53 protein-coding genes and 1 tRNA gene (2 of these 54 cut by a window edge) are annotated in these 57,275 nt (G+C 66.6%); 20 read left to right on the top strand and 34 right to left on the bottom strand.

From position 1 onward, the window contains the following. The 4 genes from cyoC to WS61_RS29470 all read right to left on the bottom strand — a co-directional run. A protein-coding gene (cyoC, locus tag WS61_RS29490) for a cytochrome o ubiquinol oxidase subunit III (RefSeq protein WP_059505830.1) crosses the window boundary here: on the bottom strand, positions 1-83 show its start. 526 nt of this gene lie to the left of the window's left edge; only the first 83 of its 609 coding nucleotides appear in the window; it begins with the start codon at positions 81-83; its stop codon lies off the left edge, out of view. Then, positions 83-2,089: a cytochrome o ubiquinol oxidase subunit I gene (gene cyoB, locus WS61_RS29485; RefSeq protein WP_059505828.1), complete on the bottom strand. Its 2,007-nt coding sequence runs from the start codon at positions 2,087-2,089 to the stop codon at positions 83-85. Before cyoB ends, cyoC begins: the two co-directional genes overlap by 1 nt. Before the next feature lie 3 nt (positions 2,090-2,092). Next, complete coding sequence (gene cyoA, locus WS61_RS29480; RefSeq protein ID WP_034207708.1) at positions 2,093-2,980, bottom strand: ubiquinol oxidase subunit II; 888 nt, start codon at positions 2,978-2,980, stop codon at positions 2,093-2,095. Between the two features lie 278 nt (positions 2,981-3,258). After that, entirely contained in the window at positions 3,259-4,788 is a 1,530-nt protein-coding gene (locus tag WS61_RS29470; RefSeq protein ID WP_059505824.1) for a NuoM family protein, read from the bottom strand. A gap of 911 nt (positions 4,789-5,699) precedes the next feature. Here WS61_RS29470 and WS61_RS29465 point away from each other — a divergent pair. After that, positions 5,700-6,101, top strand: a complete 402-nt coding sequence (locus WS61_RS29465; RefSeq protein ID WP_059506093.1) for a cupin domain-containing protein — start codon at positions 5,700-5,702, stop codon at positions 6,099-6,101. Positions 6,102-6,229: 128 nt separating this feature from the next. Here WS61_RS29465 and WS61_RS29460 read toward each other — a convergent pair. The 6 genes from WS61_RS29460 to cysS all read right to left on the bottom strand — a co-directional run bounded on the left by WS61_RS29460 (position 6,230) and on the right by cysS (position 12,841). Then, positions 6,230-6,323: transfer RNA gene (locus WS61_RS29460), tRNA-Ser, on the bottom strand. 110 nt (positions 6,324-6,433) lie between these two features. Beyond that, entirely contained in the window at positions 6,434-7,687 is a 1,254-nt protein-coding gene (locus WS61_RS29455; RefSeq protein ID WP_011549493.1) for an aspartate kinase, read from the bottom strand. Positions 7,688-8,029: 342 nt separating this feature from the next. Next, on the bottom strand, positions 8,030-9,451 hold the full coding sequence (tilS, locus tag WS61_RS29450; protein ID WP_059505822.1) for a tRNA lysidine(34) synthetase TilS: 1,422 nt from the start codon (positions 9,449-9,451) through the stop codon (positions 8,030-8,032). A 46-nt stretch (positions 9,452-9,497) separates the two neighbouring features. Then, positions 9,498-10,469, bottom strand: coding sequence for an acetyl-CoA carboxylase carboxyltransferase subunit alpha (locus WS61_RS29445; protein ID WP_006478433.1), 972 nt, complete (start codon positions 10,467-10,469; stop codon positions 9,498-9,500). Between the two features lie 103 nt (positions 10,470-10,572). Further along, positions 10,573-11,400 carry a DNA-3-methyladenine glycosylase gene (locus WS61_RS29440; protein ID WP_059505820.1) on the bottom strand — a complete coding sequence of 276 codons (828 nt, stop codon included), beginning with the start codon at positions 11,398-11,400 and terminating at the stop codon, positions 10,573-10,575. A gap of 43 nt (positions 11,401-11,443) precedes the next feature. Next, positions 11,444-12,841, bottom strand: a complete 1,398-nt coding sequence (gene cysS / locus WS61_RS29435) for a cysteine--tRNA ligase (protein ID WP_059505818.1) — start codon at positions 12,839-12,841, stop codon at positions 11,444-11,446. A 234-nt stretch (positions 12,842-13,075) separates the two neighbouring features. On the opposite strand from cysS, the gene WS61_RS29430 reads away from it, so the two are divergent. From WS61_RS29430 to WS61_RS29415, 4 genes are all read left to right on the top strand, one after another. Then, on the top strand, positions 13,076-13,798 hold the full coding sequence (locus tag WS61_RS29430) for a tetratricopeptide repeat protein (protein ID WP_179949722.1): 723 nt from the start codon (positions 13,076-13,078) through the stop codon (positions 13,796-13,798). A 40-nt stretch (positions 13,799-13,838) separates the two neighbouring features. After that, entirely contained in the window at positions 13,839-14,414 is a 576-nt protein-coding gene (locus tag WS61_RS29425; protein WP_059505814.1) for a peptidylprolyl isomerase, read from the top strand. 88 nt (positions 14,415-14,502) lie between these two features. Then, complete coding sequence (locus WS61_RS29420; protein ID WP_006483987.1) at positions 14,503-14,994, top strand: peptidylprolyl isomerase; 492 nt, start codon at positions 14,503-14,505, stop codon at positions 14,992-14,994. Positions 14,995-15,020: 26 nt separating this feature from the next. Continuing rightward, a complete protein-coding gene (locus tag WS61_RS29415) occupies positions 15,021-15,821 on the top strand; it encodes a UDP-2,3-diacylglucosamine diphosphatase (RefSeq protein WP_034207717.1) in 801 nt (266 codons plus the stop codon). Positions 15,822-15,869: 48 nt separating this feature from the next. On the opposite strand, the gene cysE is transcribed toward WS61_RS29415, so the two are convergent. Further along, the gene (cysE, locus tag WS61_RS29410) at positions 15,870-16,643 is read right to left on the bottom strand and encodes a serine O-acetyltransferase (protein WP_257127380.1); all 774 of its coding nucleotides are present in this window, start codon (positions 16,641-16,643) and stop codon (positions 15,870-15,872) included. Positions 16,644-16,949: 306 nt separating this feature from the next. After that, positions 16,950-17,774 carry an RNA methyltransferase gene (locus tag WS61_RS29405; protein ID WP_059505810.1) on the bottom strand — a complete coding sequence of 275 codons (825 nt, stop codon included), beginning with the start codon at positions 17,772-17,774 and terminating at the stop codon, positions 16,950-16,952. 281 nt (positions 17,775-18,055) lie between these two features. Between WS61_RS29405 and WS61_RS29400 the strand changes: the two genes are divergently transcribed. Further along, entirely contained in the window at positions 18,056-18,859 is an 804-nt protein-coding gene (locus WS61_RS29400) for an inositol monophosphatase family protein (protein ID WP_059505808.1), read from the top strand. Between the two features lie 304 nt (positions 18,860-19,163). Then, positions 19,164-20,786, top strand: coding sequence for an NAD(P)/FAD-dependent oxidoreductase (locus tag WS61_RS29395; protein WP_059505806.1), 1,623 nt, complete (start codon positions 19,164-19,166; stop codon positions 20,784-20,786). A 117-nt stretch (positions 20,787-20,903) separates the two neighbouring features. Here WS61_RS29395 and WS61_RS29390 read toward each other — a convergent pair whose 3' ends face one another. Further along, positions 20,904-21,599: an isoprenylcysteine carboxylmethyltransferase family protein gene (locus WS61_RS29390; protein ID WP_095211859.1), complete on the bottom strand. Its 696-nt coding sequence runs from the start codon at positions 21,597-21,599 to the stop codon at positions 20,904-20,906. A 238-nt stretch (positions 21,600-21,837) separates the two neighbouring features. Next, the gene (locus tag WS61_RS29385) at positions 21,838-22,164 is read right to left on the bottom strand and encodes an EthD family reductase (RefSeq protein ID WP_034207723.1); all 327 of its coding nucleotides are present in this window, start codon (positions 22,162-22,164) and stop codon (positions 21,838-21,840) included. Positions 22,165-22,542: 378 nt separating this feature from the next. Between WS61_RS29385 and WS61_RS29380 the strand changes: the two genes are divergently transcribed. The 3 genes from WS61_RS29380 to WS61_RS29370 all read left to right on the top strand — a co-directional run bounded on the left by WS61_RS29380 (position 22,543) and on the right by WS61_RS29370 (position 27,061). Beyond that, the gene (locus WS61_RS29380; RefSeq protein WP_157692794.1) at positions 22,543-23,034 is read left to right on the top strand and encodes a hypothetical protein; all 492 of its coding nucleotides are present in this window, start codon (positions 22,543-22,545) and stop codon (positions 23,032-23,034) included. 117 nt (positions 23,035-23,151) lie between these two features. Further along, the gene (mutS, locus tag WS61_RS29375; protein WP_059505802.1) at positions 23,152-25,809 is read left to right on the top strand and encodes a DNA mismatch repair protein MutS; all 2,658 of its coding nucleotides are present in this window, start codon (positions 23,152-23,154) and stop codon (positions 25,807-25,809) included. Then, a complete protein-coding gene (locus tag WS61_RS29370) occupies positions 25,790-27,061 on the top strand; it encodes a hypothetical protein (protein ID WP_179949721.1) in 1,272 nt (423 codons plus the stop codon). Before mutS ends, WS61_RS29370 begins: the two co-directional genes overlap by 20 nt. Here WS61_RS29370 and WS61_RS29365 read toward each other — a convergent pair. Then, positions 27,041-27,583 (bottom strand): peptidylprolyl isomerase, encoded by a 543-nt coding sequence (locus WS61_RS29365; protein ID WP_034207726.1) that lies wholly within the window; start codon positions 27,581-27,583, stop codon positions 27,041-27,043. The two genes, WS61_RS29370 and WS61_RS29365, sit on opposite strands and share 21 nt — an antisense overlap. Before the next feature lie 32 nt (positions 27,584-27,615). On the opposite strand from WS61_RS29365, the gene WS61_RS29360 reads away from it, so the two are divergent. The 3 genes from WS61_RS29360 to WS61_RS34465 are packed head-to-tail and all read left to right on the top strand — an operon-like array spanning position 27,616 to position 29,419. Next, positions 27,616-28,836, top strand: coding sequence for a cupin domain-containing protein (locus WS61_RS29360; RefSeq protein ID WP_059505800.1), 1,221 nt, complete (start codon positions 27,616-27,618; stop codon positions 28,834-28,836). 56 nt (positions 28,837-28,892) lie between these two features. Beyond that, the gene (locus WS61_RS36125) at positions 28,893-29,138 is read left to right on the top strand and encodes a hypothetical protein (protein ID WP_011657350.1); all 246 of its coding nucleotides are present in this window, start codon (positions 28,893-28,895) and stop codon (positions 29,136-29,138) included. After that, the gene (locus tag WS61_RS34465) at positions 29,108-29,419 is read left to right on the top strand and encodes a hypothetical protein (RefSeq protein WP_179949720.1); all 312 of its coding nucleotides are present in this window, start codon (positions 29,108-29,110) and stop codon (positions 29,417-29,419) included. Before WS61_RS36125 ends, WS61_RS34465 begins: the two co-directional genes overlap by 31 nt. A gap of 25 nt (positions 29,420-29,444) precedes the next feature. On the opposite strand, the gene WS61_RS29355 is transcribed toward WS61_RS34465, so the two are convergent. From WS61_RS29355 to WS61_RS29310, 10 genes are all read right to left on the bottom strand, one after another. Beyond that, complete coding sequence (locus tag WS61_RS29355; RefSeq protein ID WP_059505799.1) at positions 29,445-30,221, bottom strand: MBL fold metallo-hydrolase; 777 nt, start codon at positions 30,219-30,221, stop codon at positions 29,445-29,447. Positions 30,222-30,225: 4 nt separating this feature from the next. Continuing rightward, positions 30,226-31,371: an outer membrane protein assembly factor BamC gene (gene bamC, locus WS61_RS29350; RefSeq protein WP_059505797.1), complete on the bottom strand. Its 1,146-nt coding sequence runs from the start codon at positions 31,369-31,371 to the stop codon at positions 30,226-30,228. Between the two features lie 111 nt (positions 31,372-31,482). After that, complete coding sequence (dapA, locus tag WS61_RS29345; RefSeq protein ID WP_059505795.1) at positions 31,483-32,388, bottom strand: 4-hydroxy-tetrahydrodipicolinate synthase; 906 nt, start codon at positions 32,386-32,388, stop codon at positions 31,483-31,485. Positions 32,389-32,434: 46 nt separating this feature from the next. Beyond that, entirely contained in the window at positions 32,435-33,037 is a 603-nt protein-coding gene (locus WS61_RS29340; RefSeq protein WP_059505793.1) for a bifunctional 2-polyprenyl-6-hydroxyphenol methylase/3-demethylubiquinol 3-O-methyltransferase UbiG, read from the bottom strand. An 8-nt stretch (positions 33,038-33,045) separates the two neighbouring features. Beyond that, positions 33,046-34,248, bottom strand: coding sequence for a tryptophan--tRNA ligase (locus WS61_RS29335; protein ID WP_006487046.1), 1,203 nt, complete (start codon positions 34,246-34,248; stop codon positions 33,046-33,048). Between the two features lie 8 nt (positions 34,249-34,256). Continuing rightward, positions 34,257-34,919: a site-2 protease family protein gene (locus WS61_RS29330; RefSeq protein ID WP_034207732.1), complete on the bottom strand. Its 663-nt coding sequence runs from the start codon at positions 34,917-34,919 to the stop codon at positions 34,257-34,259. Between the two features lie 47 nt (positions 34,920-34,966). Then, on the bottom strand, positions 34,967-35,599 hold the full coding sequence (locus WS61_RS29325) for an L-threonylcarbamoyladenylate synthase (RefSeq protein WP_006478414.1): 633 nt from the start codon (positions 35,597-35,599) through the stop codon (positions 34,967-34,969). A 72-nt stretch (positions 35,600-35,671) separates the two neighbouring features. After that, positions 35,672-36,502: a 3',5'-nucleoside bisphosphate phosphatase gene (locus tag WS61_RS29320; protein ID WP_059506088.1), complete on the bottom strand. Its 831-nt coding sequence runs from the start codon at positions 36,500-36,502 to the stop codon at positions 35,672-35,674. A gap of 82 nt (positions 36,503-36,584) precedes the next feature. Next, entirely contained in the window at positions 36,585-37,475 is an 891-nt protein-coding gene (locus WS61_RS29315; protein WP_059505792.1) for an alpha/beta fold hydrolase, read from the bottom strand. Between the two features lie 181 nt (positions 37,476-37,656). Next, positions 37,657-38,514, bottom strand: a complete 858-nt coding sequence (locus WS61_RS29310) for a ferritin-like domain-containing protein (protein ID WP_059505790.1) — start codon at positions 38,512-38,514, stop codon at positions 37,657-37,659. 144 nt (positions 38,515-38,658) lie between these two features. Between WS61_RS29310 and WS61_RS29305 the strand changes: the two genes are divergently transcribed. From WS61_RS29305 to WS61_RS29295, 3 genes are all read left to right on the top strand, one after another. Continuing rightward, on the top strand, positions 38,659-39,183 hold the full coding sequence (locus WS61_RS29305; RefSeq protein ID WP_059505788.1) for a gamma carbonic anhydrase family protein: 525 nt from the start codon (positions 38,659-38,661) through the stop codon (positions 39,181-39,183). Positions 39,184-39,208: 25 nt separating this feature from the next. Then, positions 39,209-40,159: an Hsp33 family molecular chaperone HslO gene (hslO, locus tag WS61_RS29300; protein WP_034207735.1), complete on the top strand. Its 951-nt coding sequence runs from the start codon at positions 39,209-39,211 to the stop codon at positions 40,157-40,159. Between the two features lie 137 nt (positions 40,160-40,296). Beyond that, complete coding sequence (locus WS61_RS29295; protein ID WP_059505786.1) at positions 40,297-40,662, top strand: hypothetical protein; 366 nt, start codon at positions 40,297-40,299, stop codon at positions 40,660-40,662. An 89-nt stretch (positions 40,663-40,751) separates the two neighbouring features. Here WS61_RS29295 and ftsB read toward each other — a convergent pair whose 3' ends face one another. The 9 genes from ftsB to WS61_RS29250 form a co-directional block, all read right to left on the bottom strand. Next, entirely contained in the window at positions 40,752-41,177 is a 426-nt protein-coding gene (gene ftsB, locus WS61_RS29290) for a cell division protein FtsB (RefSeq protein WP_059505783.1), read from the bottom strand. A gap of 82 nt (positions 41,178-41,259) precedes the next feature. Further along, positions 41,260-42,543 (bottom strand): phosphopyruvate hydratase, encoded by a 1,284-nt coding sequence (gene eno / locus WS61_RS29285; protein ID WP_006478406.1) that lies wholly within the window; start codon positions 42,541-42,543, stop codon positions 41,260-41,262. A 106-nt stretch (positions 42,544-42,649) separates the two neighbouring features. Then, entirely contained in the window at positions 42,650-43,504 is an 855-nt protein-coding gene (gene kdsA / locus WS61_RS29280) for a 3-deoxy-8-phosphooctulonate synthase (protein WP_059505781.1), read from the bottom strand. Next, positions 43,501-45,159: a CTP synthase gene (locus WS61_RS29275; RefSeq protein ID WP_059505780.1), complete on the bottom strand. Its 1,659-nt coding sequence runs from the start codon at positions 45,157-45,159 to the stop codon at positions 43,501-43,503. Before WS61_RS29275 ends, kdsA begins: the two co-directional genes overlap by 4 nt. A gap of 180 nt (positions 45,160-45,339) precedes the next feature. Next, the gene (locus WS61_RS29270; protein WP_059505778.1) at positions 45,340-46,185 is read right to left on the bottom strand and encodes an alpha/beta fold hydrolase; all 846 of its coding nucleotides are present in this window, start codon (positions 46,183-46,185) and stop codon (positions 45,340-45,342) included. 187 nt (positions 46,186-46,372) lie between these two features. Continuing rightward, positions 46,373-48,871: a DNA internalization-related competence protein ComEC/Rec2 gene (locus tag WS61_RS29265; protein ID WP_059505776.1), complete on the bottom strand. Its 2,499-nt coding sequence runs from the start codon at positions 48,869-48,871 to the stop codon at positions 46,373-46,375. A 57-nt stretch (positions 48,872-48,928) separates the two neighbouring features. Beyond that, positions 48,929-49,717: a TatD family hydrolase gene (locus tag WS61_RS29260; RefSeq protein ID WP_059505774.1), complete on the bottom strand. Its 789-nt coding sequence runs from the start codon at positions 49,715-49,717 to the stop codon at positions 48,929-48,931. Positions 49,718-49,783: 66 nt separating this feature from the next. Beyond that, entirely contained in the window at positions 49,784-50,542 is a 759-nt protein-coding gene (lolD, locus tag WS61_RS29255; RefSeq protein ID WP_077175848.1) for a lipoprotein-releasing ABC transporter ATP-binding protein LolD, read from the bottom strand. Then, positions 50,535-51,788 carry a lipoprotein-releasing ABC transporter permease subunit gene (locus WS61_RS29250; protein WP_059505772.1) on the bottom strand — a complete coding sequence of 418 codons (1,254 nt, stop codon included), beginning with the start codon at positions 51,786-51,788 and terminating at the stop codon, positions 50,535-50,537. The genes lolD and WS61_RS29250 overlap by 8 nt, the downstream gene beginning before the upstream one ends. A 150-nt stretch (positions 51,789-51,938) precedes the next feature. Here WS61_RS29250 and WS61_RS29245 point away from each other — a divergent pair, with 150 nt between their 5' ends. The 4 genes from WS61_RS29245 to lysS form a co-directional block, all read left to right on the top strand. Beyond that, positions 51,939-53,015 carry a hypothetical protein gene (locus WS61_RS29245; RefSeq protein WP_059505770.1) on the top strand — a complete coding sequence of 359 codons (1,077 nt, stop codon included), beginning with the start codon at positions 51,939-51,941 and terminating at the stop codon, positions 53,013-53,015. A 14-nt stretch (positions 53,016-53,029) separates the two neighbouring features. Further along, positions 53,030-54,727, top strand: coding sequence for a single-stranded-DNA-specific exonuclease RecJ (recJ, locus tag WS61_RS29240; RefSeq protein WP_059505768.1), 1,698 nt, complete (start codon positions 53,030-53,032; stop codon positions 54,725-54,727). Between the two features lie 153 nt (positions 54,728-54,880). Further along, positions 54,881-55,985 (top strand): peptide chain release factor 2 gene (prfB, locus tag WS61_RS34460; RefSeq protein ID WP_108041952.1). Its coding sequence is split into 2 segments (ribosomal slippage): positions 54,881-54,961 and positions 54,963-55,985, totalling 1,104 coding nucleotides; the frame shifts between segments, so codons are not numbered across the junction. Positions 55,986-56,058: 73 nt separating this feature from the next. Further along, positions 56,059-57,275 carry the 5' portion of a lysine--tRNA ligase gene (gene lysS / locus WS61_RS29235; protein WP_059505766.1) on the top strand. It continues 310 nt past the right edge of the window, so only the first 1,217 of its 1,527 coding nucleotides appear in the window; the start codon lies at positions 56,059-56,061; its stop codon lies off the right edge, out of view.

Raw genomic sequence — 57,275 nt, 5'->3', positions numbered from 1 at the left:
TACAGCCAGAAACCGAACACCGAATGCGACGGCGGATGGTCGTCGTGCTCGAGCAGGGTTGCGCTCAAGGTTTTCTGCAACATCAGTTGGCCTCCAGTTCCACGTCGTCGACGCGCGCAGCCGGGCGCTTCGTCGGCTGCTTGTCTTCGGTCTTGCGCACCGTCGACGCAGGGATGTAATAGCCGTCGTTATCGCGCGAGCTGTAGATCACGAGCGTCGCGACGATCCCGACGAGCCCGCCGATCGCCATCCACCAGATGTGCCATACCAGCGCGAAGCCGAGCACCAGGCTGAAGATCGCGATCACGAGGCCCGCACAGGTATTCGACGGCATGTGGATGTCGCGAATCGCCGCCGGGTTCGGCCGGCCTTCGCCGCGCGCCTTCATGTCCGCATACGCGTCGAGCGTGCGCACCTGCGGGATCACCGCGAAGTTGTAGTCGGCCGGCGGCGACGAGGTCGCCCACTCCAGCGTACGACCGCCCCACGGGTCGCCCGTCGTGTCGCGGTACTCGGGCAGATGGCGGTTGCGGATACTGACCACCAGTTGCAGCAGCTGGCACGCGATGCCGACCGCGATCAGCACGGCGCCGAACGCGGCAACCAGCAGCCACGGATGCCACGCCGGATTGTCGTAGTGGTTCAGGCGGCGCGTCATGCCCATGAAGCCGAGTACGTAGAGCGGCACGAACGCGACGTAGAAGCCGACCTGCCAGAACCAGAACGCGGCCTTGCCGAGCTTCTCGTTCAACTTGAAGCCGAACGCCTTCGGGAACCAGTAGTTGAAGCCCGCGAGATAGCCGAACAACACACCGCCGATGATCACGTTGTGGAAGTGCGCGATCAGGAACAGGCTGTTGTGCAGCACGAAGTCCGCGCCGGGAATCGCCATCATCACGCCGGTCATGCCGCCGAGCGTGAACGTGACCATGAAGCCGATCGTCCACAGCACGGGCGTCGTGAATTCGATCCGGCCGCGGTACATCGTGAACAGCCAGTTGAACACCTTCACGCCGGTCGGAATCGCGATGATCATCGTCATGATCCCGAAGAACGCATTCACGTTCGCGCCCGAGCCCATCGTGAAGAAGTGATGCAGCCACACGAGGAACGACAGCACCATGATCGCGCAGGTCGCGTACACCATCGTCTTGTAGCCGAACAGCGGCTTCTTCGCGAACGTCGCGATGACTTCCGAGAAGATCCCGAACGCCGGCAGGATCAGGATGTATACCTCCGGATGACCCCATGCCCAGATCAGGTTCAGATACAGCATCGCGTTGCCGCCGGCGTCGTTCGTGAAGAAGTGCATGCCGAGGTAACGATCGAGGCCGAGCAGCGCGAGCGTCGCGGTCAGGATCGGGAACGACGCCATGATCAGCACGTTCGTGCAGAGCGCCGTCCACGTGAACACCGGCATCTTCATCAGCGTCATGCCGGGCGCGCGCATCTTGATGATCGTCACGAAGAAATTCACGCCGGTCAGCAGCGTGCCGACGCCGGAGATCTGCAGCGCCCACAGGTAATAGTCGACCCCTACCCCCGGACTGAACTGCAGCTCCGACAGCGGCGGGTACGCGAGCCAGCCCGTTTGCGCGAACTCGCCGATCACGAGCGACACGTTGATCAGGATCGCGCTGACCGCCGTCATCCAGAACGACAGCGAGTTGATGAACGGGAACGCGACGTCGCGCGCACCGATCTGCAGCGGCACGACCAAGTTCATCAGGCCGACCATGAACACCATCGCCATGAAGAAGATCATGATCACGCCGTGTGCCGTGAAGATCTGGTCATAGTGGTGCGGCGGCAGGTAGCCGGGCGCGTTGTACGCGAGCGCGAGCTGCATGCGCATCATGATCGCGTCGGCGAAGCCGCGCAGCAGCATGATCAGCGCGACGATGATGTACATCACGCCGAGTCTCTTGTGGTCGACCGTGGTCAGCCATTCCGTCCACAGCCATTTCCACCGGCCGGTGATCGTCAGCGCGGCGAGAATGCCCAGCACGACCAGCCCCATGAAGGCGCCGGCCCCCATGATGATGGGCTGATCGAACGGGATCGCCGAAAGTGTGAGTTTGCCGAACATGCGTTACCCCTTCGTGCCGCAGGCGGCGTCCTTCAGGTCGAGGACGTGGCCATCGTTGTATTTCGCGATGATGTTGTGGAAGAGCCGCGGGTCGACCGACGAGAAGTAGCGCACCGGCGCCTTCTCGCTCGGCTGCGCGACGCCGCCGTACATCGTCGCGTCGAGCCGGTCCGGCGACGCCTTCACCTTCTGCACCCACGCATCGAACTGCTCGCGCGGCTCGGCGAGCGTGCGGAACTTCATGTCGGAAAAACCGCGGCCGCTGAAGTTGGCGGACGTGCCCGCGTAGTTGCCGGGCTCGTCGGCGATCAGGTGAAGGCGCGTCTGCATGCCGGCCATCGCGTAGACCTGGCCGCCGAGCTGCGGGATGAAGAACGAATTCATCACCGAATCCGACGTGATGCGGAAGTTCACCGGCGTGCCGACCGGAATCGCGAGCTGGTTCACCGACGCGATGCCGAGTTCCGGATAGATGAACAGCCACTTCCAGTCGAGCGCGACCACCTCGACGTCGATCGGCTTCACCGCCGATTCGAGCGGCTTGTACGGATCGAGCTCGTGCGTGGTCTTCCACGTGAGCACGCCGAGGAACAGGATGATCAGCGTCGGCACCGTCCAGATCACGACCTCGATCGCGGTCGAGTGCGACCAGTTCGGCGCGTAGGTGGCACTGCGATTGGACGCGCGGTAACGCCACGCGAACCACAGCGTGAGCAGGATCACCGGCACGACGACGATCAGCATCGCCCACGTCGAGGTGGCGATCAGCGCCTTTTCGGCGGCGCCGACGCTTCCTTTCGGATTTAGTACATCTAAATTACAACCTGACAGGCTCAACGCCGCGCCGCTTGACATCAGCGCCGTCCAGCCCCTTGAAACGCTTCTTTTCATCACACCGCCCGAGGGTCATTGAATCCGTTTGCGTATGCCCGATGCGCATTCGATTCACGAAATTGGCCGAATCATACGTCGCGCGGGTGCGATGAAAAACCGGTGCATGCGGCAAATCATCATTGCAAAATCTGCCGTGAGTCACATTGTCGCGGGGCAATTTCACGCAGCCGGGAGCGAGCCCGGCACGCCCCGTGCCGGGCCTCGATCGATGCGTGCGCAACGATGCTCGCCGCGCGATGCGGCCCGCTCGAGCGGCGCGGCTCGGTGCGCCGCGATCAGTCGTGCGTCGATGCCATGTACGACGGCAGCGCCTGCGCGGGGCCGTCCCCTGCCGGCACTTTCGAACGGCTCGCTTCCTGGATCAGCTTGCCGACGGTCGGATCGATCGCATCGGTGAAGGGCTTCGGATCGATGCCGACTGCCAGCACGATCAGTGCGAGCGACGCGAACATCACGATCTCGCGACGATTCAAGTCGGCGAGCTTCGCGATCCGCTGGCTCGATACCTTGCCGAAAACCACGCGCTTGAGCATCCATAGCGTGTACGACGCGCTGAGGATCAGCGTGAGCGCCGCGATCGCGCCGATCCAGAAGTTGAAGCGGATCGCGCCCATGATCACCATGAACTCGCCGACGAACCCCGACGTGCCCGGCAGGCCGACGTTGGCCATCGCGAACAGCAGCGTGAAGGTCGCGAAACGCGGCATCACGCCCGCCACGCCGCCATACGCCGCGATCTCACGCTGCCGGGTGCGATCCACGAGCACGTTCACGCACAACAGCATCGCGCCCGCCACGAAGCCGTACGACACGAGCTGCACGATCGCGCCTTCGACGCCGATCCGGTTGAACAGGAACAGCCCGAGCGTGACGATCCCCATGTGCGCGACCGTCGAATACGCGAGCAGCTTGCCGAGATCGGTCTGCGCGAGTGCGATCAGGCTCGCATAGACGATCGCGAACAGCGACAGCGCGATCACGGCCGGCGCGAAGAAGTGGCTCGCGTCGGGCGTGATCGGCAGCGCGAAGCGCAGGAATCCGTAACCGCCGAGCTTGAGCATCGCGAGCATCAGCGCGGCGCCGGTCGGACCGTCCGTGTACACGTCGCTCAGCCACGTGTGGACCGGCCACATCGGCACCTTGACCGCGAACGCGGCGAAGAAACCGAGGAACACCAGCAACTGCGGCGCGAAGCCGAGCTGCAGCGTGCGCCACACGGCCATGTCGAACGTATGCGACTGCGCGTACAGGTACAGCATCGCCATCAGCAACAACAGCGAGCCGGCGAACGAGATGAAGAAGAACTTCACGGCCGCATACACGCGGCGCTCGCGCCCCCACGTGCCGATCAGCAGATACAGCGGGATCAGCGTCGCCTCGAAGAAGATGAAGAACAGGAGCCCGTCCTGCGCGACGAACACGCCGACCATCAGCCCCGACAGGATCAGGAACGACGCGTAGTACTGCGCGACGCGCACCGTGACCGACTCCCACGACGCCACCACCACCACGAGCGTCGTGAACGCGGTCAGCACGACGAGCCACAGCGATGCGCCGTCGATGCCGACTCGCCATCCGGCATTGAACGCCGCCAGCCAGTCGCGTCTTTCGACGAACTGCATCGTCGCCGAATGCGCGTCGAAGCCGGCAATCAGCGGGACGACGGCCGCAAGCCCGGCAATCGCGCCGACCAGCGCGATCAGTCGTATCCGGTGTGAATGCCGGTCGGAACCGGCGCGCAGCAATCCCGCGCCGAACAGTATCGGAACCCAGATGGCCAGGCTCAGGAAGGGAAAATCATGCATGTCAACAAGGCCTTGAGGAGGTCGCGCGTTGCATCGGGGACAGGCGCGACGAAAGGAACGAAATCAAATCGACAGGTAGATTTCGTGAATCGCCAATGTTGGCTAAATGTAAAGCGGCATCACTGGAAAACTTGATGTCACTCAAACGCGATCGGGTTAACCAGCATAAGACGATTGATTATTTTCTGCAGCGCAGCAGAGCGTTATTTTTGGGTGCCGGCGTAGTTCTCTGATTTTTATGAGTAATTTTCCGTATTGCTCGATGCGCTATGCGACGCATATCGACGCGGCGCCGCATTTTTGACGTCAACCGATCATTTCAAAGGGTTGGAACGACATGCCTGACGTTCCGCGGTGCAGCGGTCGCTTCGCCTTCTCCGTCTTACACGGATACTTTCATTTTTATTTCAATCTATTTCGCGTAGCGCAAGCCAGGCAAAGCGTTGCCCTCGCCTGCCTGTTTCACGTGGCCCGCCCCGCTAACGCCGATATCTCGAGCAATTCCCTACGCGCAGGGTCATCGCACGATAGTGATCGCGCGGTGAGGGAGCCGTCGACCATTGCATGCCGATAGACCCGGGTTAGCCGGACAAAGTCGCTCGCGGACGATTCCCACGTCATATTCCTACGCGTCACCTGCTCCATTCTCCCGAAAGATTTTCTTTCGGCTTGGACAAGATGTTCTCGATTGTCGACGGGCCGGACGGTGGGCATAGTTCCTCGCTCGCCGTGCAGATCGCAGCAAAACCGGCTCGACCGGCGGCTTCGGTACGTTCGCTGCGTTCCTTCGTTCCCCGGCCAGCGGTCGGGATCGTCCTTGCCGGCGAGCACGCGGTCGATCGATGAGCGACCTCCGCATACCGGATTCTCCCGTCACGCGCCAACGGCGAATGCTAGCCAGAGACTGTCCCATGAAAATCTATCGCTGCCTTCCTCTCATCTTGTTGACCCTGGCGAGCACTCGGCTCGCCGAAGCCGCCGATCGGGCACCCGCGGCCAAGGACACCGTCGTCTTGCAACGCGTTCCCGTCCCGGGATCGGATCACGAGATGGGCATGGGCATTGCCGAGTTTCCCCCGAACGCCTCGAAGCCGCGGCACAAGGCGACTGGGCCCGAGGTTGCATACGTGTTGTCTGGCGAGGTCACGGTGCAGGTCGACGGTCAACCCACGCGGGTCGTTCACGCGGGCGAGAGTTACCGGATGCCGGCGGGTGTCGTCCACGTGACGACTGCCGGGCCGGCAGGGGCGAAGGTTCTTGCCACGTGGGCCTGGATACCCGGCAAGCCGTTCAACATCCGTGTGCCGGACTAGCAGGTGCCGATCGACGGCGGCAAACTTGTCCGCTGCGTCGAGGCGGGTTCGCGAAATTGGGCGAGCCTCAAGCTGAAAAAGAAAAAGCCCCGCAAGTCCGAGAACTTGCGGGGCTTTGTCACCGCTTTTGGCGGAGACGGAGGGATTCGAACCCTCGATCCAGGTTTTGGCCCAGATGCTCCCTTAGCAGGGGAGTGCCTTCGACCTCTCGGCCACGTCTCCCAAACTTTCGCTCGCACCAGGGAGGCAGTGCGACGAGAACGAGATAATAAAGGGTTTCGAACCGTACGTCAATTTCCATGATGCATTTTCTTCAATGCATCACGGAAAATTCACGATGCCTGGTCGAGTTCGAATACCTTGTGCAGCGCGCGGACGGCCAGCTCCATATATTTCTCGTCGATCAGCACCGAAATCTTGATTTCGGACGTCGAGATCATCTGGATGTTGATGCCCTCTTCCGACAGCGTGCGGAACATCTTGCTCGCGACGCCCACGTGCGAACGCATGCCGACGCCGACGACCGACACCTTCGACACCTTCGGGTCGCCCTGCACGCGCTCGGCGCTCACATGGCCCTGCACCTGGTTGGTGAGGATGTCCATCGCCTTCTGGTAGTCGCCGCGGCCAACCGTGAACGTGAAGTCGGTCTTGCCTTCGACGCTCTGGTTCTGAATAATCATGTCGACGTCGACGTTCGCATCGGCCACCGGGCCGAGGATCTGATATGCGATACCCGGCTTGTCGGGCACGCCCATCACCGCAATGCGTGCTTCGTCGCGCTGGAACGCGATGCCGGAAATGACTGCCTTTTCCATGGTCTCGTCTTCTTCAAAAGTAATCAGGGTGCCCGAGCGCATTTCTTCGTCGAGCGCAATCAGCGGATCGGTCAGGCTCGACAGCACACGCGTCTTCACCTGGTATTTGCCGGCGAATTCGACCGAGCGGATCTGCAGGACCTTCGAGCCGAGGCTCGCCATTTCCAGCATCTCCTCGAACGTGACGCGATCGAGGCGGCGCGCCTCTTCGACGACACGCGGATCGGTCGTGTAGACGCCGTCGACGTCGGTATAGATCAGGCACTCTTCGGCACCCAGCGCAGCCGCCACCGCCACCGCCGACGTATCCGAGCCGCCACGGCCCAGCGTCGTGATGTGACCGTCCGGGTCGACGCCCTGGAAACCCGTGATGATCACGACCTTGCCGGCGTTCAGATCGTCCTTCACGCGCTCGTCGTCGATCGAGTGAATGCGTGCTTTCGTAAATGCGCTGTCGGTCTTGATCGGCACTTGCCAGCCGGCATAGCTCACGGCCTCGACGCCGATTTCCTGCAGCGCGATCGACAGCAGGCCGACGCTGACCTGCTCGCCGGTCGACGCGATCATGTCGAGCTCACGCGGGCTCGGCTGGCTCGAAATCTCTTTCGCAAGACCGAGCAGACGGTTGGTTTCGCCGGACATCGCCGAAGGCACGACCACCATCTGGTGCCCGGCTTGATGCCATTTTGCGACGCGTTTCGCGACGTTCTTGATGCGCTCGACCGAGCCCATCGAAGTGCCGCCGTATTTGTGTACGATGAGTGCCATTGTCGTTCTGAACTGGAGGAGAAACCGCACGGGCGCGCTGGGCAGGCCGCGGAGCCGTTCGGTCACGCGGCTTGTGGCTGTGGACGGACGACGAGAGGGACGGCTGGGACGCAACACGCAAGCGTGACGGATTTTGCCCGGAAGGCCGATCAGGCCGCGCAAACCGGGTACGTCACGCGGAAAACCTGCACAAAACGCTCAAAAATCGAGCCGAGCAAACGACCGAGCGTACCCGATAGAAGCCCGCTTGACAAGCCGCGCGCCGTGTCGGCGGCCGTTCCGGTGCTGTTTACCGAATGGTGAAAAAGGGCACGCCATCGCGCCGCCGGCAGCCCGCCGCCGCTAGGCGATCAGCAGGTCAGGGCGCCATTCGATCCGGCGCCATGCTGGGGCGCCGGGCGCCGCGTCGTCAGGCACGTCGATGTCGCGATTGATGCCCAGCCGCGGCACGTAGATCAGTCGGTCGCCCGCGAACAGCAGCGGCACGTCGCGCTGCCACGCCGGCACGCCGCGCTCCTGGAACAGGTTCTTCAGCGTCCGGCCCGGCCCGCCCGGCGACGTACGCATCCGTTCGCCGCCGGCCCGGGCGCGCGCCGCCAATCGCGTGCCGCGCAGCAATCCTTCCGGCACCGCGTCGGCGCTACCCGCGTCGGCCGGTGCGAACACGAACGTGCCGCGCCATCCCGGCAGGCGCCACACTTCCTGTCCGTCCCATGCGAGCGCCGCCTCCGGTTGCGGCGTCCCCGCGCCATCGTCGGCCGGTTCGCTGCTGTCGCCCGCTTCCCAGTAGACGACGTCGCGATAGAGCCGCAGGCACTGCCCCGCGTGATCGACGCGCAGCGCATGCGCGTCGTGTGCCGCGCGCAGTTGCCGCATCATGTTGGCAAGCCGGGCAGCCGACGCGCCCGGCAAACCGAGCCGACGCATCCAGAAGCGCAGCAGGTTCGCACCTCGCGTGTCGTCGAACGCGACCAGCGCATCGCGCGACAGCGCCCGACCGTCATCGCGCGCGGCGACGGCGAAATCCAGCTCGGCCAGATCGTCGAGCAGCCGCTGAGCGGCCGCCGCATGCTGGGCGGCGCGACCGAGCGCGTCGCGAAAGCCCGGGAAATGCACGGCCAGCGCCGGCAGTACGTCGATGCGCAGCGCATTGCGCGCATAGCGCGTATCGCCGTTCGATTCGTCGTCGATCCACGCGAGCGCGTGCTGCTCCGCATAGCGGTCGAGTTGTGCGCGCAACAGTCGCAGCAATGGACGCACACGCTCGATGCGCGTGCCGTCGGGGCGATATCGCGGCGCCATCGCGGCAAGCCCTGCGATTCCCGCCCCGCGCAACAGTTGCAGCAGCACCGTCTCGGCCTGGTCGTCCGCGTGTTGCGCGAGCCACAGCGCCGCCACGCCGTGGCGCTCGCCCATCTCGTCGAGCGCCGCGTAGCGACGCTCGCGCGCCGTCGCCTCGAGACCGAGCCCGCTGTCGCGCGGCACGTCGACGCGCATCGATTCGAATGCGACACCGAGCCGTGCCGCCTCCGCTTCGGCATGCGCGACCCATGCATCGGCGTTCGCGCTCAGGCCGTGATGCACGTGCAGCGCGACGCAGCGCGATGCACCCGCGACACGCACGGCCGCATCGAGCAGCACCGTCGAATCGAGGCCGCCGCTGTAGGCAATCGCGATGCGCGCATCCGGCGGCAGGCCGGAAAGCGCAACGCCGACCGCGTCGAGTACGACGCGGTCGGCGGAGAATTCGGTGGGCGGGATCACGAGCGGGACGCGCGCGCAGCGGCGCGCGAATGGAATACGCAGCCGGTCATGCGCCGGGCGTGGTTTCCTTGAACTTGCCGTAGGCCATCAGGCGCTCGAAGCGGCGCTCGCGCAGCGCATCGATGCTCATGCCCTGGAACTGGCGCAGCGAATCGGCCAGCGCACGGCGCAGCAGCGCGGCCATGCCCTTCGGATCGCGATGCGCGCCGCCGAGCGGCTCGTTGATGATCTTGTCGATCAGGCCGAGCGCCTTCAGGCGGTGCGCGGTCAGACCCAGCGCTTCCGCCGCTTCCGGCGCCTTCGCGGCGCTCTTCCACAGGATCGACGCGCAGCCTTCCGGCGAGATAACCGAGTAGGTCGAGAACTGCAGCATCATCACGGTGTCGGCCACCGCGATCGCGAGCGCGCCGCCCGAGCCGCCCTCGCCGATCACCGTCGTGATGATCGGCGTCTTCAGCTCGGCCATCACGTACAGGTTGCGGCCGATCGCCTCCGACTGGCCGCGCTCTTCCGCGCCGATGCCCGGGTACGCGCCCGGCGTGTCGACGAACGTGAAGATCGGCAGCCCGAACTTCTCGGCCAGACGCATCAGGCGTTCGGCCTTGCGATAGCCTTCCGGGCGAGGCATCCCGAAGTTGCGCGCGGCGCGCTCCTTCGTGTCGCGGCCCTTCTGGTGACCGATCACCATGCACGGATGGCCGCCGAAGCGTGCGAGACCGCCAACGATCGACAGATCGTCCGCGAACGCGCGGTCGCCATGCAGCTCGTGAAAATCGGTAAACAGCTCCGCAACGTAATCGAGCGTGTACGGACGCTGCGGGTGCCGCGCGATCTGCGAAACCTGCCACGGCGACAGGTTCGCATAGAGGTCTTTCGTCAGTTGCTGGCTTTTCTTCGACAGCCGCTCGATTTCTTCCGAAATATCGACAGCCGAGTCGTCCTGCACGAATCGCAGCTCTTCGATCTTGGCCTCGAGTTCGGCGATCGGCTGTTCGAAATCCAGAAACGTGGTCTTCATGTGTTCGAATCCTTGGGTCTTGCGGCAGCGCGTATTCTACCCGCGCGGGCGACGCTCAAAACCGGCTCTCAACTATTGATGTTTAAAACCCGATAGCCGACGCTCAGGCGTCGGCGTCGGGCGCATCGAGGCTGCGCCACATGTACCAGGTCGCGACGGTGCGCCACGGCTCCCAGTTGGCTGCCACCTCGCGCGCCTCGCTGCGCGTGACGGGTTCCCCGCTGAAGTAATTGACGCTGATCGCACGGATCAGGCCCGGGTCGTCGAGCGGCAGCACGTCCGGCCGCGACAGGTTGAAGATCAGGAACATCTCGGCCGTCCAGCGGCTGATGCCGCGGATCTGCGTGAGTTCCGCGATCACGTCCTCGTCGTCCATCGACGTCCATTTGTCGACGTGCAGCGCCCCCGACACGAAATGCTGCGCGAGATCGAGGATGTATTCCGTCTTGCGCTTCGACAACCCGCACGCGATCAGCTTGTCCGCGCCGAGCCGGATCACCGGTTGCGGCGCGAGTTTCGGACAGGCGTCCTCGATGCGCGCCCACAGCGACTGGGCGGACGGCACCGAAATCTGCTGGCCGACGACCGAGCGCGCGAGCGTGACGAACGGGTCGCCACGCTTCACGAGATGCGCGGGGCCGAACTTCGGAATCAGCTTCTTCAGGATCCGGTCGCGCTTGACGAGGTCCGCGCACGCCTTGTCCCAATAGGCAGGACGCACGACGACCTCCTCGCCGTCCGCTTCGGACGCACGTGTCTTGCGGGCCGTGTCGGCGGCCGGCGGCGTGGCCGCGGGCTGCGCATGACCGTTCAGCGCGCCGTTCGGCACGGCGCGCGTCGCGTCCGCCTTCGTCGCCGGTACGCGCTTGGCTGCCGGACGCGCGGCGACCGGGGTCGCGCGCCTGACCGGCGCTTTTCTGGCCGTTGCCATCTTGCCTCCTACCTGACGGATCGGTCAGTGGAACGCGCCGCGCTCATACGCGACGCCATTCGGTCGATCCGCCCGGTTTGTCTTCAAGTGCGATGCCGGCTTCGAGCAATTCCGCCCGGATCCGGTCCGCTTCGGCATAGTCCTTCGCTTGCTTCGCCGCGACGCGCGCGGCGATCTTCGCTTCGATCTCGTCGGCAGCGAGCCCGCCCGCCTGCGCGGCGCCCGACGCCTGCTGCAGGAACGCGCGCGGTTCGCGGCCCAGCAGGCCGAGCAAGCCCGCCAACTGTTTCAGTTGCCGCGCGAGCGATGCATCGCGCGTGCGGTTGACTTCACCCGCCAGCTCGAACAGCGTCGCCACCGCGACCGGCGTGTTGAAATCGTCGTTCATCGCGGCCGCGAAACGCTGCGCGTGCGGCTCGTTCCAGTCGAGCGCGAGCGTATCGGCGTCGACGTCCTTCAGCGCGGTGTACAGGCGCGTGAGCGATGCGCGCGCATCGTCGAGGTGCACGTCGCTGTAATTGAGCGGCGAACGGTAGTGCGTGCGCACGATGAAGAAGCGCATGACTTCCGCATCGTAACGCTCGAGCACTTCGCGGATCGTGAAGAAGTTGCCGAGCGATTTCGACATCTTCTCGTTGTCGACCTGCACGAAGCCGTTGTGCATCCAGTAATTGACGAACGTCTCGCCGGTCGCGCCTTCGCTCTGCGCGATCTCGTTCTCGTGGTGCGGGAATTGCAGATCCTGCCCGCCGCCGTGGATGTCGAAATGATTGCCGAGCAGCGTGCAGCCCATCGCCGAGCACTCGATGTGCCAGCCCGGGCGACCCATCCCGTACTTCGACGCCCACGACGCGCCTTCCGGATCTTCCGGCTTCGCGCGCTTCCACAGCACGAAGTCGAGCGGATCTTCCTTCGCGTCGTTCGCGGCGACGCGCTCGCCCGCGCGCAGATCGTCGAGCGACTTGCCCGACAGCTTCCCGTAGTTCGTGAACTTGCGCACCGAGTAATTGACGTCGCCGTCGGTCGCCTGGTACGCGTAGCCGTTCGTCTCGAGCGTCTCGATCATGCCGAGCATCTGCGGGATGAACTGCGTCGCACGCGGCTCGATGTCGGGCCGCTGGATGCCGAGCGCGGCTTCATCCTCGTGCATCGCACCGATGAAGCGGTCGGTCAGCGACTTGATCGTCTCGCCGTTCTCGACTGCGCGGCGGATGATCTTGTCGTCGATGTCGGTGATGTTACGCACATACGTGACCCGATAGCCGATCGCACGCAACCAGCGCTGGACGAGGTCGAACACGACCAGCATGCGCGCGTGGCCCACGTGACAATAGTCGTAGACGGTGATCCCGCATACGTACATCCGCACTTCGCCGGACTGGCGCGGCACGAAAACTTGCTTGTCACGCGCGAGCGTGTTGTAGATGCGCAGTGATTCCATAGAGATGAACCGTGAGCCGAAGGAAACCGCCCTGGCGAAGCTCGCCCAGCATGCGAAACGGACGGACCATCTGCCGCGGCGCCAGGCCGCGCGTCCTCGATATCACATGGGGCGGTCAGGCTGCAAGCACAGCGGTGACGGCCACGAGAGGCTAAGAAAGACTGTCTGACGCTCGCCGGAACGCGCAGACGTTTTGTTAGAATGGCTCGGAGTATAACATTCCGATTTACGCCTATGAAACCTCATCGCGGCCGCGCGCCGAGCGCTGCGACCCTCGTTGCGACCACCGTCATGGGCGTCGCGCTGACGCTTTTCGTGGCTCCCGCGGCGCATGCGCAAAAGGCCCCGGCCGTCGCCGACGGCACCCCCGAAATCGACGCGTCGATCGCCGGCAAGCAGTGGAAGCAGGCGCTCGCGCAGCTCGACGCACGCATCGCGTCGAACCCGCACGACGTGCAGGCGCAGTTCAAGCGCGGCACCGTGCTGGCCCGCCTGAACCGCGACGACGACGCGATCCAGCAATTCGTCGCGATCACGCAGGCGTACCCCGAACTGCCCGAGCCGTACAACAACCTCGCGGCGCTCTACGCGAAGCACGGCCGCTACGACGAAGCGCGCACCGCGCTCGTCACCGCGACGCAATCGAACCCGAGCTACTCGCTCGCGTACGAGAACCTCGGCGATCTGTACCTGCGGCTCGCGGCCGAATCGTACAAGCGCGCGCAATCGCTCGGCCGCACGAGCGGCGCGACCGCGCAGCGCCTCGCCGATCTCCAGAAGATCGTGTCGCCGTCGAAGGCCGCGCCGAACGCCCGCGCGACGACACCGACCACGCGCGACTACACCGAGCGCGCCGCCGCGAACGTGAGCACCACCACGCTGCCGATGTCGCCGACGTTCCAGTTCAGCGGTCCGTCGGGCGCCTTGGCGGCGCCGTACGTCGCGCCGTCGAAATAAGCGGCGCGGCCTTCCTTCCCCTCCCAACCTGAGGATCGCAATGAAACGTCTGTTGCTGGCGCTTGGCGGCGCCGCCCTTCTCGCGACCGCACCCGCGTTCGCGCAAACGGCCACCGCGCACCCCGTCGTGCAGCTGAAGACCTCGCAGGGCGACATCCGCGTCGAGCTCTATCCGGAGAAGGCGCCGAAATCCGTCGCCAACTTCCTCGATTACGTGAAGTCCGGCCAGTACAACGGCACGATCTTCCATCGCGTGATCAAGGGCTTCATGATCCAGGGCGGCGGCTACAAGACCAACTTCGAGGAGAAGCCGACCCGCGCGCCGATCCCGCTGGAGAGCCGCAATGGTCTGAAGAACCTGACGGGCACGATCGCGATGGCGCGCACCAGCGACCCGAATTCGGCTACCGCGCAGTTCTTCATCAATACGGTCGACAACAGCGGCCTCGACTACCCGAACCCGGACGGCAACGGCTATGCGGTGTTCGGCAAGGTCGTGTCGGGTCTCGACGTCGTGAAGAAGATCGAAGGCGTGGCGACGACCTCGCGCGGCCCGATGCAGGACGTGCCGGCCCAGCCGATCGTGATCGAATCCGCGAGCATCGTCTCGAAGTAATGACCTGCCGGCACGTCCGGCGCCTCACGCGGCCGCGTCGCACGACCGGCCGCGTGCCATTTAAACCGCCTCACCGAAGGAATTCATCATGGTTGAACTGCATACGAACCACGGCGTGATCAAGCTCGAACTCGACGCCGCGAAGGCACCGAAGACGGTCGAGAACTTCCTGAACTACGTGAAGAAGGGCCATTACGACGGCACCGTGTTCCATCGCGTGATCAACGGCTTCATGATCCAGGGCGGCGGCTTCGAGCCGGGCCTGAAGCAGAAGCCGACCGATGCGCCGATCGACAACGAAGCGAACAACGGCCTGAAGAACGACAACTACACGATCGCGATGGCGCGCACGAACGATCCGCATTCGGCGACCGCCCAGTTCTTCATCAACGTGAACGACAACGACTTCCTGAACCACTCGTCGCCGACGCCGCAGGGCTGGGGCTACGCGGTGTTCGGCAAGGTGGTCGAAGGCCAGGACGTGGTCGACAAGATCAAGGGCGTCAAGACGGGCAACGCCGGCTTCCACCAGGACGTGCCGACCGACGACGTCGTGATCGAGAAGGCCGTGGTGGTCTGACGCGCAGTCGTTACGGAGGCACTTCGATGTTGCAGGAGAGTCCGCCGCGAAGCGTCTCCGCGGGCGTGCCGGGCGAGCGCGAGTACGCGCAAGCCGCACGCCCGTTCCTGTTTCTCTCCGATCTGCACCTGAGCGAAGCGATTCCGAAGACGGTCGCCGCGTTCGAGCATTTCGTGAGATACACCGCCGACAGCGCCGATTCGGTGTTCATCCTCGGCGACCTGTTCGAATACTGGATCGGCGACGACATCCTCGACGACGATCCGTTCGCCGCGCGCATGGCCGCGCTGATGCACACGTTCTCGGAACGCGGCATCGCGCTCTACGTGATGCACGGCAACCGCGATTTCCTGCTCGGCCGCCGCTTCATGAAGGCCGCCGGCGCGATGCTGCTGCCCGATCCTTCGCTGATCGTCGCGTTCGGCCAGCGCATCGTGCTCGCGCACGGAGACGCGCAATGCACGGCCGACCGCGGCTACCAGATGTTCCGTCGCTTCGCGCGCAACCGCGTCGCGCAATGGTTGTTTCTCGCGTGGCCGTTCCGCTGGCGCCGCGCGCTCGCGCAACGCATGCGCTCGACCAGCGAAGCGGGCCGCATGCGCCCCGCTTCGGCCCTCTACGACGTCACGCGGGAAGGCGTGGCCGCGCTGTTCCGGAAAAGCCGCGCGAGCGTGATCATTCACGGCCACACGCACCGCCCCGCGCGCCACGCGGAACCGGGCGGAATCCGCTGGGTGTTGCCCGACTGGGATCTCGATCACGGCACGCCGCGCGGCGGCTACCTGCGCGTCGATGCGGAAGGCATCCACGCGATGCCGCTCGACTGACGCCGCCGCTGCCGCGCCGACAGCAGCCGTCGGCGCGCTTCCCGTTCGTTACATCTGGCGTTCGACCGTCTTGCCTTCCAGCACCGCGGACAGCCTGCGCAGGTCGAGGCCCGCCGCGTCGGCGCCCTGCAGCGTTTCCAGATGCGTGCCGAGCCGCTCGAGCGCCGCGACGATCTCGTCGACGCGGCGGCTTTCCTTCGCCGCGTGATCGATCAGCCCGTGAATCGCGAGCGACATCGGATCGTCGGCGTTCGGCGTGATCCCGTATGCGCAAAATGCCGCGCGTTCGGGTTGCGGCTTCGGCTGCGCCGGCATCACGATGCGCGCCGGATTGCCGACCGCCGTGCCGCCCGCCGGCACCGGCTTGACGACCACCGCGTTCGAGCCGATCTTCGCGCCCGCGCCGACCGTGAACCCGCCGAGCACCTTCGCGCCCGCGCCGACGATCACGCCGGCCTCGAGCGTCGGGTGGCGTTTCGCGCCGCGCGTGAGCGACGTGCCGCCCAGCGTCACGCCCTGATAGATCGTGCAGTCGTCGCCGACGATCGCCGTCTCGCCGATCACGACACCCATGCCGTGATCGATGAACACGCGCCGGCCGATCGTCGCGCCGGGGTGGATCTCGATCCCGGTCAGGAACCGGCCTGCCTGCGACGCGAACCGCGCGAGCCAGTAGCGTTTCGCACGCCAGCATGCATGCGCGAAACGGTGCAGCACGAGCGCATGCAGCCCCGGATAACAGGTCAGCACTTCCCACGCACTGCGAGCGGCGGGATCCCGCTCGCGAATCGTTGCAATGTCTTCGCGCAGTCTCGTGAACATGATGTGATCCGGGAAAAGGCCGGCGCGCATCGCCGGCAATGCCGGCCGTTATCGCGCCGGGTCATTTGCTTATGACGTCCGGCGATTGTAGGGCCAGTCGCGGCGGGCCGCACGCGGCCGCGCGTTCACCCCGCGGCCGGCACGGGTATTCGGCCGGGACACTTGCTGCGGCGGGGTTTCCGCGGCGGGGAGATCGGGAGAAACAGCGGGTTCGGCGTTGCCGGTCGGTCGCTGCATGGCCTGTTCGGCCACACGCCGCATTCGCCGGCGAACGCCCCCGCGCCTGGCAATCGGAGCGCCGGCCCCTTACGCGTCGCCGCCCGGCTTGCCCGATTTCAGCAGGATATGCTTGGCGACGCCGCGCAGGATGTTGACCTCCTCGCGCTCGAGGCCCGTGCGCGCGAACAGGCGCCGCAGCCGCGGCATCAGCTTCTTCGGATTGCGCGGATCGAGGAAGTCGAGCGCGATCAGTGCGTTCTCGAGGTGCACGTACATCCGCTCGATTTCGTCGCTCTGCGCGAGCGTGCCCGCTTCGGCCTGCGGCTGCGCCGACGGCTCGCTCGCCTGCTCGAGAAACGCGACACGCAACTCGTATGCGAGCACCTGCACGGCCTGCGCAAGATTCAGCGAACTGTAGGCCGGGTTGGCCGGAATGTGCGCGAGCGCGCTGCACTGCTCGACATGCTCGTTCGCGAGGCCGGTGCGCTCGTTGCCGAACACGAGCGCGATGTCGCCCGTGCCGACCTGCGCGCTCGCCTGCGCGGCGGCCGCGCGCGGCGCGAGGCGCGGCGGCCCGTATTCGCGCGTGCGCGCAGTCAGCGCGATCGACCAGTGAACGCCGGACAGCGCTTCGCCGAGCGTCGGCACGACGTGCGCGGACGCGAGGACGTCGTCCGCGCCGCTGGCCATCGCGATCGCTTCGGGGTCGCTCTGCACGTGCGGCACGCGCGGCGCGACCAGCACGAGGCGCGAGAAGCCCATCGTCTTCAGCGCGCGGGCGACCGCCCCGACGTTGCCGGGATGGCTCGGCTCGACGAGCACGAAACGGGTGGACGTGAAGCCGCCGGACGGCGGCAAGGACGAGGCCGCGCCCGATTCGGACGGCGCGGCGGGGTTCTGCGAGGTTTCCACTACGATACGACTCGGTTCATCAGAATGGCCGTATGGTATCGCCATCGCTCCCGCAAACCCACTCGTCCGGACGGCCAGTGGGGGTTTCCCCGCATGCCGCTCGCCTGAAACCGCCGAAAATCGGGTAAAATCATGCCTTTACGCGTTGCGCTCCGCGCAGCGCGGGTCGTACCCCGCTCTTTGTCAATTCGCGTCTCACCTCGCCCCGGCACGCTTGCGCCGTTCCGGGCGGTTGTCCCACTTCGTGGCGGCCCGTGCCGCCGGCTACAGGATCCAGGCTCATGCATCCCATGCTCAATATTGCTGTCAAGGCTGCGCGCCGCGCCGGACAGATCATCAATCGCGCGTCCCTCGATCTCGACCTGATCGAGATCCGCAAGAAGCAGCAGAACGACTTCGTCACCGAAGTGGACAAGGCCGCCGAAGACGCGATCATCGAGACGCTGAAGACCGCCTATCCCGACCACGCGATCCTCGCGGAGGAATCGGGCGAATCGGAGAACGAATCCGAATTCAAGTGGATCATCGATCCGCTCGACGGCACGACCAACTTCATCCACGGCTTCCCGTACTACTGCGTATCGATCGCGCTCGAGCACAAGGGCATCGTCACGCAGGCCGTCGTCTACGATCCGAACAAGAACGACCTGTTCACGGCCACCCGCGGCCGCGGCGCGTACCTGAACGACCGCCGCATCCGCGTCGGCCGCCGCGATCGTCTGTCGGACGCGCTGGTCGGCACGGGCTTCCCGTTCCGCGAGAAGGACGGCCTCGACGCATACGCGCGCCTCTTCACCGAGATGACGCAGGCCTGCACGGGCCTGCGCCGCCCGGGCGCGGCGGCCCTCGACCTCGCGAACGTCGCGGCCGGCCGCCTCGACGCATTCTTCGAGCAAGGCATCAACGTGTGGGACATGGCGGCGGGCAGCCTGCTGATCACCGAGGCCGGCGGCCTCGTCGGCAACTACACGGGCGACGCCGATTTCCTGCATCGCCACGAGATCGTCGCCGCGAACCCGAAGATCTACGCGCAGATGATCCCGATCCTGAACCGCTACAGCCGCGTGCATCCGGCAGCGGAGTAAGCCCTGGCCGCGCCCGCGTGGCGCGGCTTTCGCGCAAACCGCGCGCGCGGCATCGCCACGATGGCGCGCCGATCGCCCGACACGCGGGACAATCTTCCGTGCACACGGGTCGCTTCGTGCGCCTATCCTGAAGTTGCTCGAGTTGCCCGCACGGGTCGGCGTACTGCCGCTCGCGCCGCTTGTCCCGCAACGACAGCGCATGGTTTGCGTCCGGCATGCCCGCACGGCGAACAACGCCGCCGGCATGCCGGCCCCGCCTGTATCAACACCGCCACGGCGCCGTGGCAATCGCATCCGAGTCCCCATGTTACGGCTAAGCGAAATCAAACTTCCCCTCGACCACCCCGACAGCGCGCTCGAGGCCGCGATTCGCGCGCGCCTCGCCGAGCTAGGCGTGGCGGCAGACGGGCTGCTCCGTTACACCGTGTTCCGCCGCGCGCACGACGCACGCAAGCGCGCCGACATCAAGCTCACGTACATCGTCGATGTCGAAGTCACCGACGAGGCAGCCGCGCTCAAGCGCATCGCCGGCAAGCCGCATTGCGGCGTGACGCCCGACATGACGTATCACTTCGTCACGAAGGCGCCCGAGCACGCCGACTTCCTGCGCCCCGTCGTCATCGGCATGGGGCCGTGCGGGCTGTTCGCAGGGCTGATCCTCGCGCAGATGGGCTTCCGTCCCATCATTCTCGAACGCGGCAAGGCCGTGCGCGAGCGCACCAAGGACACCTTCGGCCTGTGGCGCAAGAGCGTGCTCAACCCGGAATCCAACGTGCAGTTCGGCGAAGGCGGCGCGGGGACGTTTTCCGACGGCAAGCTGTACAGCCAGATCAAGGATCCGAACCACTATGGCCGCAAGGTGCTGGACGAATTCGTCAAGGCCGGCGCACCCGAGGACATCCTGTATCTGAGCCGGCCGCACATCGGCACGTTCCGACTCGTCAGCATGGTGGAAAAAATGCGCGCGTCGATCCACGAACTCGGCGGCGAAGTGCGTTTCGAAACCCGCGTCGACGATATCGAAATCGACCAGGGCAAGGTGCGCGCACTCAAGCTGTCGAACGGGGAAACGCTGCGGTGCGACCGCGTGGTGCTGGCCGTGGGCCACAGCGCGCGCGACACGTTCCAGATGCTGCACGACCGCGGCGTCTACATCGAAGCCAAGCCGTTCTCGCTGGGTTTTCGCATCGAACATCCGCAGGGGCTGATCGATCGCAGTCGCTTCGGCAAGTTCGCGGGCCACAAGCAGCTCGGCGCGGCCGACTACAAGGTAGTCCACCACGCAAGCAACGGGCGCGCCGTCTACAGCTTCTGCATGTGCCCGGGCGGCACGGTGGTCGCCGCGACCTCGGAGCCCGGCCGCGTGGTCACCAACGGAATGAGCCAGTATTCCCGCGCCGAGCGCAATGCGAATGCGGGCATCGTCGTCGGCATCACGCCGGACGACTATCCGGGCGGCCCGCTCGCCGGCATCGCGTTCCAGCGCAAATGGGAAGAACGCGCATTCGAACTCGGCGGCGGCGATTACCGCGCACCGGGCCAACTGGTCGGCGATTTCATCGCGGGCCGGCCGTCGACGTCGCTGGGCACCGTGGAACCGTCGTACAAGCCCGGCGTGAATCCGACCGATCTCAGCACCGCGCTGCCGGACTATGCGATCGAAGCGATCCGCGAAGCGCTGCCCGAGATCGACAAGAAAATCGCCGGCTTCGCGATGCACGATGCCGTGCTCACCGGCGTGGAAACGCGCACGTCGTCGCCGATCCGGATTCGGCGCAAGGACGACTACCAGAGTTTGAACGTCGAAGGCCTGTATCCGGCCGGCGAAGGCGCCGGCTATGCGGGCGGCATCTATTCGGCAGCGATCGACGGGATCGAGGTCGCGCAGGCGGTGGCGCTCAGCCTGACGTCGGCGCACGCGTCCTGATTTGCGATACGGGGCCGGCGCGCGAAGGTCCGCGACCCGAGCGCGCCGGCTTTCGCGTGTCCGCCGCGCCCATGCGCGCGATCGGCGCCCGGCCGTTGCGCGCTTTCGGCGTTCCCGTCAAAACACGCCTGGCATCAACCGGTACCGCACCTTCGTCCTGTACTCACGATAATCCGCGTCTCCCGACAACACCCTCTCCTCCATGACGATTCGCCCGATCTGCAGCAGCATCCAGATGCCGATCGCGAGCAGGTTTCGGATACTGAAGTTGGAGAGCAGAAAACCGATTTCGGACAGCAGGTAACCGGCATAGATCGGATGACGCATGAACCGGTACGCCCCCGTCGAAACGACCCCGCGATTGGCCGGCAGCAGGCCGAACGAGCGCCCCAGCGACAGCTTCGCGAACAGTTGCCACGCAATCCCGGCAATTTGCCAGACGCCCCCTGCCCATTCCGGAATCAGTTGCGTACTGGCGGTCAGTTGATAGGCCAGGTAATAGAACGACCCGCCAAGAGAAAAGCACACGGCGACGGGGTGCCAGTTCCGCCGCGTCGGCAATTTCGCAAAAGCCGACATTCCGACGGTCAGTCCCGCGGACATCAGCAGCAGGATCAGCGTGATCCGGCTCGGGTTCAATCGCCACTGCATATAAATCAGATAAGCGAATGCGCCCAGCACGGTCACTGAAGACACGCGAGCGCCAAGCTCGATCGGATCGATCCGCTCCGACTTGGCCGCGACCGCGGTCATGGGCGACACCGGCGTACTTTGCGCGGACGCTCCCCCGACATCCTGCATGGCCTGCTTCATGTTCGTGCCCCGTTAATCTATTGTATTTATATATCGATGTCTCAGCGTAGCACGTCGATCTTTTCGACACTGGCCCGAGTTTCAGTTTTGCGACGCGAATTGGTGTAAGTCCCGAGCGTATCGGCCAGTAGAAAGACCGATGGACCGGATGACGCAGCCTGCCAATCGTTTCACAGGTCATGGCGTTTTCCGGACGGATCTGATTCTGCCCGCTCGCCCCCAATGATCGGAACGTGGGTCAGGTTTCCGAACGCTCCACGACCACCTCGCTGATTTGCAGCACGGGGCGTATATCCGTGTAATTGGCGATGTCGGCCATGATCTCCTGCGCATGCGGATCGCGGGCTGCCTGGAAAGCTTCGAAGGAAGTGCAGACGAAGTCGCACTTGGCCACGTACACGGGATCCATGCCCGGCGCACCACCGGCGATTCCCTTGTCCACCGTGTAGTACAGGCATGCGGCGCCGAGGCGCTGTTTCACCATTGGCATATGCCGCTCGCGATAGTAAGCATGATCGAATCGCGCGCCTGCGGCGTACGGGTACATGACACTGACTTTGATCATTAGGTTCTCCTGTTGCTCCAAGGTAATCGACGCGGCGGCGCGCGCAAGACGAAATCGAGTCGCCGATACAGGCGCGGGGAAAGTCCTTCGGAATCGGCGCACGCATTGATCTGATTGTAGGCACCGGTGAACCCGTCTTGCCAGTTCGGTGGCGCGAGGTATCCAACGATGCGGAAGCAGTCCGGCGACGTCGGACGCCGTGTGGGTCGGCAGTCGCATGAGCACGTCTTTCACAAGGCAGCCGATCGCCATCGCCGACGACCGCCCGAATGGCGAACTGCGAGCGGTCCCGTTTGGACCGCTGGTAAACTCGTGCAACCGAAAGCAACTTTCCCGGTCACATGAGCGCTCGACTCTGACCTATCCGCCCCCACTATCATGCTCACTGCCTTCGAACTCGCTGGTTTTATTGCGGCGCATGCCGTCTGGTGTGTCTCCGACGCAGATGGCTTTGTCCCTATCGCAGCATTTCAGACGGACGACGGTCAGCGGAAAATCGAGCGGCTGGTGTTCGACGATGCAGGCGAAGCAGTCGAGCAAGGCCGAAAGCGTCTCGAGAGCAATCCGTCCAACGCAAGCAACGGCGTGCTGGCGTACGACGGCCGGCTCGCGACTCCCGATGGCAAAAAGCTCGATGCGATCGTTCTGGAAGCGCGGTCCTACGCTTTCCCGTCGGCAAGGGCAGCCATTGCGGTCGCATACACGCCGAAGAGCACCGGCAACTTCCGTGTACACAAGCCCAAACTCGTCTTGTGGGACAAGTGTGGCGACTTCGATATGAGCGCCGCCATCGAGTCGTTCTTCAACGGCGTTGCCTCGCACGAGCGGGGCGCGAAGGTCTGGAACGACGCGCTGGACGAGAGCAAGTAGGCATCGCCCGCTGCCGCTCGCCATCACCCGCACCTGGCCAAACGGCGAACTTCGCGCGTGGACGTCGAAGCCACTGGTAAACTCGGGCAACCCAAGCAACAACTTCATGCCTGACCTATGACCACGCTGTCGCCCGAGGCCTTTGCCGGCCATACCCCGATGATGCAGCAGTACCTGCGCATCAAGGCCGATCATCCGGACACGCTCGTCTTCTACCGGATGGGCGACTTCTACGAACTGTTCTTCGAGGATGCGGAAAAAGCGGCACGCCTGCTCGACCTGACCCTCACGCAGCGCGGCGCGTCGGCCGGCACGCCGATCAAGATGGCCGGCGTCCCGCATCACGCGGTCGAGCAGTATCTGGCGAAGCTCGTGAAGATGGGCGAATCGGTCGCGATCTGCGAGCAGATCGGCGATCCGGCCACGTCGAAAGGCCCGGTCGAGCGCAAGGTCGTACGCGTCGTCACGCCCGGCACGCTGACCGATGCCGCGCTGCTGTCCGACAAGAACGACGTCTACCTGCTCGCGATGTGCACCGGCCACAACAAGCGCGGCGTCGCGGTCAATATCGGCCTCGCGTGGCTGAACCTCGCAAGCGGCGCATTGCGGCTCGCCGAAATCGAGCCCGAACAGCTTGCCGCCGCGCTCGAACGCATCCGGCCAGCCGAAATCCTGACGCCGGACGGTGCAACCGACGCCATTCCCGCCGGCGCGGGCGCAAGCAAGCGCGTGCCGGCCTGGCACTTCGACATCGCGTCGGGCACGCAGCGCCTGTGCGACCAGCTCGACGTCGCGAGCCTCGACGGTTTCGGCGCGCATTCGCTGACGAGCGCATGCGGCGCGGCCGGCGCGCTGCTGCTCTACGCAGCGGCCACACAAGGCCAGCAACTGCGGCACGTGCGCAGCCTGAAGGTCGAGAACGAAACCGAATACATCGGCCTCGATCCGGCCACGCGCCGCAACCTCGAACTGACCGAGACGCTGCGCGGCACCGAGTCGCCCACGCTGTATTCGCTGCTCGACACCTGCTGCACGACGATGGGCAGCCGCCTGCTGCGCCACTGGCTGCATCATCCGCCGCGTGCCTCGGTTGCCGCGCAGTCGCGCCAGCAGGCGATCGGCGCGCTGCTCGATGCACCGGCCAACGCGAGCCTCGATGCGTTGCGCAGCGCGCTGCGCCAGATCGCCGACGTCGAACGGATCACCGGTCGTCTCGCGCTGCTGTCCGCGCGCCCTCGCGACCTGTCGAGCCTGCGCGACACGTTCGCCGCGCTGCCGGCGCTGCGCGAGCGCATCGGCGCGATCGTCGCGAACGCGGATGCGCTCGCGCGCGTCGACGCGGCGCTCGCGCCGCCCGCCGAATGCCTCGACCTGCTGACGAGCGCGATCGCCACCGAGCCGGCCGCGATGGTGCGCGACGGCGGCGTGATCGCGCGCGGCTACGATGCCGAGCTCGACGAGCTGCGCGACATTTCGGAGAACTGCGGGCAGTTCCTGATCGATCTCGAAGCGCGCGAGCGAGCGCGCACCGGCATCGCGAACCTGCGCGTCGAATACAACAAGGTGCACGGCTTCTACATCGAGGTCACGCGCGGCCAGACCGACAAGGTGCCCGACGATTACCGCCGCCGCCAGACGCTGAAGAACGCCGAGCGCTACATCACGCCGGAACTGAAAACCTTCGAGGACAAGGCGCTGTCCGCACAGGAGCGCGCGTTGGCACGCGAGCGCGCGCTGTACGACTCGGTGTTGCAGGCGCTGCTGCCGTTCATCCCCGAGTGCCAGCGCGTCGCATCGGCCCTCGCCGAACTCGACCTGCTGGCCGCGTTCGCCGAACGTGCGCGCGCGCTCGACTGGGTCGCGCCGACCTTCACCGACGAGATCGGCATCGAAATCGAGCAGGGGCGCCATCCGGTCGTCGAAGCGCAGGTCGAGCAGTTCATCGCGAACGACTGCCGGTTCGGCGTCGATCGCAAGCTGCTGCTGATCACCGGGCCGAACATGGGCGGTAAGTCCACGTTCATGCGGCAGACCGCGCTGATCGCGCTGATGGCGTACGTCGGCAGCTACGTGCCGGCGAAATCGGCGTGCTTCGGCCCGATCGACCGGATCTTCACGCGCATCGGCGCGGCCGACGATCTCGCGGGCGGCCGCTCGACGTTCATGGTCGAGATGACCGAAGCCGCGGCGATCCTCAACGACGCGACGCCGCAAAGCCTCGTGCTGATGGACGAGATCGGCCGCGGCACGTCGACCTTCGACGGCCTCGCGCTCGCCTGGGCCATCGCGCGCCACCTGCTGGCGCACAACGCGTGCTACACGCTGTTCGCGACGCACTACTTCGAGCTGACGCAACTGCCGGCCGAATTCCCGCAGGCGGCCAACGTCCACCTGTCGGCGGTCGAGCACGGCCACGGAATCGTATTCCTGCACGCGGTCAACGAAGGCCCGGCGAACCAGAGCTACGGCCTTCAGGTCGCACAGCTCGCGGGCGTCCCGGCGCCCGTGATCCGCGCCGCGCGCAAGCACCTCGCGTATCTCGAACAGCAGTCGGCCGCCCAGCACACGCCGCAGCTCGACCTCTTCAGCGCGCCGCCGGCGGCCATCGACGATCTCGAATGCGCGGACGCGCCGGCGCTGCCCGACGCTCCGCATCCGGCGCTCGAAAAGCTGCGCGACATCGATCCCGACGATCTCAAGCCGCGCGAGGCGCTCGACCTGCTGTACGAGCTGCGCACGCTGGTCCGGTCGCACGATGCCGACGGGCACGCGTAAGCGCATCTCGCGGCGCCTGCCGGCCCGCGCCGCCGCCGCGCTCGCCGCGACACTGCTTGCGCTGGCGCAGGCCGGTGCGCTGGCCGCGCCGCCCAAGCGCAGCGCCGCGCCCTACTCGTTCGCAGTCGTGTCGGGCGTCATCAACGGGCCGGCGGACGAACCGGCCGCGCAGCGGCTGCTCGATGCGATCGCACGCGAGCGCAATCTCGCGTTCGCGGTCTACGCGGGCGACCTCAAAGGCCCGAAGGAAGCATGCCGCGACACGCTGTATTCGCAGCGCGGCGCGATCCTGGATTCGGCGCGCATCCCGCTCGTGTTCATTCCCGGCCACGACGACTGGATCGCATGCAACACCGCGGCCGGCGGCGGTTACGATCCGGTCGAGCGGCTCGATTTCCTGCGACAGACCCTGCTCGCCGAGTCGGCGCTGCCCGACCCCGGTGCGCTGCAGATTACGCGGGAGAGCGAAGTCGCGCGGTTCCGGCCATATCGCGAGAACGCACGCTGGATGCGCGACGACATCGTCTACGTCGCACTCAATGCGCCGGCGCCGAACAACCATTATTTGACGGCGGGCGGCCGCAACGGCGAATTCGAGGACCGCATCATCGCAAACGGCTTCTGGGTCGACCACGCCGCCGAATATGCGAAGCGGCGCGAAGCCCGCGCGATGGTGGTGATTTTCGAGGGCGATCCGCAGTTCGAACGCTACGAACGCTCGGAGCGCTTCGCGTGGCTGCGTTTCAATCGGCCGCGCGTGCGCGACGGCTTCCGTGAACTGAAACGAACGCTGGTGAAGGCGGCGACGACGTTCCGCGGCCCGATACTGGTGATGCACGCGAGCGGCGAACCGCTGGCGAACGGCTTTCTGATCGACCGTCCGCTGCATGCCGACGACGGTGAGTTGGTAGGAAACGTGACGCGCGTCGCGATCGGACCGCGCCACCCGGCGAACCAGTGGGTCAAGGTGACCGTATCGCCCGCGCGGCAGACGATCTTCAACGTGAGCCTGCAGGAGGTGCCGAAGAACCTGCCGGTGCCGCCCACGCTGCCGCTCGTGCCGCGCGACGACGTGCCGCTGCCGCAGATGCCGGAAATCCCTGCGCTGCCGGCGCTGCCCGACGCGTCGTCGGTCGCGCCGCCGTTGCAGGGCGACGGCGCCGCACCGGGCGGCGCGTCGTCGCCGGCACCGCCCCCCGGATCAGGGCCGGCGCCGGGCCTGCCGGCAAGCTCAGTGCAGCGTACGCCCTGACGGCGCTTCGCCGTCCTCGTCGTCATCCTCGTCGACGATCTCGAGCCCTTCCGCGCCATGCGCGTGCTCGTGCTCGATTTCGTCTTCGGTGGCTTCGCGAACGTCCTTCACGGTCAGCGCGAAACGCAGCGCCATGCCCGCCAGCGGGTGATTGCCGTCGAGCACGACTTTGTCTTCGGCGATATCGGTGACCGTATAGATCAGCGAATCGACTTCCTCGTCGGCGTCTTCTGGCGTGCCTTCGAACTGCATGCCCACTTCGAGCGGCTCGGGAAAACGATCGCGCGGCTCGATCTTCACGAGTTCGGGATCGTAGTCGCCGAACGCGTCCTCCGGCTCGAGCTGGATCTGCGCCTGGTAGCCCGCCTCGTGGCCGTCGAGCTGTTCCTCGATCTTGGGGAACGTGCCATCATAGCCGCCGTGCAGATAGACCATCGGCTCGTCGCTTTCCTCGATCAGATTGCCCTGTGCGTCCGACAGCTTGTAAGTGACCGATACGACGGTGTTTTTTGCGATTTTCATCCAATTCTCCCAAGTACAAGTCCCATTATACGATGCGCAACCGGTCTCAAGCCGAACCGCGGGATGCCGCTGCCGCCCCGCTCGGCGCGCCGCCCTCCGATCTTCCCACGCCGCTGCTCGGCGGCCTCACGCCGGCGCAATTCATGCGCGGCTACTGGCAGAAAAAACCGCTGCTGATCCGCCAGGCGATTCCCGGCGTCGCGTCGCCGGTCACGCGCGACGCATTGTTCGAGCTCGCCGCCGACTATGACGCGGAATCGCGATTGATCACCCATTTTCGTAACAAGTGGCAACTGGCGCACGGTCCGTTCGAGCCCGACTCGCTGCCTGCGGTGACGCGCAAATCCTGGACCTTGCTCGTGCAGGGGCTCGACCTGCACGTCGACGCGGCCCGCGCGTTGCTCGACCGCTTCCGCTTCATCCCCGATGCGCGACTGGACGACCTGATGATCTCGTATGCGACGGACGGCGGCGGTGTCGGCCCGCACTTCGATTCATACGACGTATTCCTGCTGCAGGTCGAAGGCCGGCGCCGCTGGCGGGTCGGCGCGCAGAAGGATCTGTCGCTGCAGCCGGACGTGCCGCTGAAGATTCTCGAGAACTTCGAGCCGAGCGACGAATGGGTGCTGGAGCCCGGCGACATGCTGTACCTGCCGCCGCACATCGCGCACGACGGCGTCGCCGAAGGCGAGTGCATGACCTGCTCGATCGGCTTCCGGGCCCCGTCCGCCGGCGAGCTGGGCGCCCAGTTCCTGTACTACCTCGCGGAGCGCGGCGGCCTGCGCGACGCGGGCGGCGACGACCTCTACCGCGATCCGAAGCAGCCGGCCGTCGACGTACCCGCGCAACTGCCACCGGCCATGGTCGAACGTGTCGCCGAGATCGTCGACGCGATCCGCTGGCGCAAGCGCGACGTCGCCGAATTCCTCGGCTGCTATCTGAGCGAGCCCAAACCGAACGTCGTTTTCGACCCGCCCGAGCGTCCGCTGTCCGAGGCCGCGTTCGTCACGCAAGCGTCACGCCGTGGCGTGCGTCTCGACAGAAGGGCCGCATTGATGTATAACGCGCGCTCGTACTTCATTAATGGCGAGGAAGGGTCGCTCGAGCAAGCCGATGAATGGCTGCCCGAACTGGCCAATCAACGCCAGATGGAGGCGAAACGGTTTGTAACACTATCCCGGGTTCCGTCGATGACAGCTTTGTTGCACGAGTGGTATCGTGCGGGCTGGATACGGGTCGGAAGCCGGAATTAGTGTGAGTCGCCCCGTATGCCCGTACAGATCAAATTCTGTATGGGAAAGACAACGTATTGACCCCGCATTTGTCGACGGTCGATAGGAAAGTGCATATAATTTCCGCCCAAGCCGTAGGGAAGATTCACGCTCTAGAAGTGCGTCTCCACCAGCGGCCCAGGTCGGTGTTGGAGCACATTACCGGTATTGTTTCGCGCTGTTGCTTACCTTTAACCATAAAAGGACGTGATCATGAAGAAATCCCTCCTCGTAGCTTCCCTGTTGGCTGCTGTTGCACTGGCTGCTTGCAACAAGAGCGCTGATCAAGCTGCTTCGTCGGCTGCAAGCGACGCGGCTGCTGCTGCTTCGTCGGCTGCTTCGGCAGTTGCTGGTGCTGCGAGCGACGCTTCGGCTGCTGCTTCGTCGGCAACGGCTGCTGCGAGCGACGCTGCTGCTGCAGTGGCGTCGGCTGCTTCGGCAGCAACGGCTGCTCCGGCTTCGGGCGCAAGCCAGTAAGCCTTCAGCATCAGCTGAAAAAAACCGGCCCGAGGGCCGGTTTTTTTACGTCTGCCGCTTTCGAATCGAGCGCCCGGCAGCGGCCTGAAGCCGCCGCAGCGGCCCCGCCCCGCTCATCCGAGCATCAGCCAGTCGAAGCCCGCGTCCTGCGAGGCCACGATCACGTCTTCCCCGTCCGTCCCGAGCACGCCGCCGAACGCCTGGCGGGCCAGTTCCGGCAGGTTGTTCTGCTGGCTCAGATGGGCCGCGACCAGATGCTGGAGACGGCTACGTTCGAGCGACGCGAGGATGTCGGCCGCCGCGTCGTTGCTCAGGTGGCCGTGGTTGCCGCCGATCCGCGCCTTCAGCGACTGCGGATAGCGGCTGGCAGCCAGCATCGCGGTATCGTGGTTGGATTCGAGCACCAGCGCGTCACAGCCGCTCAGGACGGCCGTGATGTGCGGCGTGGCCATCCCGACGTCCGTCAGCACGCCGAGCCGGCGGTTTCCGTCCGTGAAGACGAACTGGAGCGGTTCCCGCGCATCGTGGGGGACCGTATAGGGCATCACGGCCAGATCGCGTATCGCGGCCGTCTCGTCGCCCCACAGCACGTGGAGATCGACATCGGCCTCGTCCGCGCCGACCGCGCGCGCGGTGCCCCAGCTCATGTAGAGCGGCAGCGACGCACGGCGTGCGAGCGTCAGCGCACTGCCGACATGGTCGCTATGTTCGTGGGTAATGAGGATTGCATCGAGATCGGCGATGCAGAGATTCAGTCGGCCAAGCCGGCGCTCGACCTCCTTGGCGGAAAAGCCGCAGTCGAGCAGCACGCGGGTGGTCGTCGTGCCGCTCGTGGCCTCGACGACCAGCGCGTTGCCCTCGCTGCCGCTTCCGAGGCTGGCGAATCGCACGCGCTCAGTTCAGTTGCGCGTGCAGCAGCGAGATGAGCCGCTGCGCGTCCGACGAGTTGTCGACCTGGCCGTCCGCGCCGACCACGGCGACCTGCGTACCGCCATTGCCCTGCGCGCGCACGTTGATCAGATATTCCTTGCCGGGCTTGGCCGCCGACGGGCCGCCGTAGAACAGCTTGCCGAACAGGCCGTCACGCTTGAGCTCTTCCATCGAGTTCGCGTAGCGCACGGTGTAGACACCCTTCTCGCGGTCGCGATTGTCGACCGTGAAGTTGGTCCGGTCGAGCGCCAGGCCCACGCGCAGCCACGCGCGGTCGAACGACTCGGCCAGTTGCAGCGTCGCTGCACCGCCGCTCGTGTCGGCGACCTGCGCCGGCGCCGTCGCGGGGCGCGCATCGGTCAGCAACTGCTTCGCCTGCGCGTCGGTCAGGCCGAACTTCTGCATCAGCTTCGACAGGAACACGGCTTCGAGCACCGGGTTGCGCGGACGCTCTTCCCAGCGCGACGACGTGCCGCCCTGCGGGCCGACCATCATTTCTTCCATCGCGCTGTGCGTGATCGAGATGTCGGTGTTGCCGTCCGGCGTACGGTTCACGAGCGTGCGGAAGCGGTCGCGCGTGCCCGACGAATAGGCGAAATCGATGACCTTGCCGATCGTGCGGCGGAACCAGTCGTCCGGAATGTTCGCGCGGTTCTCGGCCCAGTCGGTGGCCATGATGCCCGTCGACGGCGCATCGGTCTTCAGCGAGAAGCCGTTCTCCTGCCAGAACTCCTTCAGGATCGGCCACAGCTGCTCGGGCGTCCGGCCGTCGACGACGAGCCAGCGGCGATCGCCGTCGCGCTCGATGTGCATGCCGAGCGGATCCTGCGCGCTCGGGATGCCGTCGGTCGCGTTGCCAGCCTGCGTCGTGGCCCGCGGCGGCAGCGTGCCGAGCCCGGCATTGGTCGGCGGCGCGACGAACTGCTGCGTCGTCGGCACCGGCTTCAGGTCGCTCGGCACCGCGAGCGGCGGCGCCGAGCCGGTGTTCTTGTAGTTGACCCGGTCAGGGGCCAGGTAGTCGTTCAGCGTATCGCAGCCGGCGAGCGCGCCCAGCGCCAGCGCCATCACCGACAACTGGATGGCACGAGAGGAAAAGGCGAAACGTTTCATGAAATCCTTCGTCTTGCTAGAACGCTCGTCAGGAGCGGCGCCGGACGGAGCCGGCCGGTGCGGGTTGATCAGGGGTCGAGCCGGCGGCCGCAGGACGCGGCCACCTCGGCATCAGGCGAGAACGCCGGCCTCGACGAGGGCCGAACGCACGGCATCGTGGCAGCGCTCGTCGAGCGCCGTGAGCGGCAGCCGGATGCCGCCCTGCATCTTGCCCATCGCCTGCAGCGCCCACTTCACCGGGATCGGGTTCGCTTCGATGAACAGGTTCTTGTGCAGCGACAACAGCTTCATGTGCAGCGTGCGGGCCGTCTGCACGTCGCCGGCCAGCGCAGCGCGGCACAGCTCGCTCATCGCGCGCGGCGCGACGTTCGCGGTCACCGAGATGTTGCCGTGGCCGCCGAGCAGCATCAGCGCGATCGCGGTCGGATCGTCGCCGCTGTAGATCGCGAAATGCTTCGGCGCGGCCTTGATCAGGTGGGCAGCGCGATCGATGTTGCCGGTCGCTTCCTTCACGCCGATGATGCCCGGCACCTGCGCGAGGCGCAGCGTCGTCTCGTGCGCCATGTCCGCGACCGTACGGCCCGGCACGTTGTACAGGATCACCGGCAGGTCGACCGCTTCGGCGATCGTCCGGAAATGGCGGTACATGCCTTCCTGCGTCGGCTTGTTGTAGTACGGCACGACCTGCAGCGTCGCGTCCGCGCCGACCGCCTTCGCGTGCTTCGTCAGCTCGATCGCCTCCGCGGTCGAATTGCCGCCCGCGCCCGCGATGATCGGGATGCGTTTGGCCGCATGCTCGACCGCCGTACGAATCATCAGGATGTGCTCTTCGACGCTGAGCGTTGCCGACTCGCCGCTCGTACCGACGACGACGAGCGCATCGGTGCCTTCCGCGATGTGCCAGTCGATCAGTTTGCGAAACGCCGGCAGGTCGAGACTGCCGTCTTCGAGCATCGGGGTGACGATCGCGGGGATGCTGCCGCGGATTTGAATGCCGTCTTGGGTGCCGTTAGCCATGAAACGCGATTGATTGTGTACCGGTAAACATTGAGATTGTAGCGGATTAGCCGGGCAGTTCGTAACGTGGAATTCCCGCCCCCGCCGTCGGGGTCGCGCCCTCGCGCACTGCGCAAAGACGCTGGACGAACGCCTCGCGCGGCGCGGCGACGAAACCGTCCTCGTACGCGACCACCCGCAGATGGCCGCGCACGGCATCCAGCAACTCGCCCGGGGCGAGCAGGAACGCGGGGTTGGACGGCTTTCCGACCGTTTCGTTTCCTTGCGCGAAGGTTTCGTAGATCAGCACGCCGCCCGGCGCCACGGCAGCGAGCAGATGGGGCCAGAGCGGGCGATGCAGATAGTTCGTGACGATCACGGCCGCAAACCGCTCGCTGGCCGGCAGCGGCCATGGCGCGCCTTCGAGATCGGCCGCGCGGGCGGCGACACCGGGAATCGCGCGCAACGCGGCCAGCGCGGCCGGATCGCGGTCGAGCGCGACGACCGGATGCCCGCGCGACGCGAACCAGCGCGCATGGCGGCCGCCGCCCGCCGCGACGTCGAGCACCGCCCCGCCGGCCGGCACGAGCCGCGCCCATTGCGCAACCCAGCGCGACGGCTCGGCCTGGCCGACGTGGCCGCCCGCGGCGGCGATGACGGACTCGCTCATGCGCCGGATCAGTTGTACGACAGGCCCATCGCGTCGCGCACGTCGCGCATCGTTTCCGTCGCGTACTTGCGCGCCTTGTCGCAACCGTCCGCGACGATCGCACGCAACAGCGACGGGTCGTCCATGTACTTTTGCGCACGCTCGAGCATCGGCTGCTGTTCGCGCAGGATGCCTTCGACGACCGGCTGCTTGCAGTCGAGACAGCCGATACCCGCCGAGCGGCAGCCCTTCTGCACCCATTCGTGCGTCGCTTCGTCCGTATAGACCTGGTGAAGCTGCCACACCGGGCACTTGTCGGGATCGCCCGGATCGGTGCGGCGCACGCGTGCGGGATCGGTCGGCATCGTGCGCACCTTCTTCGTGATCGTCTCGGCGTCTTCACGCAGGCCGATCGTGTTGCCGTACGACTTGGACATCTTCTGCCCGTCGAGGCCCGGCATCCGCGACGCTTCGGTCAGCAGCGCCTGCGGCTCGACCAGGATGATCTTGCGTGCGCCTTCGAGATAGCCGAACAGGCGCTCGCGGTCGCTCATCGACAGGCTTTGCGATTCCTGCAGCATCGCGCGCGCCTGTTCGAGCGCCTCGTCGTCGCCTTCCTGCTGATACGCGTTACGCAACTCGTGATAGAGCTTCGCGCGCTTGCCGCCGAGCTTCTTCGCGGCTTCGAGCGCCTTCTCCTCGAAACCGGGCTCGCGGCCGTACAGGTAGTTGAAGCGGCGCGCGATCTCGCGCGTCATCTCGACGTGCGGCACCTGATCTTCGCCGACCGGCACGAGCGAGCCGCGATACAGCAGGATGTCGGCGGCCATCAGCACCGGGTAGCCGAGGAAGCCGTAGGTGGACAGATCCTTGTCCTTCAGCTTCTCCATCTGCTCCTTGTAGGTCGGCACGCGTTCGAGCCAGCCGAGTGGCGTGCTCATGCCGAGCAGCAACGCGAGTTCCGCATGCTCGGGCACCTTGCTCTGGATGAACAGCGTCGCCTGCGCCGGGTCGATGCCGGACGCGAGCCAGTCGATCAGCACGTCCCACACGTTCTTCTCGATGACCTCGGGCGTCTCGTAGTGCGTCGTCAGCGCATGCCAGTCGACGACGCAGAAGAAGCACGGGTACTCGGACTGCAGCTTCACCCAGTTTTTCAGCACGCCGTGGTAATGACCGAGGTGCAGCGACCCGGTGGGTCGCATGCCGGAGAAAATACGTTCTGGGAACATGATTGTCGTTAGAAAAGCGAGGCGAAGGGAGACAGGACGGCGCTCAGCACGGCGTAGCCGACATTGACGAGCGGACGCAGCCAGAAGTTCGTCAGCACGCCCGTCGTGACGAGCACGAGGACGATGATGAAACCGTACGGCTCGATGCGCGACAGCGCGATCGATTGCCTGGTCGGCAGCAGCGCCGCAAGGATGCGGCCGCCGTCGAGCGGCGGCAGCGGAAACAGGTTCAGCACGCCGAGCACGAGGTTCGCGCTGACGCCCGCGAACGCCATCCGCGTGAAGAACGGCTCGTCGATGCCGACGGCCGGCAGCACGAGGGTCAGCAGGCCCCAGACCAGCGCCTGCACGAAGTTGCAGGCCGGCCCCGCGAGCGCGACCCACAGGCTGCCCCAGCGCGGATTGCGCAGGTTGCCGAACGACACCGGCACCGGCTTCGCATAGCCGAACAGGAACGCGCCGCCGGTCAGGAAGTACATCGCGAGCGGAATCGCGATCGTGCCGAGCGGGTCGATGTGGCGCATCGGATTGAACGACACGCGCCCCATCGCGTAGGCGGTGTTGTCGCCGAGCAGCCGCGCGGCGTAACCATGCGCGGCCTCGTGCAGCGTGATCGCGAAGATCACGGGCAGCGCGTAGACGGCGATGGTCTGTATCAGGGAAGCATCCATATCGCGTTATTGTAACAAGCGCACTCGCGCAAAAATGGCACGGCGCGTCATGCGGCCGAAAGCCCGAACGGTTCGAGCGCGCCGCGCCCCGCGCGGACGAGTTCGGGCGCATCGCCGGTCAGGTCGATCACCGTCGACGGTTCGCGCGGACACGCACCGCCGTCGATCACGAGGTCGACCTGCTTCTCGAGCCGCGTGCGGATTTCCTCGGGATCGTTCAGCGGTTCGTCGTCCGGCGGCAGGATCAGCGTCGTGCCGAGCAGCGGCTGGCCAAGCGACTCCAGCAGCGCGAGCGTGATCGCGTGATCGGGCACGCGCAACCCGATCGTCTTGCGCGACGGGTGCGACAGCCGGCGCGGCACCTCCTTCGTCGCCTGCAGAATGAACACGTACGGGCCCGGCGTCACCGACTTGATCTGCCGGTACTGGCGGTTGTCGACCATCGCGAAGTTGGCAAGCTCCGACAGGTCGCGCACGAGCAGCGACAGATGCTGCTTCTCGTCGAGGCCGCGAATCCGGCGCACGCGCTCGACCGCATCCTTGTCGTCGAGATGGCACGCGAGCGCATAGCTCGAATCGGTCGGCATCGCGATCACGCCGCCCTTGCTGACGATCTCCACCGCCTGCTTGATCAGGCGCGGCTGCGGATTATCCGGATGAATCCTGAAGAACTGGGACATGGGGACACGTAAAGAGGGAGAAGTCGGATGCGCGTATCGGCGACAACGCGGGCGGCCCGAAGCCGCCCGGCGTCAGAGCCAGCGCTCCCAGACCGGCGTCAGGTCGGGCGGCAACGGCGGCAGGTCGCCGAGCTCGATGCGGCCCTCGCCCGGCGCGTGGAAATCCGAGCCGCGCGACACTTCGAAGCCGAAGCGGCGCGCGACGTCCGCGTATTCGCGGTACTGGTCGGGCGTGTGACTGCCCGTGACGACCTCGATCGCGCGACCGCCGAGATCGATGAACTCGCCGAAGAACGCGTCGAATTCGACCGGCGTATAGCGATAACGGCCCGGATGCGCGACCACCGCTTCGCCGCCCGCCGCGCGGATCCAGCCGATCGCGTCGGACAGGGACGCCCAGCGATGCGGGACGAAGCCGGGCTTGCCGTCGCCGAGCAGGCGGTCGAACACGTCGGTCGTCGATTCGGCGTGGCCGTTCTCGACGAGAAAGCGCGCGAAGTGCGTGCGCGAGATCAGGTCGGGATTCGATACGTATTTCAGCGCGCCTTCGTACGCGCCGGGTATGCCGAGCGTCGCGAGCTGCTCCGCGATCGCCAGCGCGCGCGCCGCGCGGCCGTGGCGGGTGCGGTACAGGCCGTCGACCAGCGCCGGATGGGCGGGATCGATGTGCAGACCGACGATGTGTACGGTGCGCGAAGCCCACGTGACCGAAATCTCCACGCCGCTCAGATAGCGCATGCCGAGCGCTTCCGCCTCGCTGCGCGCCGCCGCCTGCCCGCCGATCTCGTCGTGGTCGGTCAGCGCCCACAGGGTCACGCCGCCCGCATGCGCGCGGCGCGCGACGTCGGCAGGTGACAGCAACCCGTCGGAAACATTGGAATGGCAGTGGAGATCGGCGTTCATTGTCGGCATGGCAGGTAAGGCCTCATTCTACTGCAACGCGGCAATTGCGCCGCCCGCCTGCCGTGCCGGCGCCGCCACGCGCCTACGCGCAGAACGCCTCGATCAGCGACGCGATCTGCTCGGGCTGGTCGTGATGCACCATGTGGCCGGCATCCTCGACGAGCTTCTCGCGCCAGTCGGGGAATGCGTCGAAGCGTGCCTTGAATTCGGGCAGCGGGATGTCGCCTGCGAGGTGCGCGAGCGTCGGCGAATTGACGGCCTCGACGTGCAGCACCTTCGCGCGCACCTGCTTCCAGATGGCCATCACTTCGTCGAGCCGGTACAGCAGCGGGCCCGGGATCTTGTGCGCCGGGTCGGCCAGCAGGTGGTAGAGGCCGTCGTCGCCGCGTTTCGACCAGTGTTCGGCGAGAAACGCGGCGCGGCGCGGGTCGAGTCGCGGATTGGTCTTGATCAGGCGCGCCGCCACGTCGTCGAGGCACGCGTACGGCCGTAGCGCGGGCGGCTCGCGCAGCTCGTCGAGCCAGCCGCGCAGCCGGCGCGGCGCCTGTTCGGCGCGGGCCGGCGCGAGCCCGAACCCTTCGAGGTCGACCACGCGCCGCACCCGTTCCGGCCGCGCGCCGGCATACAGGCACACGACGTTCGCGCCCATGCTGTGGCCGACCAGATTGACCTCGCCGGTTGGCGCATAGCGGTCGACGAGCGCATCGAGGTCGCCCAGGTACTCGTGGAACCAGTAATGCCCGCCGCCCTGCCGCGCGACCGGCCAGTCGGACAACCCGAAGCCGCGCGCGTCGGGCGCGATCACCTGCCAATCGCCCGCGAGCGCATCGACGACGAACTGGAACGACGCCGCGACGTCCATCCACCCGTGCAGCATAAACAGCGTCGGCGCATCGGGCCGGCCCCAGCGCCGCACATGCAGCTGGACGCCGCGCACCGTGACGAAATCGGAAACAGAATTCGACGCACTCATTGCAGCCGCCCGAAAAAAAGAATGGTCGTTCGATTATAGCGGCGACACTCCGGTTCCGGCCGCCGGCAATCGAGGTATCGCTCTAGCGGCAAGGTCGTCCCAGGGCCCGCGGGCAGCACGCCGTCGATCCGGCGCGCGAGCCGGCGGGCGGCCACCGAGGACGCAACCGAGCGTGATCCGGCTAAGGCGCGGGGCGTTCGTCCGCCGCGTCCTGCGCGGCCAGTTCGTCGAGTTCGGCTTGCTCGAAGCCCGCGTCGCGTCGCGCATCGAAATTGAACGGGCCACGCAGCCGCGGCGCGTGGTATTGCTCGGCGAGCTGCCGATAAGTCGGCACGGGATCGCGGCCGGCTGCGTCGCACAAATGCCGGAACCAGCGGTTGCCGATCGCGACGTGGCCGATTTCGTCGCGCAGGATCACGTCGAGGATCGCGGCCGACGCATCGTCGCCCGCCTGCACGAGCCGTGCGCGGATCGGCGGCGACGCGTCGAGCCCGCGGGCCTCGAGCGTCCGCGGCACGAGCGCCATGCGCGCCAGCACGTCGTCCCGGGTCCGCTCGCACATCTCCCACAGCCCGTTGTGCGCGGGAAAATCGCCGTATGCGTGCCCGAATGCCGCGAGCCGGTCGGACAGCAGCGTGAAGTGGGAGGCCTCCTCGGCCGCGACCTTCAGCCAATCCGCGTAGAACGCGTCCGGCAGGCCCGCGAAGCGCCAGACCGCGTCGAGCGCGAGGTTGATCGCATTGAACTCGATGTGGGCGAGCGCGTGCAGCAGCACGGCGCGCCCTTCCGGCGACCGCATGCTGCGCCGCTCGAGCTGGCGCGGCTCGACGAGCGGCGGCCGCGCCGGACGGCCGGGCAGATCGGCCGGTTCGCGCAGTCGAAGCGCCGGCGCGATCGCGGCCTGCCCGGCCCGCAGCGCATCGTGCAGCGCGCGCACCTGCGCGGCCTTGGCCGTCGGCTCGGCAACACGCAGCGCATCGAGCGCCACGCTGCGCACACAGGTCGGCACCTGGCCGAAAGAAGAAGACACGATGCTCATAAAACGGGGACACCTTGCGTACGCATCGCGGGAGCACAAGCACGCGACGGTTTACAATATGCGTTTGTTCCGCGGCGCCATGCGCCGGGCAAACCGGACGCGCCATTCTACCGGCGCCCGTCATCGAAGAGACAAGGAGACTCCGTGACGATCTACAAGCTGGGCGAGACGGCCCCGACGATCCACGAAAGCGTATTCGTCGCCGATACGGCGGCCATCATCGGCAAGGTCGTGCTCGAGGAAAACGCGAGCGTGTGGTTCGGCGCGACGATTCGCGGCGACAACGAGACGATTACGGTCGGCGTCGGCAGCAACGTCCAGGAAGGGGCGGTCCTGCATACCGACCCGGGCTTTCCGCTGACGATTGCCGAGAACGTGACGATCGGGCACCAGGCCATGCTGCACGGCTGCACGATCGGTGAAGGCTCGCTGATCGGGATTCAGGCGGTGGTCTTGAATGGAGCGGTCATCGGCCGCAACTGTCTGGTCGGTGCCGGCGCGGTCGTGACGGAAGGCAAGACGTTCCCGGACAACTCGCTGATTCTCGGCGCACCGGCGAAAGTCGTGCGCGAGCTGTCGGACGAAGACGTCGCGCGGCTGCGCGCGAACGCGAAGACGTATGTCGAGCGACGCGCGCATTTCAAGGAGCAACTCGTGCGGATCGGGTGATTCGCACGGATTTCAAGGAAGAAGAGTGAGCGACCAGTTACAGAAATTCATGTTCAATGCGGCGCCCGTGCGCGGCGAGATCGTTTCGCTGCGCAACACGTGGCAGGAAGTACTCGCCCGCCGCGACTACCCTGCCCCCGTGCGCACGGTACTCGGCGAAATGATGGCCGCGTGCGCGCTGCTGTCCGCGAACCTGAAATTTCACGGCACCCTGATCATGCAGATCTTCGGCGACGGGCCGGTCCAGATGCTGGTCGTCCAGTGCGGGTCCGATCTGTCGATGCGGGCCACCGCGAAGTTCTCGGGTGACGCCGCGCAGACGATCGGCGACGACACGCGTTTCGCGGCGCTCGTCAATGCGAGCGGCCACGGCCGCTGCGTGATCACGCTCGACCCGGCCGACAAGCTGCCGGGCCAGCAGCCGTATCAGGGCATCGTGCCACTGAACGGCGTCGACGGCCCGCTCGAATCGGTGTCGCAGGTACTCGAGCACTACATGCATCACTCGGAGCAGCTCGACACGCGGCTGTGGCTCGCGGCCGATCGCGACCGCGCAGTCGGCATGCTGCTGCAGAAGCTGCCGGGCGACGGCGGCATCGTGCCGCGCAACGCCGAAACCGATATCGACACGTGGGAGCGCGTGTGCACGCTCGGCGGCACGCTGTCCGCGAAGGAGCTGCTCGAGGTCGAACCGGAAGTCGTGTTCCGCCGGCTGTTCTGGCAGGAAAACGTGCAGCATTTCGAACCGGCCGGCACGCGCTTCCAGTGTTCGTGCTCGCGCGAGAAGGTCGGTGCAATGCTTCGCATGCTCGGTCGCGAAGAAGTCGACAGCGTGATCGTCGAGCGCGGCCACGTCGAGATCCACTGCGAGTTCTGCAACCAGCGCTACGAGTTCGATCCGGTCGACGTCGCGCAACTGTTCGCGGCGCCCGGTGTCGAAACCGGCATCGCGCCGGCGACCGACCAGCGTCACTGAGCCGCGCGCCCGTGCCCGCCACCGGCGCGGCACGGGCGCATAATGACGCACGAGCGCCGCATGCGCGGCTCGGGCGCCGGAGGCCCGGCCTTTCGTGCCAGCCGCTTTCCACGGTCGGCGCGCCGCAGGAGAAACACATGAATCGCCCCCGCCGCTTTTGCACCATCCGCACCATCGTCCTGACGGGCATGGCCGCCGGCACGCTCGCGCTTGCCGGCTGCGCGATGCCGCCGCCGACTTCCACGATTTTGAGCCGCCTGCCCGAACCGAGCGCGTCGGGTGGCCAGCCGCCCGTGCTGTCGAGCGCCGAACGCAAGCGCTACGACGAGATCGACCAGCAGGTCCTGCGCGAGCAGAACAGCGCGATGGCAGCCGAAGCGGCCGCGCGCGCGTGGGCCTATTACTCGCCGCCGCCCGTGACGGTCTACGGCGGGTATTACGGCGGTTGGGGCAATCGCTGGGGCACGGGCATCAGTTACGGCTATCCGGGCTGGTGGTGGTGAGCTCGCATCGCCCGACCGATTGATCACTGGCAGGAGATAAAAAAGCGCGGCATTTCCCGCGCTTTTTCAATGGATTCGACGTATCGCGCTCAGTGATGCGCCGCCTTGCCCTTGTCGCCGCCATGATGGCGCGACGGCTTCGCGATCGACTGCGGATTCGGCACGACCCGCACGGGCGCCGCGGACACGGTACCGCGCGTCGACGTATTCGACGGTGTGTTGTTCGGCGGCCCGGCAGGCGCATTCGGCGACACGAACTGCACGAATACTTCGCCGTCCTTCACCATGCCCATCTCGTAGCGCGCACGCTCCTCGATCGCCGCAGTGCCGCTCTGCAGGTCCTGCACTTCGCCGGCGGTGCGCTCGTTGCGCAGCTTCTCGTCCGCGTTCTTCTGAAGTTGGTCGTCGAGCTGCTGACGCAGTTCGTGCACCCGCAGCCAGCCGCCGTGTCCCCACCATAGGGGGTACTGAATGAGCGCCAGCAAGGCAATCAGGACGACAGTGACAAGCCGCATGTAAGAGACGCAGATATAAAGAAGCGCCGCTCCGCGCACAGGCACAGAGCGGCGTCGAGATGACGAACCCGATAGTAGCGCGTTAGCGCAGGTTATAGAAAGCCGATTTGCCCGGGTAGCTCGCGATGTCGCCGAGATCTTCCTCGATGCGCAGCAACTGGTTGTACTTCGAGATGCGGTCGCTGCGCGACAGCGAACCCGTCTTGATCTGACCGGCGTTCAGGCCGACCGCGATGTCCGCGATCGTCGAATCTTCCGTTTCGCCCGAGCGGTGCGAGATCACGGCCGTGTAGCCCGCGCGCTTCGCCATTTCGATCGCCGCGAACGTTTCGGTCAGCGTACCGATCTGGTTGATCTTGATGAGGATCGAGTTTGCGATGCCCTTCTCGATGCCTTCCTTCAGGATGCGCGTGTTCGTGACGAACAGGTCGTCGCCGACGAGTTGCACCTTCTTGCCGAGGCGGTCGGTCAAGAGCTTCCAGCCGTCCCAGTCGCTTTCATGCATGCCGTCCTCGATCGACACGATCGGGAACTTGTCGGCGAGCGTCGCGAGGTAGTCGGTGAATTCGGCCGACGACAGTTGCAGGCCTTCGCCCGCGAGCTGGTATTTGCCGTCGTGGTAGAACTCGGATGCCGCGCAGTCGAGCGCGAGCAGCACGTCTTCGCCCGCACGGTAGCCGGCCTTCTCGATCGCCTGCAGGATCGTCGACAGGCACTCGTCGTTGCTGCCGAAGTTCGGTGCGAAACCGCCTTCGTCGCCGACGGCCGTGCTCATGCCGCGGTCGCTCAGGATCTTCTTCAGCGCGTGGAACACTTCCGCGCCGCAACGCAGCGCTTCACGGAACGTCGGCTGGCTGACCGGGACGATCATGAATTCCTGGATGTCTAGGCTGTTGTTCGCGTGCGCGCCGCCGTTGACGATGTTCATCATCGGCACCGGCAGTTGCATCGCGCCCGAGCCGCCGAAGTAGCGGTACAGCGGCAGGCCGGCTTCTTCGGCTGCTGCCTTCGCGACGGCCATCGACACGGCCAGCATCGCGTTCGCGCCGAGGCGCGACTTGTTGTCGGTGCCGTCCAGTTCGAGCAGCGTCTTGTCGAGGAACGCCTGTTCCGACGCGTCGAGGCCCATGATGGCTTCGGAGATTTCGGTGTTGATGTGCTCGACCGCCTTCAGCACGCCCTTGCCGTTGTAGCGGCCGGCTTCGCCGTCGCGCAGTTCGATCGCTTCACGCGAGCCGGTGGACGCGCCCGACGGCACCGCCGCGCGGCCCATCGTGCCCGATTCGAGCAGCACGTCGCATTCGACGGTGGGGTTGCCGCGCGAATCCAGAATCTCGCGGCCGATGATATCTACGATTGCACTCATGGGTTTCCTCTGAGAATGACGATGGATTCTTCAAACTGCGACGGCGTGCGGGCCGGAACCGCTTTCGCTACAGACGCGCAAAGCCGTCGCAAGGTTCATTCGATCTTTAATTGAAATCGTTTTCCAGGAACGGGCTGCGCTTCACCGTCTGGTCGAGCGTGACGAGCGTCTCCAGCAACGCACCCATCCGGTTCAGCGGCACCGCGTTCGGGCCGTCCGACTTCGCCTCGGCCGGATTCGGATGCGTTTCCATGAAGAGGCCCGCGACGCCCGTCGCGACCGCCGCACGTGCGAGCACCGGCACGAATTCGCGCTGGCCGCCCGAGCTCGTGCCCTGCCCGCCCGGCAACTGCACCGAGTGGGTCGCATCGAACACGACCGGCGCGTTCGTCTCGCGCATGATCGCGAGCGAACGCATGTCCGACACGAGATTGTTGTAGCCGAACGAGACGCCGCGCTCGCACGCCATGAAACGGTCTTCCGACAGACCGGCTTCACGTGCCGCGTCGCGCGCCTTGTCGATCACGTTCTTCATGTCGTGCGGCGCGAGGAACTGGCCCTTCTTGATGTTGACGGGCTTGCCCGAGCGCGCGCATGCATGGATGAAATCGGTCTGACGGCACAGGAACGCGGGCGTCTGCAGCACGTCGACGACCGACGCGACCTGCTCGATCTCGTCGATCGAATGCACGTCCGTCAGCACCGGCAGGCCGAGCTGGCGCTTCACCTCGGACAGGATCCGCAGGCCCTCGTCCATTCCGAGGCCGCGAAACGATTTGCCCGAGCTGCGGTTTGCCTTGTCGTAGGACGACTTGTAGATGAACGGAACGTTCAGCTTCTCGCAGATCTCCTTCAGGCGGCCGGCCGTGTCGATCGTCATTTGCTCCGATTCGACGACGCAGGTACCCGCGATCAGGAAGAAAGGCTTGTCGAGACCGACCTCGAAATCGCACAGCTTCATGCTTGCACTCCGCGCGCTTGCTTGTTGGCGAGCGCGGCTTCGACGAACGACTTGAACAGCGGATGACCGTCACGCGGCGTGGACGTGAATTCCGGGTGGAACTGGACGCCGACGAACCACGGGTGCATCGAGCGCGGCAGCTCCATCATTTCCGGCAGATCCTCGCTCGGGGTACGGGCGCTGATGATAAGGCCGCCGGCTTCGAGCTGGGGCACGAAGCGGTTATTGACTTCATAACGGTGGCGATGGCGCTCGTTCACGTCCTTGCCGTAGATTTCTTCCGCCATCGTGCCCGGCTTGATCGGGCAGCGCTGCGAACCCAGGCGCATCGTGCCGCCGAGGTCGGATTCTTCGGTGCGCGTCTCGACCTTGCCTTCGCGGTCGTACCATTCGGTGATCAGCGCGACCACGCGCTCCGGCGTGTCCGGATCGAATTCCGTGCTGTTCGCCTGCTTCAGGCCGACGACGTCGCGCGCGAATTCGATCACCGCGAGCTGCATGCCGAGGCAGATGCCGAGGTACGGCACCTTCGACTCGCGCGCATAGCGGACCGCCGCGATCTTGCCTTCCGTGCCGCGACGGCCGAAACCGCCCGGCACCAGCACGGCGTCGAGATGCTTCAGGCTGTCGACACCGTTCGCCTCGAGCTCTTCCGAATCGATGTACTCGATGTTGACCTTGGTCGACGTGTGGATCGACGCATGGCGCAGCGCCTCGATCAGCGACTTGTACGACTCGGTCAGGTCGACGTACTTGCCGACCATGCCGATCGTCACTTCGTGCTTCGGGTTCTCGAGCTTTTCGACGAGCGTCGACCACATGCTCAGGTCGGCGTCCTTCGGCGACAGCTTCAGCTCTTCGCAGATGATCCGGTCGAGGCCCTGGTCGTGCAGCATCTGCGGAATCTTGTAGATGCTGTCGGCGTCCCACACCGAGATCACGGCGTCTTCGGGCACGTTCGAGAACATCGAGATCTTCTTCGATTCGTCGTCGGGAATGCGGCGATCCGCACGGCACAGCAGCACGTGCGGCAGGATGCCGATCTCGCGCAGCTTCTGCACGCTGTGCTGGGTCGGCTTCGTCTTCAGCTCGCCGGCCGTCGCGACGTACGGCACGAGCGTCAGGTGCACGAAGCACGCGCTGTTGCGGCCGAGGCGCAGGCTCATCTGGCGCGCGGCCTCGAGGAACGGCAGCGATTCGATGTCGCCGACCGTGCCGCCGATCTCGACGATCGCGACGTCCGGCTCGCCGCAGGTGGCCGATGCCGCCCCGCGCTCGATGAACGCCTGGATTTCGTTCGTGATGTGCGGAATCACCTGCACGGTCTTGCCGAGATAGTCGCCGCGGCGTTCCTTGCGGATCACCGATTCGTAGATCTGGCCGGTCGTGAAGTTGTTGGCCTTGTGCATCTTCGTGCTGATGAAGCGCTCATAGTGGCCGAGGTCGAGGTCGGTCTCCGCTCCGTCTTCCGTCACGAATACTTCGCCGTGCTGAAACGGGCTCATCGTGCCGGGGTCGACGTTGATGTAGGGATCGAGTTTGAGGAGGGTGACTTTCAGACCGCGCGATTCGAGGATCGCGGCGAGAGAGGCGGCGGCAATACCCTTGCCGAGGGAAGAAACTACGCCGCCGGTGACGAAAACATATTTGGTCATCGCTGGATGCTCGCGGGAAAAACGGATTATACCGTAAAGCCCGCCCTTCTCTCAGCAATTGACGCGATGATCGCGCCCTTTCGTGCCGAGCCGCACCAACCGTGCGCGCCGGTGCGAACCGGCCGGCCGGTCGGCGCCGCGCGCATGCGCCGGCGGGCGTTCCTGCCGCCGGACGAAGCGTCAGGCGCGCCTCGCGATCGGCGCACCGGCCAGCGAAGCGCTGCCCTCTTCCGCCTTCAGCGAATTCAGCATCCGCTGCAATGCGCGGGCGGTCTCGATCGGCCGCTCCATCGGGAACAGGTGGCTCCCTTCGATCCATTCGATGCGCCCGCGCGTCGCACGGCGCGTCGCGTCGAGCCCGACCTGCCGCACCTCGCGCGAGCGCGTGCCGGCGAGAAAGCCGAGCGGCACCGGCGCGCCGTGCGCGAGCCGCGGGCCGAGCGTGTGCGGCAGCGTCCGGTAAATCAGGTATTCGACCTGCCGGTCGAACGCCAGCGCGCGCTCGCCGTCGGCGCCGGCCTGCGGGATCCCGTGGTCGATATAGTCGGCGAGCATCCGTTCGTCCCAGCGCGCGAACGCGGGCTTCTCGCGAAAGTGCCGCCAGACTTCGTCGCGGCTCATCCAGCGCGTGCGCCGGTTGCGCGTGGCCGCGGCCGGCGACAGCCGCTCGTCGAGCCCCGCCCACTGGCTCGCGCGCAGCGCGCCGGCACGCCAGCCCGCGATGATCGGCGAATCGATCATCACGACGCCGCGCACCCACTGCGGCTTCTTCAGCGCGGCCATCAACGACAGGTAGCCGCCGAGCGAATGGCCGACGAGCCAGACCGGGCGCTCGTAGCGGCTGCCGATGTCGTCGAGCAGTTGCTCGACGAGATGCGGCCAGTCGCGCGTCACCGGGTAGCGGCGGTCGTGACCGATCCGTTCGATGTAGCGCAGCTCGTAGTCGTCGGCCAGTTCGGCGAAGATCGTCCGGTATGTCGACGCCGGGAAGCCGTTCGCATGCGAGAAGTGGAGGATGTCCTTCAAATGCCGATGTCTCCTTTGTCGACGGGAGCGGGTGCTTCGACACGTGCTCCCGTCCCATGCTTCGCGGCCGACGGAAGTGGGCGCTTCAGCTCTTGCGCCGATCCCATGCTTCGTATTCTGTCGGAACCGTGCTTCGGCACGCTACGCCAGCCCCGAGCTTCCGTCCCGATGCCGGCCTTCGCCGCGCTTACCGGTCCATCCAGTACCGGCGCCGTTCGTCGCGATAGCGCGCGAATGCAAACCCGGCGCCCGCCGGCGCGACGTCGAACCGCACGGCGCCGTCGCGATCGGTGCGCGGCAGCGGAATCCCGCGCGCCTCGTAGCGGGCGAGCACGGTCCGGTGCGGATGCCCGAAACGATTGCGATAGCCTACAGGAAATACCGCGACGCGCGGCCCGACCGAATCGAGGAAAGGCTCGACCGACGACGTGCGGCTGCCGTGGTGCGGAACGACCAGGATCTGCGCGGCCAGCGCGTCGCGCGCATCGGCCACCAGCCGGCGCTCGGCGGCGGCCTCGATGTCGCCCGTCAGCAGTGCCGACGTGCCGCCCGCATCGATGCGCAACACACACGATTGGCCGTTCGACGAACCCGTGCCCACCCCGCCCGGCGGCCACAGCACCGTGAAGACGACGCCGTCCCAGGTCCACCGCTGCCCGGCCGCGCACGGCAGCCGATCGGCCACGCCCGCCGCCTGCGCATCGCGCCACAGCCGGTGCCGCGGCGCAATGCCGGCCAGCAACTGGCGCACGTCGGCGGCCGCATAAACGGCCGCTGCGCCGCCCGCATGATCGGCATCCGCATGACTGAGCACGAGCGAATCGATCGTCGCGATGCCGCGCGCCCGCAACGCCGGCGCGACGATCCGCGTACCGGCGTGGGACGACTCCGCGCCGGGCCCCGCATCGAACAGCAAGGTCCGCCGCGCGGTTTCGACCAGTACCGCCGCGCCCTGCCCGACGTCGAGCACGGTCAGCCGGAAGCCGCCCGCCGGCGGCGCATCCGGCGCCGGCGCGACGAGCGGCAGCCACGTCAGCGGCGCCGCCCAGCGCAGCGGCCAGCCGCGCGGCATCAGCGCCCACGCGACACCCACGCATGCCAGCACCAGCACCGGCCAGTCGGGCATGCGCAGCCAGAACACGCCGGCCGGCCAATCGGCCAGGTGCCCGAGCAGCGTCATCATCGGCGCGAGCGCCGCGTGCGCTAGCCGAAAAGCAACCGCATCGAGCGGCGGCGGCAACGCGATGCCGGCCAGCACGACCGGCGTCACGACCGAGCTGACCCACGGAATCGCGAACGCATTGCCGAACGGCCCCGACAGCGAAACCTGCGCGAACCATGCGGCGGTGAGCGGCGCGAGCCCGATCGTCACCGCGTACTGCACGCGCGTCGCCTCGGCGAAGCGGCGCCCGCAACGCATAGCCCACGCACGCAACCGGCTCCGCAAGCCGGCCGTGCCGCTTTCCGCGCCCGCTTCGTCGATCTCGTCGATCTCATCAGCCTCGCGCACCGCGCGCCAGCCGGCGACGGCCAGCAGGATCACCGCGACCGCACCGAACGACAGCCAGAACCCGGCCGACAGCACGGCCCACGGGTCGGCGAGCAGCACGCCGCCGAGCGCCACGCACAGCACCGCCGACGTCGGCACGCTGCGGCCGGCCAGATACGCGATGCCGCCGGCCGCGATCATCCACCACGCGCGCTGCGCCGGCACGTTGAAGCCGGCGAGCGCCGCATAGCCCGCCGCAGCGACCAGCGCGGCAAGCGCGGCCGCGTACGGTGCCGGCAGCACGAGCGTCGCGGCCCGTCCGCGCCAGTGCACGCGGCGCCAGACCATCGAGACGAGCCAGCCGGCGAGCGCACCGACCAGCCCGACATGGAGACCTGAAATCGCGACCAGATGGCTCGTGCCCGTGTTGCGCAGCACGCGCCAATCGTCGTCGCCGATACCCGACTGGTCGCCGATCGCCAGCGCGGCGACGATGCCGCGATGCGCCGCATCGGTGCCGAGCCCCTCGCCGATGCGTGCCCGCAGCATGTCGCGCACCCGATCGATCGATGCGCGCCATCCCGATGCGCGCCCATCGAGCAATACCGCCCGACGCGGCGCGCTGACATAGCCGATCGCACGAATGCCCGCGGCGAGCCACGCCGCCTCGCTGTCGCGCACGCCGGGATTGGCCTCGGCATGCGGACGCTTGAGGCGTAGGACGAAACGCCAGCGCTGGGCCGCACGCAAATCGGGCAGCGCATCGCGTGTCGCGGATGCGCCATACGCGCGCCACGACAACCGGATCAACGGCGGGAAACGGGTGAGCCCCGCATCGTTCGATTCGACCGCGAACAGCAGCCGCGCACCTGTCTCGTCGACGACGGGCAGCCCGCGGATCACGCCCGTGACGACGATGTCGCGCCCTTCCCACTCGACAGGCAGACTGTCGCGCAGCCGCCATTCGGCTCGCGCGGCCGCATAGCCGAATCCCGCGACGCAAGCCGCGACCGCGCACAACATCCATCCGCATACGACGACCGCACGCGTGCGCCGGCGACGCACGCACCACGCGCCCAGTGCCGCGCAGCCCGCGAGCACCGCTGCTCCGATCGTCCAAGCGATCGCCCCCGGCAACGCCGCCTGCCGCTGCAGCACGACGACGCCGAGCGCGAACGCGATCCACCACACGCGCATTCCGCCTCCTCGTCGACCCGGCGCCGCCCCTGCCCATGCGGCGCCTTCCGGCAACGATTATGCGGACGAAAGTGCGAGTCGCGGCAGCGCGGCGAGCGCGTTAGCCGAAGTGCATAGGGACAATTCGCCGGCATCGAGCCCGCGCAGTTCGGCGAGCACACCGCCGATGCGCGGCACCTGGTCGGGCGTATTGCGGGATTTGTATGCCCATTCGGGCGCGATGTCGGGCGCATCGGTCTCGACGACGAGCGCGTCGAGCGGCAATTCGGCGGCGAGCCGGCGGATCTGCCGCGCGCGCGTGAAGGTCACGTTGCCGCCGAAGCCGAGATGCAGCCCCTGCGCAAGATACGCGTCGGCCTGCTGGAAGCTGCCGTTGAACGCATGCGCGATGCCGCGCCGTACGCCGAAACGGCGCAGCCCGGCCAGCACGCGGTCCTGCGACTTGCGCACGTGGCACAGCACCGGCAGATCGAATTCCCGCGCCAGCCTGAGCTGGCCCTGGTAGAAGAGCTGCTGCCGGTCTTCGTCGAGGCCCGGCACGAAATAGTCGAGCCCGATCTCGCCGATCGCGACGAAACGCGGATCGTCGAGGCTCGCCTCGATCTCCATGCGCAGCCGGTCGAGATCCGCGTCGCGCGCTTGCGGCGTATACATCGGATGGATGCCGAGCGCGTACACCGCGCCCGGTGTGCGATGCGCGAGTTCGCGCACCGTCGTGAAGTTGTCGCGCCCGATGCTCGGGATCACGACGCGCGACACGCCGGCCGCGCGCGCAGCCTGCGCGACCGCGTCGCGGTCGGCGTCGAACTCGGCGGCATCGAGATGGCAGTGCGTGTCGATCCACATGGCAGCGGTCCTGCGCCGTTGCGCCGTGCCGGACGAGCCGGCGGCCGGCCAAAGGCGCGTGGCTTCTTACACCGGCAGCGCCGGCTCCTCGTGCAGCACCCCGTCGCGCAACCGCATGATGCGGTCGCAGCGCGCGGCGAGATCGGGATCGTGCGTGACGATCACGAAACTCGTTTCGAGCGTCTCGGACAGCTCGAGCATCAGGTTGAATACCGTGTCGGCCGTCGTGCCGTCGAGGTTGCCGGTCGGCTCGTCGGCGAGCACGCACGCCGGCTTCGTGACCAGCGCGCGCGCGATCGCGACACGCTGCCGCTCGCCGCCCGACAGCTCGCCCGGCCGGTGCTTCGCACGCGGGCCGAGACCGACGCGTTCGAGCATCGCCTGTGCCTGTGCGCGCGCGTCCTCGGTCGTCATCCGGCGGATGCGCAGCGGCATCGCGACGTTGTCGAGCGCCGTGAACTCGGGCAGCAAGTGATGGAACTGGTAGACGAAGCCCAGCGCGCGGTTGCGCAGCTCGTTGCGCTCGCGCTCGGCGAGTTGCGTGAACGGCTTGCCGAGCAGCGACACCTCGCCGGCGCTCGGCTCGTCGAGCCCGCCCAGCACGTGCAGCAGCGTGCTCTTGCCGGAGCCCGACGCGCCGACGACCGCGAGCTTCTCGCCGCGCCGCACCGTCAGCTCGGTGTTGTTGAGCACCTGCACGTTGAAGCCGCCCTGCACGAACGCCTTCGTGATCCCGCGCGCCTGAAGCACGTATTCCTGCATACCTGCCGAATCCTGTCTGTTGTGTTGTCGTGAATCCGCGAATGCGGTCGCGCGGTCATTCATAGCGGAGCGCCTCCGCGGGTTTCACCTTCGCGCCGCGCCAGCTCGGATAGAGCGTGGCGACGGCCGACAGCGCGAACGCGATCAGCCCGATCCGGATCACGTCGCTCGCGACGAGTTCGGACGGCAGTTCGCTGATGAAGTACACCGACGGCGGCAGGAACTGCACGCCGAACAGGTGCTCGATCATCGGGATCAGCCACGGAATGCTCCATGCGATCAAGCAGCCGAGCGCGACGCCGGACGCGGTGCCGACGAAGCCGATCGTCACGCCCTGCACGACGAAGATCTTCATGATCGACCCCGGCTGCGCGCCGAGCGTGCGCAGGATCGCGATGTCGGCCTGCTTGTTGGTCACCGTCATCACGAGCGACGACACGAGGTTGAACGCGGCCACCGCGATGATCAGCGTGAGGATGATGAACATCATCCGCTTCTCGATCTGCACGGCCGAGAACCACGTCTTGTTCTGCTGGGTCCAGTCGCGGATGTACAGGCTGCCCGACAGCGTCCGCGACAGCTCGAGCGCGACCTGCGGCGCCTTCTGCATGTCGGTGAGCCGCAACCGCACGCCGGTCGGCGCGCTCATCCGGAACAACGCCTCGGCGTCGCGAATGTTGATCATCGCGAGCGTGCTGTCGTATTCGTAGTGGCCCGATTCGAACACGCCGACGACCGTGAACTGCTTCAGGCGCGGCATCATGCCGGCCGGCGTGATCGAGCCTTCGGGCGCGACGAGCGTGATCTTGTCGCCGACCGTCACGCCGAGGTTGCCGGCGAGCGCGTCGCCGAGCACGATGCCGAACTGGCCGGGCACGAGCGCGCCGAGCTGGCCGGCCTTCATGTCCTTGCCGATGTCGGACACCTGCGGTTCGAGCGCCGGCTCGATGCCGCGCAGCATCACGCCGCTCACCGAGTCCTGGCGCGTGAGCAGCGCCTGCGCGTCGACGTACGGCGCCGCGCCGATCACCGACGGATTGCGGCGCGCTTCCTGCGCGGTCAGTTGCCAGTCGGGCATCGAACCCGTCGGCGAGAACACCTCGACGTGCGCGAGCACCGACAGCATGCGGTCGCGCACTTCCTTCTGGAAGCCGTTCATCACCGACAGCACGACGATCAGCGCCGCGACGCCGAGCGCGATCCCGAGCATCGAGACGAGCGCGATGAAGGAAATGAAGCCGTTGCCGGTCGTGCGTTTGCCGGCGCGCGTGTAGCGCCAGCCGATTTGCCATTCGTACGGAAGTTTCAAGCGAATCCTTTCTGCTGGTTACGGCGGGGATGGCGGCCCGCGGCCGGACCGCCATCGGGCGGCGGTCGCCCCGGGCGCGATCGAAAAAAACGGTCGCCGGACGCGAACGGGCCGTCAGCCGGCCCGATCACGCGCGCAGTTTGCCATACAATGCGCACCATCATGCACGACCGACGCCTCCATTTTCTCGTTCCGTTCGCGCTGCCGTCGGCGGCCGATGCGGCCTCGTCCCTGCACACACTGGACAGTCCCGCGCTCAGGAAGTTGCTCGCCCGCGCGAGCCTCGTCGAGCGCGTGGCCGGCGAGGACTTCCAGCGCACGCTGCCGCACGAGCGCTGGCTGGCAAGCCGGTTCGGCGCCACGCAGGGCAACGCCGCGGACGAGGCGCCGCTCGCGCCCTACATGCTGCTGGCCGACGGCGGCGATCCCGGCACGCACGCATGGGCGTGCGTCGAGCCCGTGCACGTCGAAATCGCGCACGATCACCTGGTGCTCGTCGATCCGGCCGCCCTCGCGCTCGACGACGGCGACGCAGCCGCGCTGCTCGCGGTTGCGCGGCCGCTGATCGAGGAGTTGGGCGTGCGGCTCGAAGCGCCGAACCCGGCGCGCTGGTATCTGTCGAGCGACCAGCTCGCGCGCCTCGCCGGCGCCGCGCCGCTGCGCGCCAGCGGCCGCAACATCGAGATCTGGTTGCCGCACGAGGCACATACGGGCGAGCGCTCGCGGATGTGGATGAAACTGCAGAATGAAGTGCAGATGGCGTGGTTCCAGCATCCGGTGAACGAAGCCCGCGAGGCCCGTGGGTTGCCGGCCGTCAATTCGATCTGGTTCCATGCACAGGGCACGCTGAAGCCGGTCGGCAAGCCGTTCTCGCGCGTGCTGTCCGCGTCGCCCGCCGCACTCGGCCTCGCACGCGCCGCGCAAATCGAAGCCTGCCGCCCGCCCGCGACGTTCGGCGCGCTGCCGGCCGCCGATGGCGCGACGCTCGTCGAGCTGCCGGCGCTGACCGCCCCGTTCATCGAGCAGGACTGGGCGCGCTGGCACGACGGACTCGCCACGCTCGAACGCGACTGGTTCGCGCCGGCGCTCGCCGCGCTGCAGAACGGCGAGTTGGCAGCCGTCGATTTCACGCTGTGCGGCGACACGAGCTCCGTGACGCTGCACGCGACGCGCGGCGACCTGCGCAAGTTCTGGCGCCGCCGCGCGCTCGCCTCCCTGTTCGAATAACAACGCCAACCCGTATGACCCGGATCGTTACCCGCCCCGTCGCGCCCGCCGACGCCGAAGCGCTCGCGCGCCACGGCCTGCACCCCGTCCTCGCACGCCTGTACGCGTCGCGCGGCGTGCAGTCGCCCGCGGACATCGAGACCGCGCTCGCGCGCCTCGTGCCGCCCACCGAGCTGAAAGGCTGCGCCGATGCGGCGGTGCTGCTCGCCGACGCGATCGCCGACAAGCGGCGCCTGCTGGTCGTCGCCGACTACGACTGCGACGGCGCGACCGCCTGCGCGGTCGCGGTGCGCGGCTTGCGGATGTTCGGCGCGCAGATCGACTACCTGGTGCCGAACCGCTTCGAATACGGCTACGGCCTCACGCCCGAGATCGTCGAGCTCGCGGCCGCACGCAAGCCCGATCTGCTGATCACCGTCGACAACGGGATCGCGAGCGTCGCCGGCGTCGAAGCCGCGAACGCGCGCGGCATCGACGTGCTCGTGACCGACCACCACCTGCCCGGCGACGCGCTGCCCGCCGCGCGCGCGATCGTCAACCCGAACCAGCCGGGCTGTGCGTTCCCGAGCAAGCACCTCGCCGGCGTCGGCGTGATGTTCTACGTGCTGCTCGCGCTGCGCGCCGAGTTGCGCCGCCGCGGCGCGTTCGCGAGCAAGGAAGCCGAGCCGCGCCTCGACGGCCTGCTCGACCTCGTCGCGCTCGGCACCGTCGCCGACGTCGTGCGGCTCGACGGCAACAACCGCGTGCTCGTCGCGCAGGGGCTGCAGCGCATCCGCAACGGCCGCATGCAGCCGGGCGTCGCCGCGCTGTTCCGCGCCGCCGCGCGCGACGCGCGCACCGCGTCGGGCTTCGACCTCGGCTTCGGCCTCGGCCCGCGCCTGAACGCCGCCGGACGGCTGTCCGACATGTCGCTCGGCATCGAATGCCTGATCACCGACGACATCGGCCGCGCGTGGGATCTCGCGCAGCAGCTCGACGCGATGAACCGCGAGCGCCGCGAAATCGAGGCCGGCATGCAGCAGCAGGCGCTCGCCGATCTCGCCGACGTCGACCCGGCCGACGCATGCACGATCACGCTGTTCAATCCCGAGTGGCACCAGGGCGTGATCGGCATCGTCGCCGGCCGGCTCAAGGAAAAATTCCACCGCCCGTCGTTCACGTTCGCGCACGCCGACGACGAAGGCAAGCGGGTCAAGGGGTCCGGCCGGTCGATCGCGGGCTTCCACTTGCGCGACGCGCTCGACCTCGTCTCGAAACGCGAACCGGACCTGATCGTCGCGTTCGGCGGCCACGCGATGGCGGCCGGCCTCACGCTCGACACCGAAAACGTGCCGCGCTTCGCGGCCGCGTTCGAAGCCGTCGCGCGCGAATGGCTGTCCGACGACGCGCTCGCCCGCGTGATCGAGACCGACGGCGAACTCGAGGACGCGTACTTCACGCCGCAGTTCGTCGGCCTGCTCGACGAGGCCGTCTGGGGGCAAGGGTTTCCGGCCCCGCTTTTCTCGGGCGAATTCGACGTCGTGTCGCAGTCGCTCGTGAAGGAAAAGCACCTGAAGCTGCAGCTTGCGCGCGGCCGCCAGCGCTTCAATGCGATCTGGTTCAACCACACCGAGCCGCTGCCGGCGAGCGCGCTGGTCGCGTACCGGCTCGTCGCCGATACGTGGAACGGCGTCACGCGCGTCCAGTTGATCGTCGAACACGCGGCCGGCTGAGCACGCCACCCGGCCCGCGACGCGCCGCCGCACGCGTGCGCGCCGCGCCGGACGGGGCCGTCGACACGCGTGCAGGCACCGTTTGCGTCACCGGGCAACCCTGCCGATCGGCTATAATTCCGCTTTTTTACGAAGCCGGAACAGCGAACGATCATGGAAGCGGAACGTCTCAACGCGATCGAAAGCTCCCTGCTCGACCTGCGCAATCGCGCGGGCGAGCTTCGGGGGTATCTTTGACTACGACGCCAAAGCTGCGCGTCTGACCGAAGTCAACAAGGAACTCGAAGACCCGAACGTCTGGAACGATTCGAAGAACGCCCAGGCGCTCGGCCGCGAGAAGAAGCTGCTCGAAGGCGTCGTCATGACGCTCACCGCGCTCGATAGCGACCTGCGCGACGCGCTCGACCTGTTCGAGCTGGCACGCGAGGAAGGCGACGAGGATACGCTGCTCGCGTCGGAGGAAGACGCCGCGAAGCTCGAAGCGCGCGTCGGCGACATCGAGTTCCGCCGGATGTTCTCGAACCCGGCCGATCCGAACAACTGCTTCATCGACATCCAGGCCGGCGCCGGCGGCACCGAGGCATGCGACTGGGCGTCGATGCTGCTGCGCCAGTACCTGCGCTACTGCGAACGCAAGGGCTTCAAGGCCGAAGTCCTCGAAGAATCCGACGGCGACGTCGCCGGCATCAAGAACGCGACGGTCAAGGTCACGGGCGAATACGCATACGGCTTCCTGCGTACCGAAACGGGCATCCACCGCCTCGTGCGCAAGTCGCCGTTCGACTCGTCGGGCGGCCGCCACACGTCGTTCTCGTCGGTATTCGTCTATCCGGAAATCGACGACTCGATCGAAGTCGAGATCAACCCGGCGGACCTGCGCATCGACACGTACCGCGCCTCGGGCGCGGGCGGCCAGCACATCAACAAGACCGACTCGGCGGTGCGGATCACGCACATGCCGACGGGTATCGTCGTGCAGTGCCAGAACGACCGCTCGCAGCACCGCAACCGCGCCGAAGCGATGGCGATGCTGAAGTCGCGCCTGTACGAAGTCGAAATGCGCAAGCGCCAGGCCGAGCAGGACAAGCTCGAATCGAGCAAGACCGATGTGGGCTGGGGCCACCAGATCCGCTCGTACGTGCTCGACCAGAGCCGCGTGAAGGACCTGCGCACGAACGTCGAAATGAGCAACACGCGGGCGGTGCTCGACGGCGACCTCGACGACTTCATCAGCGCGAGCCTGAAACAGGGCGTGTAAGCGCCGCGGCGCGGCCTGCCCGCGCCGCCCTTTCCGTTCGCGTTGCCGCACCCCACTCCGAATTCCGACCATCATGACCGAATCGACCCAAATGCAGCCCGCCGTCACGGCGGACGACAACCAGATCATCGCCGAGCGCCGCGAGAAGCTGCGCGCGTTGCGCGAGCAAGGCGTCGCCTATCCGAACGACTTCCGGCCCGAGCACCACGCAGCCGAACTGCAAGCCAAATTCGCCGATTCGGACAAGGCCGCGCTCGAAGCGAACCCGGTCGAGGTGTCGGTGGCCGGCCGCATGATGCTCAAGCGGGTGATGGGCAAGGCGAGTTTCGCGACGGTGCAGGACGGGTCGGGCCAGATCCAGTTCTTCGTGACGCCGAACGACGTCGGCGCCGACACCTACGACGCGTTCAAGAAGTGGGACCTCGGCGACATCGTCGCCGCGCGCGGCGTGCTGTTCCGCACCAACAAGGGCGAGCTGTCGGTCCAGTGCAAGGAGCTGCGCCTGCTGGCGAAGGCGCTGCGGCCGCTGCCGGACAAGTTCCACGGCCTGTCCGACCAGGAAATGCGCTACCGCCAGCGCTACGTCGACCTGATCGTCACGCCGGAAACGCGCGACACGTTCCGCGCCCGCACGAAGACGATCGCGTCGATCCGCAAGTTCATGGACAACGCCGACTTCATGGAAGTCGAGACGCCGATGCTGCACCCGATCCCGGGCGGCGCGGCCGCGAAGCCGTTCGTCACGCATCACAATGCGCTCGACATGCAGATGTTCCTGCGCATCGCGCCGGAGCTGTACCTGAAGCGCCTGATCGTCGGCGGCTTCGAGCGCGTGTTCGAGATCAACCGCAATTTCCGGAATGAAGGCGTGTCGCCGCGTCACAACCCGGAATTCACGATGATGGAGTTCTACGCCGCGTACACCGACTACCGCTGGCTGATGGACTTCACCGAGCAACTGATCCGCCAGGCGGCGATCGATGCGCTCGGCACCGCGACGATCCAGTACCAGGGCCGCGAGCTCGACCTCGCGAAGCCGTTCCATCGCCTGACGATCACTCAGGCAATCCAGAAGTACGCATCGAACTACACCGACGGCCAACTGTCGGACGACGCGTTCCTGCGTACCGAACTGAAGCGCCTGGGCGTCGACGTGTCGCAGCCGGCGTTCCTGAACGCAGGCATCGGCGCGTTGCAGCTCGCGCTGTTCGAGGAAACGGCCGAGGCGCAGCTGTGGGAACCGACGTTCATCATCGACTACCCGGTCGAGGTGTCGCCGCTCGCGCGCGC

This window comes from Burkholderia sp. ABCPW 11, from assembly GCF_001523445.1.
Taxonomy (GTDB): domain Bacteria; phylum Pseudomonadota; class Gammaproteobacteria; order Burkholderiales; family Burkholderiaceae; genus Burkholderia.
The sequence above is the reverse complement of the archived record's forward strand: the minus strand, read 5'-3'. Positions and strand labels throughout refer to the sequence as shown.

Excerpts from the sequence above, each read along its gene's own strand:
- WS61_RS29415 (WP_034207717.1), top strand. The coding sequence starts at position 15,021 with ATGTTGCAGGAGAGTCCGCCGCGAAGCGTCTCCGCGGGCGTGCCGGGC.
- WS61_RS29275 (WP_059505780.1), bottom strand. The coding sequence starts at position 45,159 with ATGACCAAATATGTTTTCGTCACCGGCGGCGTAGTTTCTTCCCTCGGC.
- ftsB (WP_059505783.1), bottom strand. The coding sequence starts at position 41,177 with ATGCGGCTTGTCACTGTCGTCCTGATTGCCTTGCTGGCGCTCATTCAG.
- cyoA (WP_034207708.1), bottom strand. The coding sequence starts at position 2,980 with ATGAAAAGAAGCGTTTCAAGGGGCTGGACGGCGCTGATGTCAAGCGGC.
- lolD (WP_077175848.1), bottom strand. The coding sequence starts at position 50,542 with ATGAATGACCGCGCGACCGCATTCGCGGATTCACGACAACACAACAGA.
- WS61_RS29365 (WP_034207726.1), bottom strand. The coding sequence starts at position 27,583 with ATGAAAATCGCAAAAAACACCGTCGTATCGGTCACTTACAAGCTGTCG.
- mutS (WP_059505802.1), top strand. The coding sequence starts at position 23,152 with ATGACCACGCTGTCGCCCGAGGCCTTTGCCGGCCATACCCCGATGATG.
- WS61_RS29455 (WP_011549493.1), bottom strand. The coding sequence starts at position 7,687 with ATGGCACTCATCGTACACAAATACGGCGGCACTTCGATGGGCTCGGTC.
- WS61_RS29245 (WP_059505770.1), top strand. The coding sequence starts at position 51,939 with ATGCGCACCATCATGCACGACCGACGCCTCCATTTTCTCGTTCCGTTC.
- bamC (WP_059505797.1), bottom strand. The coding sequence starts at position 31,371 with ATGAAACGTTTCGCCTTTTCCTCTCGTGCCATCCAGTTGTCGGTGATG.
- WS61_RS29445 (WP_006478433.1), bottom strand. The coding sequence starts at position 10,469 with ATGAAGACCACGTTTCTGGATTTCGAACAGCCGATCGCCGAACTCGAG.
- cyoB (WP_059505828.1), bottom strand. The coding sequence starts at position 2,089 with ATGTTCGGCAAACTCACACTTTCGGCGATCCCGTTCGATCAGCCCATC.
- WS61_RS29360 (WP_059505800.1), top strand. The coding sequence starts at position 27,616 with ATGCGCAACCGGTCTCAAGCCGAACCGCGGGATGCCGCTGCCGCCCCG.
- WS61_RS29380 (WP_157692794.1), top strand. The coding sequence starts at position 22,543 with ATGCTCACTGCCTTCGAACTCGCTGGTTTTATTGCGGCGCATGCCGTC.
- WS61_RS29385 (WP_034207723.1), bottom strand. The coding sequence starts at position 22,164 with ATGATCAAAGTCAGTGTCATGTACCCGTACGCCGCAGGCGCGCGATTC.
- WS61_RS29430 (WP_179949722.1), top strand. The coding sequence starts at position 13,076 with ATGAAACCTCATCGCGGCCGCGCGCCGAGCGCTGCGACCCTCGTTGCG.
- WS61_RS29400 (WP_059505808.1), top strand. The coding sequence starts at position 18,056 with ATGCATCCCATGCTCAATATTGCTGTCAAGGCTGCGCGCCGCGCCGGA.
- WS61_RS29295 (WP_059505786.1), top strand. The coding sequence starts at position 40,297 with ATGAATCGCCCCCGCCGCTTTTGCACCATCCGCACCATCGTCCTGACG.
- WS61_RS29395 (WP_059505806.1), top strand. The coding sequence starts at position 19,164 with ATGTTACGGCTAAGCGAAATCAAACTTCCCCTCGACCACCCCGACAGC.
- WS61_RS29370 (WP_179949721.1), top strand. The coding sequence starts at position 25,790 with ATGCCGACGGGCACGCGTAAGCGCATCTCGCGGCGCCTGCCGGCCCGC.
- WS61_RS29265 (WP_059505776.1), bottom strand. The coding sequence starts at position 48,871 with ATGCGCGTGTGGTGGATCGCGTTCGCGCTCGGCGTCGTCGTGCTGCAG.
- eno (WP_006478406.1), bottom strand. The coding sequence starts at position 42,543 with ATGAGTGCAATCGTAGATATCATCGGCCGCGAGATTCTGGATTCGCGC.
- recJ (WP_059505768.1), top strand. The coding sequence starts at position 53,030 with ATGACCCGGATCGTTACCCGCCCCGTCGCGCCCGCCGACGCCGAAGCG.
- kdsA (WP_059505781.1), bottom strand. The coding sequence starts at position 43,504 with ATGAAGCTGTGCGATTTCGAGGTCGGTCTCGACAAGCCTTTCTTCCTG.
- WS61_RS29320 (WP_059506088.1), bottom strand. The coding sequence starts at position 36,502 with ATGAACGCCGATCTCCACTGCCATTCCAATGTTTCCGACGGGTTGCTG.
- cysS (WP_059505818.1), bottom strand. The coding sequence starts at position 12,841 with ATGGAATCACTGCGCATCTACAACACGCTCGCGCGTGACAAGCAAGTT.
- WS61_RS29260 (WP_059505774.1), bottom strand. The coding sequence starts at position 49,717 with ATGTGGATCGACACGCACTGCCATCTCGATGCCGCCGAGTTCGACGCC.
- WS61_RS29440 (WP_059505820.1), bottom strand. The coding sequence starts at position 11,400 with ATGGCAACGGCCAGAAAAGCGCCGGTCAGGCGCGCGACCCCGGTCGCC.
- WS61_RS29325 (WP_006478414.1), bottom strand. The coding sequence starts at position 35,599 with ATGTCCCAGTTCTTCAGGATTCATCCGGATAATCCGCAGCCGCGCCTG.
- cysE (WP_257127380.1), bottom strand. The coding sequence starts at position 16,643 with ATGTTCACGAGACTGCGCGAAGACATTGCAACGATTCGCGAGCGGGAT.
- WS61_RS29465 (WP_059506093.1), top strand. The coding sequence starts at position 5,700 with ATGAAAATCTATCGCTGCCTTCCTCTCATCTTGTTGACCCTGGCGAGC.
- WS61_RS29315 (WP_059505792.1), bottom strand. The coding sequence starts at position 37,475 with ATGAGTGCGTCGAATTCTGTTTCCGATTTCGTCACGGTGCGCGGCGTC.
- WS61_RS29335 (WP_006487046.1), bottom strand. The coding sequence starts at position 34,248 with ATGTTCCCAGAACGTATTTTCTCCGGCATGCGACCCACCGGGTCGCTG.
- WS61_RS29470 (WP_059505824.1), bottom strand. The coding sequence starts at position 4,788 with ATGCATGATTTTCCCTTCCTGAGCCTGGCCATCTGGGTTCCGATACTG.
- WS61_RS29330 (WP_034207732.1), bottom strand. The coding sequence starts at position 34,919 with ATGGATGCTTCCCTGATACAGACCATCGCCGTCTACGCGCTGCCCGTG.
- WS61_RS29425 (WP_059505814.1), top strand. The coding sequence starts at position 13,839 with ATGAAACGTCTGTTGCTGGCGCTTGGCGGCGCCGCCCTTCTCGCGACC.
- dapA (WP_059505795.1), bottom strand. The coding sequence starts at position 32,388 with ATGGCTAACGGCACCCAAGACGGCATTCAAATCCGCGGCAGCATCCCC.
- WS61_RS29420 (WP_006483987.1), top strand. The coding sequence starts at position 14,503 with ATGGTTGAACTGCATACGAACCACGGCGTGATCAAGCTCGAACTCGAC.
- WS61_RS29340 (WP_059505793.1), bottom strand. The coding sequence starts at position 33,037 with ATGAGCGAGTCCGTCATCGCCGCCGCGGGCGGCCACGTCGGCCAGGCC.
- WS61_RS29310 (WP_059505790.1), bottom strand. The coding sequence starts at position 38,514 with ATGAGCATCGTGTCTTCTTCTTTCGGCCAGGTGCCGACCTGTGTGCGC.
- WS61_RS29390 (WP_095211859.1), bottom strand. The coding sequence starts at position 21,599 with ATGAAGCAGGCCATGCAGGATGTCGGGGGAGCGTCCGCGCAAAGTACG.